We start from the raw sequence: 55,279 nt of genomic DNA, 5'->3' as shown, positions 1-55,279 counted from the left end.
GGGCGTCCTTAGCGGTCTGGAGGATTGCCGGGAAAGCGGCGAGGAAGGTATCGGCTTGGGCCTTGGTGAGGATCAGCGGCGGTGCCAGGCGGATGGTGCGCGGGCCGGGGCTGTTGATAATGAAGCCCGCGTCCAGGGCGGCCTGCACCGCGGCGGGGGCGACGTCGGCGTCCAGATCGAAGCCGATCAGGAGTCCTTCGCCCCTGACCTCGGTGACGCCAGGGATGGCGGCCAGCCCGGAGCGTAGGTGCTCCCCCACCGCCACCACGTTCGCGAGCACGTTCTGGCTCTCCAACGCATGCAGGGTTGCCAGGGCCGCGGCGGTCGCCACCGGGTTTCCGCCGAAGGTGGTGCCGTGCTGGCCTGGGGACAGCAGCGACGACACCTGCGTGCCAAAGGTGATCAGGGCACCAATGGGGAACCCGCCGCCCAGCCCCTTGGCGAGCGTGACGGCGTCGGGGACGATCCCGGCATCTTCGCTGGCCAGCCACTTGCCGGTCCGGCCAATGCCGGTCTGGACCTCGTCCAGGATGAGCAGGGCGCCGGTCCTGGCAGTCAGCTCCCGGGCAGCCCGGAGGTACTCCGCCGAAAGCGGCCGTACACCCGCTTCACCCTGGATTGGCTCGAGGAAAACCGCCGCCACGGTCTCGTCCACCGCGGCCTTGAGCGCCTCAATGTCCCCGAACGGGATGTGCTCCACGCCGCCGGGGAGCGGCTCGAACGGTGCCCGGTAGGCCTCCTTGGCCGTGAGCGCCAGGGCGCCCATGGTCCGGCCGTGGAAGGCGCCCTCGAGGGCAATGATTTTGGTCCGCTTCGTGCCGCCCCCGCCGGTGTTCACGCGGGCAAGCTTGAAGGCGGCCTCATTCGCTTCGGTGCCGGAGTTGCTGAAGAACACCTTGGACCCGGCCGGGGCGTTGGCCAGCGAAAGGAGCTTCTCGGCCAGCGCCACCTGGGTGGGGCTGGTGAAGAAGTTGGACACATGGCCCAGGGTGGCCAGCTGGCTTGCGATCACAGACGTCACGAAGGGGTGGGCGTGGCCCAGGGCGTTGACGGCGATGCCGCCCAGCAGGTCGAGGTACTCCTTGCCGTCGGCGTCCCACACCAGGCAGCCGGCACCGCGGACCAGTACCCGCTGCGGCGCGCCGAACACGTTCATGAGCGAGCTGGAGTAGCGGGACAGCCACTCGGATCCGGCGTGGCCGGTGGTCTCCACGAGCTCCGTGACCGGGGTTTCGATGGACTCAACCACCGGGGTGTCCTTGTTCATGAGTTGCTCTCCTCGTCGGGGACCACCTGGGTGCCGATGCCCGCCGTCGTAAAAGTTTCCAAAAGCATGGAGTGGGCCAGGCGCCCATCCACGATATGGGCGCGTTCCACGCCCTCGTCGATGGCCTTGAGGCAGGCGGCCATCTTCGGGATCATCCCGGATTCGAGCCTGGGCAGCATCTCCCGCAGCTCCGACGCCGTGAGCGAGGAAATCAGGGATGACTTGTCGGGCCAGTTGGCATAAAGGCCTTCGACGTCGGTCAGGATGACCAGCTTGGAGGCGCCGAGGGCGGACGCGACGGCGGCCGCTGCGGTGTCCGCGTTGACGTTCAGGACCTGCCCGGTGGGCTGGAACCGGGCGGTCCCGGCCACGCCGTCGCCGCCGTCCACAATTTCCGGGGCCACGGTGGAGATCACCGGGATGCGCCCGGCGTCGAGGATGTCCACAATGCCTGCGGGGTCGACGCCGACCACCTCGCCCACCAGCCCGAGGTCCACTTCCTCGCCGTCCACCACGGTCCCGGTGCGGACGGCGCGCAGGAGGCCGCCGTCCTCGCCGGACATGCCCACCGCGTAGGGGCCGTGGGAGTTGATGAGGCCCACCAGTTCGCGTCCCACCTGGCCGGTGAGGACCATGCGGACCACCTCCATGGCCTCGGGAGTGGTGACGCGCAGGCCGCCCTTGAACTCGGATTCGATGCCTAGCCGGCCCAGCATGGAGTTGATCTGGGGACCGCCGCCGTGGACCACCACGGGATGGATGCCCACGTGGTGAAGGAAGACGATGTCCTCGGCGAAGGCACGCCGCAGCTCGTCGTTGACCATGGCGTTGCCGCCGTACTTGATCACCATCGTGGTGCCCGCGAACCGCTGAATCCAGGGCAGCGCCTCGATCAGGGTGGCCGCCTTGTCCTGCGCGGCGGACATGCTGGTGTTTTCGCGTGTCTGGGTGTTCATGAGTTCACTTTCCACAGCGGGCTGTGCCTTGGGCGCGCGCTCCTAGCTGGAGTAGGCGCTGTTTTCGTGGACGTAGTCGTGGGTGAGGTCGTTGGTCCAGATGGTGGCTTCCGCATCGCCTGCCTGCAGGTCGATCTCCACCAGCACTTCGCGGGGCTCCAGGTCCACCAGGCCGCGGTCGTCGCCGATGCTGCCGTTGCGGCAGATCTGGACGCCGTTCATGGCCACGTTGAGCTTGTCGGGCTCGAAGGCCGCATCCGTGGTGCCTACGGCCGACAGGACGCGGCCCCAATTGGGGTCCTTGCCGAAGATGGCGGCCTTGAACAGGTTGGAGCGGGCCACGGAGCGGCTGACGGTTTCGGCGTCGGCTTCGCTGGCGGCATTGAACGTGCGGATGGCGATGTCATGGCTGGCGCCTTCGGCGTCCGCAATCAGTTTCCGTGCCAGCTCCGCACAGACCTGCGTGAGGCCGGCGCCAAAGGCTTCCGCGGAGGGCACCGCCCCTGACGCACCGGAGGCCAGCAGGACCACGGTGTCATTGGTGGACATGCAGCCGTCTGAATCGGCACGGTCGAAGGTCACCCGGGTGGCATCGCGGAGCACGACGTCGAGCATCTCGGGCTCCACGACGGCGTCGGTGGTGAGCACCACCAGCATGGTGGCCAGCCCCGGAGCCAGCATGCCGGCGCCCTTGGCGATGCCGCCGATGCTGAATTCCTGGCCGTCGGCGTCGCTGCCGATAAAGAGCGCGGACTTGGGGACGCTGTCGGTGGTCATGATGGCCGTGCCGGCGGCAGGGCCGCCATCAGTGCTGAGCGCCGCGGCAGCGGCCTCGACGCCGGGCAGGATCTTGTCCATGGGCAGCTGCTCGCCGATCAGGCCGGTGGAGCAGACGAAGACGTCGGTGGCGGAAATGCCCAGGACCTCGGCGACTTTTTCCGCGGTGCTGTGGGTGTTCTGGAAGCCGGTGGGTCCGGTGCAGGCGTTGGCCCCGCCGGAGTTGAGGATGACGGCGTCCACGCGGCCGTCGGAGACCACCTGGCGGGACCAATGCACGGGGGCGGCTGCCACCCGGTTGCTGGTGAAGACGGCGGCGGCGGCCTTGGCGGGGCCGTCATTGACGACCAGGGCCAGGTCCGGGTTGCCGGAGGCCTTGAGGCCGGCGGTGACGCCGGCTGCCCGGAATCCCATGGGGGCGGTGATGGTCACGGGGCTACTCCCTGCAGGTTGAGGCCGGCGGTTTCCGGCAGGCCGAGTGCGATGTTCATTGACTGTACGGCGCCGCCGGCGGTGCCCTTGGTGAGGTTGTCGATCACGCAGGTGACGACGACACGCCCTGCGTGGGGGTCGAACACCAGCTGCATGGCCGCATGGTTTGATCCCTGGACGGACTTGGTGGCGGGCCACTGGCCTTCCGGCAGCACATGGACGAAGGGCTCGTCGTCGTACGCTTCCGTCCAGGCCTGCCGCAGCTGGGCCGCCGCGGTGCCGGCCTTGACCTTCGCGGTGGCCGTGGTCAGGATGCCGCGGCTCATCGGCGCCAGTGTGGGCGTGAAGGAGACGGAGACCTTTTCGCCGGCGGCGTTACTGAGCCCCTGCTCGATTTCCGGCGTGTGCCGGTGTCCGCCGCCCACACCGTAGGGGCTCATGGAGCCCATCACTTCGGAGCCGATGAGGTTGACCTTGGCCGCCTTGCCGGCGCCCGAGGTGCCGGACGCGGAAACGATGACGACGTCGTCGGGCTCCAGGAGGCGGGCGGCGAACCCTGGCGCCAGGGCCAGGAGGGAAGACGTGGGGTAGCAGCCGGGCACGGCGATGCGCCTGGCACCTTTGAGGGCCTCCCGCTGGCCGGGCAGTTCCGGCAGCCCGTAGGGCCAGGTGCCGGCGTGGGCGGAGCCGTAGAACTTCTCCCAGGCGGCCGGATCCTCCAGGCGGTGGTCGGCGCCGGCGTCGATGACCAGGGTTCCCTCAGGCAGCTGGGCGGCAATTTCCCCGGAGGCTCCGTGCGGCAGGGCGAGGAACACGACATCATGGCCTGAGAGATTCTCCACCGTGGTGTCCTCCAGGATGCGGCTGGCAAGTCCGTGGAGGTGCGGCTGGAGTTCACCGAGCCGGGATCCTGCATTGCTGTGGGCGGTGATGGCGCCGATGGTCACCCCGGGGTGCCCGGCAAGGAGGCGGAGGACTTCTCCCCCGGCGTAGCCACTGGCTCCCGAGACCGCAACAGAAATAGTCATGCTTCGACTATACAGCAATAGTTATGCATACCTATCGATATTTATGCATGAGAGGGGGTGTGGTTCTTGGCGCAACGGGCGCTGGTGTCCCTACGATGGTTCCGGCAGCCGGGGCCGGAGATTCCGGGTCCCGCGAAAGGAGAGCCATGACGCACGCAATCGTCGCACGGCAGGCAGGCGGACCGGAAGTCCTTGAGTATGCCGAGGTTGAAATCCCGGTTCCCGGGCCGGGCCAGTTGCTGTTCAAGGTGGGGGCGGCCGGTGTCAACTTCATTGACACCTACAAGCGCAGCGGCACCTACAAGGTGCCCTACCCTTTCGTCCCCGGCACGGAGGCGGCAGGCACGGTGGAGGCCGTGGGTGACGGTGTGACCGGCTTCGCCGTGGGTGACCGCGTTGCCACGGCCGAGGGCATCAACTGCTATGCCGACTACGCGCTCGTGGATGAGGATGCGGCACTGCCCGTACCGAAGGGCCTGGACGTCTTCACCGCCGCGGCACTCCCCCTGCAGGGTGCCACCGCCCACTATCTGATCAACTCCACGTTCAAGGTGGAACCGGGGCACACCGTGTTGCTGCATGCCGGCGCAGGCGGTGTTGGGCTCCTCCTGATCCAGCTGCTCAAGGCCAAGGGCGCAAGGGTCATCACCACGGTGTCCAACGATGAAAAGAAAGCCCTTGCCCTGGAGGCCGGGGCGGACCATGTGCTGCGCTACGAGGGCTTCCCGCACCATGTACGCGAACTTACCGGCGGGACCGGCGTTGATGTGGTGTACGACGGCGTGGGGAAGGATACGTTCGACGGCTCGCTGGCTGCGCTGCGGGTGCGCGGCATGCTGGTCCTGTTCGGCGCGGCTTCGGGTCCGGTGCCGCCGTTCGATCCGCAACGGCTCAATGCCGCCGGCTCGCTGTTCCTGACCCGCCCCACGATGGGCCATTACCTGCGGGACGCCGCCGAGCGGCGCTGGCGCGCCGATGAGATTTTTGCCGCCGCGGCCGACGGCAGCCTGAAGGTCCGGATTGGTGCGCGCTACCCGCTGAGCCAGGCCGCCCGGGCACACCGGGACCTTGAGGGCCGCAAGACCACGGGCAAGGTCCTCCTGGTCCCCTGACAAGCATTCATCAGCGAACAGGAAAAGTCCCCGCAACCACCCAGGGTTGCGGGGACTTTTGGCTTCCGGAAGCGCCAGCTAGCGCTGGACGGCCCCAAAGCGTTCGGCAGCGAGGGCTACTGCGCTTTCGCGCGCAGCGGAGGCTTCGTCAGCGGTGAGCGTGCGGTCGGCGGCGCGGAACCGCAGTCCGAAGGCCAGTGACTTCTTCCCGTCCTCGATGCCCTTTCCTGCGTAGACATCGAACAGGGCCACGTCCTCCAGCAGTTCTCCGGCGCCTTCACGCAGCGCGGCGAGGACGTCGTCCGCGGGGACCTCGGCCGGAACCACGAGCGCAACGTCCTGGGTTGCCACCGGGAACGTGGAGATGTGCCGCGCCACGATGACATCAGGTGCTGCCTCGAACAATGCGTCGGCGTCGATCTCCAGCGCAACGGAACGGGCAGGCATGTCCGAGGCGGCGAGCAGCTTGGGGTGCAGCTCCCCGGCGTAACCAACCGTTTCGCCTGTGTGCAGGGAGAGCCGGGCAGCACGGCCGGGATGGAACGCCTGGTGGCTGCCCTGGCTGACCACCAGCTCCACGCCCAGGACGTCGCCGGCGAGGCGGGCGAAGTCCAGGGCGTCGGCCCAGTCCCATACCCGCGGCGTGTGCGCGGCAGCCGCCGGTGAATCGTGGCCGGTGAGGACCGCGGCAACGTGGAACGGCTGCTCGGGGACGCCGTCGTACAGCGCATCCAGCACCTCGTCGGCCGGCTTGGTGCCCAGCGGCGGAATGGATTCGGTGCCCATCTTCTCAGCAGGCAGGAACACCAGGCCGGACTCGAACAGTGCCAGGTCCCGGAAGCCGCGTGAATGGTTCCGCTTGGCCACCTCGATCAGCCCCGGCAGGATGGAGGTGCGCAGGTAGCCCTGCTCTTCGCTGATGGGATTGGCCAGCTTGACGGCACTGCGGCCTGCACCCTCGTCCGCCGTTCCGAAGGTGTCGTTGGCGGCCTTGGAAACGAACGGGTAGGACAGGACCTCGGTGAGCCCGGCGTCCGCCAGGGCCTGGATGAGGCGGCGGCGCTGCTGCTGGACGCGGGTGAGGCCCCGGCCCGGCGGCGCGACAGGAAGCGTGGCGGGAATCTTGTCGTATCCCACCAGCCGGGCAATTTCCTCGGTCAGGTCTTCCTTGGTCTCCAGGTCGCTGCGCCAGCTCGGCGGCGTTACCGTCCAGCCGGCGTCGTGCTTCACCACAACGGCGCCCAGGTCCTCAAGCGAGGTGACGATCTGTTCCCCGGTGAAGTCGATGCCGATCCGTGCGGCGGCGAAGCCTGCGGGCAGTTCGATGCTGACGGTTTCCGGTGCGGTGCCCACGTCGGTTCCGGCGTCGTCGGCCGTACCGCCGGCAAGCTCCACGAGGAGGTCCACCACACGCTGGGCGGCGATGCCGGCCACCTGCCAGTCCACGCCCCGCTCGAACCGCTTGGACGCCTCGGAGGGCAGCTTGTGCCGGCGCCGTGAGCGGCCGATGGACACCTCGTCGAAGTGCGCGGATTCCACCAGGATGTTCGACGTCGAATCGCCCACCTCGGTTGCCGCGCCGCCCATGACGCCGGCGATGCCGATGGCGCCGGAGTCATCGGTGATGAGCAGGTCCTCGGCGTCAAGGGTGCGTTCCTTGCCGTCCAGGGTGGTGATCTTTTCCCCTGCCGCCGCACGCCGCACCACGATGTCACCGGAGAGTTTGTCCAGGTCGTAGCAGTGCGTGGGCTGTCCCAGCTCAAGCATGACGTAGTTGGAAATGTCCACGGGCAGCGAGATGGAGCGGATGCCCGCGAGCCGGAGCCGGGACACCATCCACGGCGGGGTGGGCTTGGTGGCGTCCACGCCGCGGACAGTCCGGGCCACGAAGCGGTCGCAGCCGGGCTTGCCGTAGATGGGGGCGTCGTCGTTGAGCTTGATGCCGTACCCGCCCGACAGTTCCGCAGGCGCCTGGACCTTGGATGCGGGGTCGGTGAAGCCGGTACCGGTGGCGTGCGCGTACTCGCGGGCCACGCCGCGGATGGAGAAGGCGTAGCCGCGGTCCGGGGTGACGTTGATTTCCGCGGCCTGGTCGTACAGGCCCAGCAGCTCCATGGCGTCGGTGCCCACCTCGGGGTCGAGCCCGATGCGGGACAGCACCAGGATGCCGTCGTGGTCTTCGCCGATGCCCAGTTCGCGGACGGAGGCGATCATGCCGGCGGAGAGGTGGCCGTAGGTCTTGCGGGCCGAGATGTGGAAGTTGCCGGGCAGGACGGCGCCGGGCAGGGTGACCACCACCTTGTCGCCTTCCACGAAGTTGTGGGCGCCGCAGATGATGCCCTGCACGCCGGAGGGGTCGATGCCCTCGCCGGCCAGGGTCTGCTCCTGTCCCTCGGGGACAACCCGGACCTGGCACCAGTTGATGGTCTTGCCGTTGGTCTGCGGTTCCTTGACCAAACTCAGGACCTGGCCCACCACGATGGGGCCCTGCAGGGTGTCCGTGGGACGGTGGACGGCTTCCTCCTCGAAACCGACCTTGACCAGCTCGGCCATGACGTCTTCGGCTGTTGCATCGGCCGGTACTGCCGCGAATTCACGCAGCCAGGAAAGTGGGATACGCACTGTTAGATCTCCATCCCGAAGTGCTCGCTGAACCGTACATCGCCTTCGATCATGTCGCGCATGTCCCCCACTTCATTGCGGAACATGAGGGTGCGCTCGATGCCCATGCCGAAGGCGAAACCTGAATAGACGTCCGGGTCGATGCCGGCGGCGCGCAGGACGTTCGGGTTGACCATGCCGCAGCCGCCCCACTCGATCCAGGCAGGCCCGCCCTTGGCGCCGGGGTGGAAGATGTCCAGCTCGGCGGAGGGCTCGGTGAAGGGGAAGTAGTTGGGGCGCAGACGGATCTGGGCTTCCTCGCCGAACATCTGCCGGGCGAAGTGCTCCAGGGTGCCGCGCAGGTCCGCCATGGACAGGTTCCTGTCGATGGCCAGGCCTTCGAACTGGTGGAACACGGGCGTGTGGGTGGCGTCCAGCTCGTCGGTGCGGAACACCTTGCCCGGGCACAGCACGTAGATGGGCACCTCGCGCTCGAGCATGGAGCGGACCTGAACCGGGGAGGTGTGGGTGCGCATCAGCAGGTGGGCTTCGGGGGGCTCCACGAAGAAGGTGTCCTGCATTTCCCGGGCCGGGTGGTCCGGCTTGAAGTTCAGTGCGTCGAAGTTGAACCACTCCGATTCCACTTCCGGGCCCTCTGCGATCTCCCAGCCCATGCCCACGAAGATGTCGGCCACGCGGTCCTGCAGGGTGGACAGCGGGTGGCGGGCACCGGCACGGCGGCGGCGCGGCGCGGCCGTGACGTCCACGGTCTCCTCCACCAGGATGCGGGCGTCGTTTTCAGCCTCCAGCACCGCGGTGCGCTCGGCGAGCGCCTTGTTCACCCGGCCGCGGGAGGCGCCCATCAGCTTTCCGGCGAGCGCCTTCTGGTCCTTGGGCAGGCGGCCGATCTCGCGGTTCGCCAGGCTGAGCGGGGACTTCTCGCCGCTGTGGGCAAGGCGCACCGCCTTCAGCTCGTCAAGGGTGGCCGCACCGGCGATGGCGGTGATGGCCTGATCTACAGCGGCGTTGATGGCGGCCTCATCCGTGGGGTTCGGGATGGCGGCGCCCGGCAAAGTTTCAGTCATCTACTGTTCTTAGCTACGAGTCGTGGCTGCCGGCGGCGGGGGCAGCCACGGGCGGTTTCCCGCCCGGCGCGTCCGCCGCTGGCAGGTCATGGATGAACGCACTGAACGTCAGTGTCATTCAATGACCAGGTCAGGGCTCGCCGGCAGGACCGGCGGCCACTGCCCTCCAGTCTAGTTGAACCCTCCGGTTACCATGGCCTCATGACTTTGCGGCAGCGGCCGGGTTCCCTTCACGGCCCGACGACGGCCCAGCGGCTCAGGCGGGCAGCAAACCTCCTCAACGGGAGCACCCTGGCCGGGCTCGCCGTCGCCCTTGCCGCCCGGACGCGGATCAGCCGCGGCCCGCGCGGAATGATCATCGCCGCCGGGTACCGCTGGCGCCTGCCGTTCGCGCACGCCTACACCCTGGGCAATGTGGTGCTGTGCCGCGGTCCGGCCGGGGACCTGCTGTCCCGGCCCGCGCTCCTGGAGCACGAGGAGAGGCATTGCACCCAGTATGCGTGCTGCCTGGGCCTGCCTTTTATCCCGCTCTATCTTTTGGCCGCTGCGTGGTCGATGCTGCGGACGGGAAACCCCGGGACGGCGAACATCTTTGAACGCAGGGCGGGGCTGGCGGCCGGCGGCTACCCGCTGGCGGCAGGAAGGAAAGCGTGATGGTCCCCGACTCCATGGCGACCGGGCAGGGGGGAACCATCACGGTCACGGGAACGGGGTGGGCGGAGGCGGCCCCGGACCTGGTGCTTGTTGCGGTTGGCGTGGAGTGCCGTGCCGCGTCAGTGGACGAGGCCTGGGCGGCGGCCTCCGGGGGCCTGCGGGACGTTGGCGCTGCACTCCGCGCCCGCGGTGTGGCGCCCGACGACATCCGCTCGGCTGGCCTGGCCGTCCGCGCCGACCTCGCCTGGCGGGACGGCGAGGGCCAGAAACTCGTGGGCTACGTGGCGTCCGGCAGCCTGTCGGTCAGGCTGCGGGACCTTGCCGGCGCGTCCGCCGTCATCTCTGCCGCCGTCGGGGCAGCCGGGGACACCGTCCGGCTGAACAACCTGCAGCTGGTCCTTTCCGACGACTCCGCCGTTCGGGCACAAGCCCGGGAGGCTGCGTGGCAGGACGCGCTCCGGAGCGCGGGCCAGTATGCCGCGATGGCCTCGGGCCGCCTGGGACGGGTGCTGTCCGTGGACGGGTCACGCCCCGCCCCGGGACCGGTTCCGCTTGCCGGGCTGCAGCGGGCGTCCGCAGCCGAAGGGCCGGCCATCGAACCGGGGGTGAACCGGGTGGAGGCTGCCGTGACTGTCCGTTGGGAGCTCGTGTATTAGCCCGCCGGGCGCGGTGCGCCTTGACTTTGATTCGAACATGTTTTCGAATGGGTGCATGAGATGGGAAGCACAGGCCCTGGTGCCCACTCCGGATGCTCCGGCCGCAGCACGGCCGGCGCTCCTTCCGCTGGCAGGGCTGGTGCGGTCCGTCACTACCCCGGAATTCGCCGGCATCACCTTCCACGAGGTCACCGCCAAATCGGTGCTCAACAGGGTTCCCACCGGGTCGAAGATGCCCTTCGAATGGACGGTCAACCCGTACCGCGGCTGCAGCCACGCCTGCGTGTACTGCTTTGCACGCAAGTCCCACACCTACCTGGACTTCGACGCCGGCATGGACTTTGACAGCCAGGTGGTGGTGAAGGTGAACGCAGCGGAGGTCCTCCGGAAGGAACTGGCCAAGCCGTCCTGGACGCGGCAGCAGGTGGCACTGGGCACCAACACCGATCCGTACCAGCGGGCAGAGGGAAGGTACCGGCTCATGCCGGGCATCATCGCCGCCCTGGCCGAATCCGGCACGCCGCTGTCGATCCTGACCAAGGGAACGCTGCTGGCGCGCGACATTCCGTTGCTCAAGAGCGCCGCCACCCAGGTTCCGGTGGGCCTGGGGATATCCCTGGCCATGACCAATGAGGCCCTGTCAGAGGCGATCGAACCCGGGACGCCGGGACCCAGGGCGCGGCTCAAGCTGGTGTCGCGGCTTCGCGAGGCCGGCCTCCCCTGTGGCGTGATGGCCATGCCCATCCTGCCGTGGTTGTCCGACAGTGACGAAGCCCTGGATGCCCTGTTCGGCTCCCTGGCCGCAGCCGGAGCAACCGGGGTCAGCGCTGGCGCCCTGTACTTGAAGCCTGGTACCAGGGAGTGGTTCATGAAGTGGATCGCGGCGCACCACCCAGAACTTGCCGGCAAGTACCGGCGGCTGTACGGGACCGGCTCCTACGCGAGCAAGGAATACCGGACGTGGCTGGCGGGGAGGGTCCGGTACTTCAAAGCACGCCACGGCTTCTCCCATTCTTCCGGCTTCAGCCATCGCGACCTCGACGATCCCCGGGCCGAGGAAGCGGAATACCCCGCGGGCATCATCCCTGCCGCGGGTGGTGGCGCCGCCCCTGCCGGTTCTTCCCCGCCGTCCCCGTCACTGCGGGGACAGGCGGTGCAGGACTCGTTGTTCTAGCTGACGCGGTTTTGGGGGGGGTCGCTGTTCAGGTGCCCCTGGTCCAGGCATCAAGGAGCCCGCGGTCCCCTGTTCCAGCCTGCCCGCCGGCTTAGCCTTCGTGCGGGCCCTCCGGCACCAGCGCCGCCACGGAGTCCAGCAGCGCCCGCACAATCGGATAATCTGCGGGGATCCAGGGCAGGCCGAGGACCGCATCCCGGTCAGCGAGTTCAACCCAGCGCAGCTCGTCATGGTCTTCCAGCGGCCGGGGTTCACCCCCTGTAACCTCGGCGAACCACACCCGCATGCGTGCACGGTCGTTGAGCGGCCAGCCGGCCCCTTGCCCGGCGGGCAGCTCTGACCCCAGCCGGGCGCTGATTCCCAGTTCCTCGGCCAACTCGCGCACCAGCGCCGCTTCAGGTTCCTCGCCGGGTTCAACCTTGCCGCCTGGGAACTCCCACAGCCCTGCCAGGTGCTCCGGCGCACTCCGCCGTGCCACCAGCAAAGCGGCCGGATCCGCCAGGCGGTCCACCACGGCTGCGCCCACTACCTCAATCAGTCCAGTCACCGGCCCATTCTATGGGCCACAATGGAAGGGTTCCGGAACACAGCCTGCGCCCCACCGCGGGCAGGCCGCAGGGAATACGTCCCGCTGGCCCGGGGTTAGTCCCAGTGTCCGGAAGTCCTGCCCCATTGCCGTGGCATGCATTCGTTCCAGTCCCACCCTTTGAAAAGCAGGCACATGAGCAGCGTCCTTACCCCCACCACGGCAACCGGCACCAAAACCCCGCGCGTTGGAATGGCTATTTTTGCCCTGGCCATGGGCGGGGTGGGGATCGGCGTCACCGAGTTCACCATGATGGGCCTGCTGAAGGAAGTGGAGCAGGGGCTGGCCATCAGCACCCCAGAGGCCGGGAACCTGATCTCCGCCTATGCGCTGGGCGTCGTGGTGGGAGCCCCACTCCTGGCCGCCGTCGGCGCAAAGCTCCCCCGCAAGAGACTTGCACTGGGCCTCCTGCTGTTCTTCACCATCGCGAACCTGGCCTCCTACCTTGCCCCCGATTACGGGACGATGCTGCTGTCCCGCTTCGCCGCCGGCCTGCCGCACGGGGCGTTCTTCGGGGTTGCCGCCGTGATCGCCGCGTCCCTGGTCCCGGCCACCCGGCGGGGCTGGGCCATCTCCATGGTCATGGCGGGGCTCAGCGTCTCCAACGTCGTGGGAGTTCCCTTCGCCACCTGGGTTGGCCAAACCTTCGGCTGGCGGCTGCTGTTCATCCTCGTGGGCGCCATCGGCCTGCTCACGCTGGTCCTCGTCTGGAAATACGTGCCCTTCCAGCATGCCCACCCGGATGCGAGCATCCGGCGTGAACTGGGGGCCCTCAAACGCCTCCAGGTGTGGCTCGCGCTCCTGGTGGGAATCGTGGGTTTTGGGGGCTTCTTCGCCACGTATACCTACATTGCCCACACCATGACCGCTGTCGCCGGCATCCCGTCCACCCTGATCCCCCTGGTCGTGGCGCTGTACGGCCTGGGCATGGTGGCAGGGAACGTCATCGGCGGCCGCCTTGCCGACAAATCCGTCATGGGCACCCTGTACCGGGTGCTGCCAGCCATTGCCGTGGCCCTGGTGGTGTACGCGGTGGCAGCGCACTGGGCGTGGAGCGCCATGGTCATGGTGTTCGTGGTGGGCGCCTCGGGATCCATGCTGATACCGGCCCTGCAGACCCGCCTGCTGGACGCCTCACCTGACGCACCCTCGCTGGCGTCATCCCTCAACCATGCCGGCCTGAACGTGGCCAACGCGCTCGGAGCATTCCTGGGCGGCCTCGTCATTGCCCTCGGTTGGGGCTTTACGGCCCCCGCCCTGGTAGGTGCCGTCCTCGCTGTCCTGGGCTTCGGCGTCGCCCTCCTCAGCGGGCTGCTCGAGCGGAAAAAGCCCCTGGCCGCCTGAATTCCGGGGCGGATCCGGCCGCGCCGGATCCGCCCGCACCGCTGCTAACGATGCGGCAACGCAGCCCTCCGTGCTACTGACTTTGCAGGGCCCTTATGTTAGCTTGAGGCTCATCGGGACTATTAATCCCGGTCACAATAAGGAGGAGACATGGGTTTTCTTGCTTGGATTATTTTGGGCCTGATTGTCGGGGCCATCGTTAAAGCCGTCATGCCCGGACGGGTCGGCGGCGGCTGGGTAACCAGCCTCATCCTCGGTGTGGTTGGAGCCATTGTGGGCGGCTGGATTGGCAGCCTCCTGTTCAACAAGGGCGATCTTGCCTTCTTCGACCTTGGCACCTGGATTCTCGCTATCGTCGGCGGCCTGCTTGTTGCCGGCATCTACGGAGCAGTCACCGGACGCGGAAAAGCTACCCGCGCACCCTGACCGCTCTGTCAACGAATAACCGATGGGCCCCGGAAATCCGGGGCCTTTTCTTGTGCCCGGAGATCCCCGACCCGCGAAGTATGGCCCACCACGCAGTGGGCCTGACGAATCTCCTGCGCAGCTACCCCGTTGTCCTTCCCTACCGTGCCCGGTCCGGTTCCCCTGCTGCAACGGGTTCCCCTGCTTCGCCGTGGGCCCCGGCCACGTGCGCTCCCCCGGCAGCGTCTGTCCTGCGCTGGGAGCGGGCACTGGCGTAGAGGCAGACAGTAGCCGCCGTTCCCAGGTTGAGGCTTTCGGCGGCGCCGTACACGGGGACTGCCACACGGTGGTCTGCCAGTTCCAGCTCTTCATCGGAGAGTCCCTGGGCTTCATTGCCGAAGAACCATGCGGTGGGTCCGGCAAGGTCATACACGGAGTCCGGCCCCGATCCGGTGAGCCTGCGCCGGGCGCTCTCATCCTGGAGAACGTCGAGGTCCAGCTGGCCGTAACCGTCCGCGGCGAGGACGCCGATGCCACGGGCCTTGCACTCAGCCGCCAGTTCCGCGGGATCCACGGCCAAGGCAACGGGCAGGTGGAACAAGGAACCGGCGGTGGAGCGGACAGCCTTCGGATTGTAGATGTCCACGCTGGAGGTGGTGAACACCACGGCATCTGCGCCGGCTGAGTCGGCTGCGCGCAGGACGGTTCCCGCATTCCCGGGATCACGGACCTGGCAGAGGACGGCGATCAGGCGTGGGCCCGCGTCGAGCACGTCCGCCAGTGGAACGTCGAGGAAACGGCAGACTGCCACGATCCCCTGGGGGTTCACGGTGTCCGCCATGGCTGCAAGGACCTCGTCGGTGGCCAGCCGCGCGTTGGTGCCTGCGGCCAGCTCCTCGAATTCCGGGAACCGGTCAAGGCAGCTTTCACTGGCGAATACCTCGGTAACCACGCCGGGGGCGCCCGACGCAATGCGCTGCTGGTGGAGCTTGAGGGCTTCCCGGACGGCCTGCGGTCCCTCGGCCAGGAAATGGCCGCGCTTTAAACGGCCCGGGCGCCCTGCAAGTTTTGCCACGTCCCGGACCCGATCGGCTCGGGGGTTGGACAGTGGAAGATCTTGCGGGCGCCCGGATTTGTTCATACAAGAACTGTAGTAGCTGCTGCCACCTGTTCCTGAACCGGCCCCTCAGGCGAGGGGCCACAGCGGCTGCTAGGCTGCGGCAACCTTCTTGGCGGAGGTGTCTGCCGGCAGGGAGTCCTTGGCCACCTGGACCAGTGCGGCGAAGGCGTTGGCGTCGGAGACGGCAAGCTCGGCCAGCATACGGCGGTCAACCTCGACCTCGGCGGCCTTCAGGCCCTGGATGAGGCGGTTGTAGGTGAGGCCGTTGGCGCGGGAGGCAGCGTTGATGCGCTGGATCCACAGGCGGCGGAAGTCACCCTTCTTCTTCTTGCGGTCGCCGTAGCTGTACACAAACGAGTGCAGCAGCTGCTCTTTGGCCTTGCGGTACAGGCGCGAACGCTGTCCGCGGTAACCCTTTGCCCGTTCCAGGACAACCCGGCGCTTCTTGTGGGCGTTAACCGCCCTCTTCACACGTGCCACGTGCGTACTCCTTCGAAAATCTGATCCCAAGCATCTGTTGCCGGCAGTCCGGCGGCCTGAGAAGGCTGTTTGGCAGGTGATGGACCACCAGGGGGCAGTCCGTCAATGAACTTGGAACTAGATGCCGAGCATCTTCCGGATGACCTTGGCGTCGCCCTTGAAGACGATCCTGTCACCGGCGAGGCGGCGGGTCAGACGGCTGGACTTGTGCTCCAGGTAGTGGCGGCGGTTGGCCTGCTGGCGGCGCAGCTTGCCGCTGCCGGTCAGCTTGAAGCGCTTCTTGGCACCACTGTGGGTCTTCATCTTCGGCATGGGAACCGATCTCCTAACGTGTCTGCGGGCCCGGAGGCCGGCAGTTCTATCGCGCAGCCACCCCTGCGGGCGGCATGCTGGTTGCTGACTGCCGGGGGCGCACCCCGGCAGCTGTGAACTAGTTGGTCTTCTTACCGGCCGGCTTCGGCACTGCCTTGGGAGCAGGGCGGGCAGCAGGCTTCGGTGCAGCAGGCCTTGCCACCGGCTTCGGCGGCGCAGGCACGGCGGCCGGCTTCGGCGCTGCCGGCGCGGCAGCTTCGGGCTTGGCAGCTACCGCAGGCTTGGGCGCCGGAGCGGTGGCCTTCGGTGCTGCCGCCTTCGGTGCAGCAGCTTTCGGCGCTTCAGCCTTGGGTGCTTCCTGCTTCGGAGCAACCGCAGCCTTCGGAGCCTCCTGCTTCGGAGCTTCCTGCTTCGGGGCTTCAGGCGCCTCAACCGTGGCGGTGTCCGCCGCCGGAGCTTCCGTGGCGGGAGATTCCGCGGCGGGCGCTGCCGGCTCGGTGGACACGGTGAAGCCTTCAGGCAGGAGATCCGCCAGCGACTGCGTCATCGGGGCCTGGTCGTCACCGGAGGTGTCAACCCGTCCCGCGGCCTTGGCTTCGTTCTGCGCCTTGGCTTCGGCACGCTGGGTGGCGCGCCGGGCTTCGGCCTTGGCCTCAGCCTTGTTCTTCAGCGGGCCGACCACCATGACCATGTTGCGGCCGTCGATGCGGGGGCTGGACTCCACCACGCCAACTTCGGCGACGTCGTCCGCGAAGCGCTGGAGCAGGCGGATGCCCATCTCCGGACGCTGCTGCTCACGGCCACGGAACTGGATCATGGCCTTGACCTTGTCCCCGGCTCCGAGGAAGCGGAGGGCGTGGCCGCGCTTGGTCTCGTAGTCATGGGTGTCGATCTTCAGGCGGAAGCGGATTTCCTTCAGAACGGTGTTCGTCTGGTTCTTCCGGGCTTCACGCGCCTTGACTGCGGCCTCGTACTTGTACTTGCCGAAGTCCATCAGCTTGCACACCGGAGGCTTCGCCTGAGGTGCGACTTCAACGAGATCAAGGTCGGACTCGGCAGCCAGTCGCAGGGCATCCTCAATGCGGACGATTCCTACCTGTTCACCTGCAGGGCCGACCAGCCGCACCTCGGGGACGCGGATACGCTCATTGATTCTTGGCTCGCTAATGTTAAAGCTCCTGTGGTTGTTGTGGGTTCCGGCAAACAGAGAAGGCCCCCAATTGCCGGAGCAATCGAAGGCCTCAAAAAAGGTTGGCCGGCGCAAACCCTAAAAGGGCTGCACGCGCACGGTCCCGGCAATGCCGGTCCATGCCCAACCAGGTACCCGGCAACCTTGCGCCCCGGGCGGGTTCCAACGGAACGCCTGGGACAGCGGCTGACGCGGGTGGGAGAGATCTCCGCTTGCAAACTGAATGCCATTCTACAGAAAAAATTCCCGCCAACGCCGGAAAGCGCTGTTGGGAACCTGATTGTTTGGACAATCCCTGAAATAACGACATCCAGTCGGTCTGTGTCAAGCTTACCAGTATGAGCACCCCAGACAGTAATTCACACGTCTTCGAGCCCGCAGCGGCAGGCGCAGACGTTTCCCAGCAGATCCGGGACATCTCGGAGGTTCCGGCCATCGAGGTCATCACCACCGCCGCCGTGCACCTGATGAGCGCCGCCGCGGTCAAGCTAGGCCTGGCGGCCGAGGACAACGCCGCCGAGCTGAAGGACCTTGACGAGGCCCGGAAACTCATCACCGCGCTGGCCGGCCTGGTCACCGCCGCCGCCCCCGAAATCGGCTCCCAGCACGCGGGTCCGTTGCGCGACGGTCTCCGGTCGCTCCAGCTGGCTTTCCGCGAGGAATCCCTGATCCCGGATGCTCCGGGCAAGGGCCCGGGCGAAAAGTACACTGGGGCAGTCAACTAAGGAAGAACTCCCCCAAGCAGCGTCCGACGGCGGGACGGCCTTTCACGGCTGTCCCGCCGTCGTCGTTTCCCGGCCAAGTGTCCCGATTGGAATGTCCTGGCGTCAGACGGCGGCCTTCCGGCGGCGCTGCTGCAGGACGAGCCCCACCAGGCAGAGCACCACCCCGGCGGCGCCCACGGACACAAAGCCGCCGGAAGGTCCCATGACGTCGATGAAGATCCCGGCCAGCGGTGAGCCAAGCGCAACGCCGGCGGTCAGGGCCGATCCGTACCAGCCCATCGCCTCGCCGCGCCGCTCTTCTGACACCAGGTCTGCCACCTTCTCGGAGGCCGCGGACAGGACAGGAGCGCACAGCAGGCCCGGCAGGACCGAGACGAACGCCAGCGTCCACGTGTCATGGGCGAACGCCATGGGCAGGGTCAGGGCAGCCATGCCCAGCAGCAGGATGATGGGCGGAACGGGCCGGTGCATGGCGCCGTAGACCAGGCCGCCCACCACCGACGCGGCGCACCAGAAGACGAAGACGATGCCGATCTCGCTTTGGTGTCCGCCGATCTCCAGCGCGGCGACGATGCCCACGTCGGTACCGCTCAGGACCATGCCGGCTCCGGCAGCCACCGCAAACAGTGCCGCGACCGTGGCCGTGAACCAGGCGAAGCCACCGGCCAGCTTTCCGCGGAGTCCGCGCTGCGCGGCCGTTGCGGCCGCGCCGGCCGGTGCCAGCTCGGCTGCTGCCTCCTGGACGTGGGCGGGCGCAGTGGAGACGACGGCAGCTTCCGCAGCGTGCTGTTCGTCCTCGGCGCATTCCGCTGTCATGCCCTGGCTGCGGGTCGGTGGATTGAACCACATCAGGAACAGGCCGGCGAGGGAGGTTGCCACCCCCACGACGGTCAGCCCGGCGGTGGTGAACCCGCTGGTGGCCACCACGGCTCCCGCGGCGGGGCCGATCATGAACACCATTTCCGTGGTGATGGCGTCGAGGGCGAAGGCCGTCCGCCGCTGGTCGCCGTCGGCAAGGACGCCGAGGGATTGCCGGACCACGCTGAAGATGGGCAGCGTGAGCAGGCCGCCCACGAAGACGAGTGGGAGCAGCCACTTGTAGGACACGTGAGGAACCACGGACCAGATCACCGTTTCCGAGATCACGGACGGAATAAGCGCGGTCCGCAGGCCCACGGTGTCCACCCGCCTGCCCCGCCACGGGGCGCCGAGGGCGATCCCGATGGTCATGACGGCGGCTGCGGCACCGGCGGCCGCGTACCCCTGGCCCAGGGTGAGCACGATGTGCAGGGTCAGCAGCACTCCGGCGGCCGAGTGCGGGATGCGGGCAATCATGCCCACCAACAGCAGCCGGCGGATGGGCCGGATGGCAAGCAACTCCCGGTAGAGAGCGAAATTCACGAAGCGGTCCTTCACGGTATGCCGGAGTGCTGGCGGGGATCGCCCATCCGGCTGCCGGCTAGTCGGGAGCGCGCCTCAGTTTGATTTCAAGGGAGTCGACGCGCTCCCCAAACAATACATTCCGCGACCACTCCCCCTGCAGGCCGGCTATCAGTTCCTGGACACCGCCGGCGTCCAGGCCGTCCTCGAGGTAGAGGACCACCTGCAGTTCCGGGCCGGAGCCCCCGCCGGGAAGCACCGAACCGTCGGCAGCGATGGCAGCTACGCCCCTTCCGGGACGAAGTTCGAGGCTACGGACAGCGGCGAAGCCGGAGGCAGCCCGCGCCATTTCGGCGGCAAGTTCCGGATCGCTGTAGGACGGTGTCCAGCCGTGCTGCTGGGCCAGCGCCCACACGCCGGGCCGGCGGACCACGAAGGTCACATCCGCCCCCGGGTCCAGGACCAGGAGCTCGGCGCCCTCGGCGACGGCCGAGAGCGCCGCGCGCGCCGCATATACGGCCACGGGGCGGGCCTCCGGGTGCCAGGCGGCCAGGGCGGCGGCCGAGGTGAACGCGGGAAGGGCCGTCCTGCCGTCAGCTGCCTTGAGCGTCACGAGGGCCATGTCCGCCTGTTTGTCGGCGTGCAGCCCGTGGTCCGTTTCGGCCTCTTCGGCCAGTTGCGCAACGATCGGGATGAAGACCCGGGCCGTTGCCAGCGCGGAGACGACGCCGGCTTCGTCGCCCGAGCCCGTCCGGAGGGCGTCGAGCGCGGCGAGGTAACCGGCGTCGGCCGTGCCGTCGTCGTCCTCGAAGTTATGGATCTTCGCATCGTCACCGGCGAGGCTGCGGCCGGCCCAGGGCTGGCCCGCGGAATCCGTGGCGCCGCCCGCCCCGGCCAAGGCCGCCGCAATGTGTCCCGGCAGCTGCCGGCCGGCTGGTGGCTCCTCGATGTTTGCCATGTCGTGGGCTTTGGCCTGACTTAGCGGCGGCCGGCGACGTCGAGGGCTTCGGGGAGCGTGAACGCTCCGGCGTACAGCGCCTTGCCCACGATGGCGCCTTCCACGCCCAGCGGAACCAGTGAACGGAGGACCTTCAGGTCGTCCAGGCTGGAGATGCCGCCGGAGGCCACCACCGGTTTGCCGGTCTTTTCGACCATCTGGCGCAGGAGTTCGACGTTCGGACCCTGCAGCGTGCCGTCCTTGGTCACGTCCGTCACCACGTAGCGCGCGCAGCCGGCCTCTTCGAGGCGTCCCAGCACCTCCCAGAGGTCGCCGCCTTCCTTTGTCCAGCCGCGGCCGGCCAGGGTGGTTCCGCGGACGTCGAGGCCGACGGCGATCTTGTCACCGAAGCGGTCGATGGCCCGGGCGGTCCACTCCGGGTTTTCCAGTGCGGCGGTTCCCAGGTTGACGCGGGCCACGCCCAGGTCGAGGGCTGCCTCCAGGCTCTCATCGTCGCGGAGCCCGCCGGACAGCTCCACCTTGATGTCCAGCCGGCCCACCACTTCGCGGAGCAGGTCGGCGTTCGAGCCGCGGCCGAAGGCGGCGTCCAGGTCCACGAGGTGCACCCATTCGGCACCCTGCTGCTGCCAGTTCAGCGCCGCTTCAAGGGGCGTTCCGTAGCTGGTTTCGCTGCCGGCTTCGCCCTGGACCAGCCGGACGGCCTGGCCGTTGACGACGTCGACGGCTGGCAGGAGTTCAAGGACCGGCAGGTCGTGTGCGGTGGTCATACTCATCCTTGGTGTTGGTTCTTCAATGTGCAGGGGGTAGGTGGTGCGGGGCGTGGTCGATGCGGCACGTGGTTGAAGCGGCGTGGAGCCGGCGGGTCACTCCGCGGCGCGTGGACGGGGTCAGCTGGCCGGGAGTGTGAGCAGGTAGGCCGCAAGCAGGGCCATGGCGGCCAGGACGTAGAACGCCACCTGCGTCCAGAGCGGCTTGCGCTGCTGCCGGAAGGAGATGCCGCCGCCAATCAGGATGCCGGCGAGGCCCATCAGCAGGACGGACCACATCTAGGCGTCGCTGCCGGCGGCAGGCTTGCGCAGCCCTTCAACCCAGTTGCGGAGCAGCCTGGCGCCGGCGTCACCCGACTTTTCCGGATGGAACTGCGTAGCGCACAGCGGGCCGTTTTCGACCGCTGCGATAAAGGGGCCGCCGTGCTCGGACCAGGTGACCAGCGGCGGCGCCATCCGTGGCTGGATGACGTCGAAGTTCCATTCCTGGACCCCGTAGGAGTGCACGAAGTAGAACCGCTCGTTCTCGACGCCGGCAAAGAGCTTCGACCCTTCCGGAACCTTGACGGTATTCCAGCCCATGTGCGGGACCACTTCCGCGGGCAGCGCCTCGACTTTGCCGGGCCACTCGCCGATGCCCTGGGCTTCGGTGCCGTGTTCCACGCCGGCCTCGAACAGGACCTGCAGGCCCACGCAGATGCCCAGCACCGGCCGTCCGCCTGCTACGCGCCGGCCGATGAGCCTGATGCCGTCAACGGCCTTGAGTTCACGCATCACGGTTTCGAAGGCGCCCACGCCGGGCACCACGAGGCCGTCGGCGTTCAACACGTCCTCGGGTTTGGCGCTCAGGATAACCTCGGCGCCGGCGCGTTCCAGTGCCCGGACGGCGGACCGGACGTTGCCGGAACCGTAGTCAAGCACCGTGACCGTGGGTTTGCCCTCAGGGGACGGCAGCTTTTGGGAAGCCGTGGGATCGATGATTGCCCCGTCTTTCAGGACCTGGCCGCTCACAGTGCCCCCTTCGTGGACGGGATACCTTCGACCCGCGGGTCGGGTTCCACTGCGGCGCGCAGGGCGCGGGCAAAGGCTTTGAACTGGGCCTCAACGATGTGGTGCGGGTCCCGGCCGGCCAGCACCTTCATGTGCAGGCAGATGCCCGCGTGCAGGGTAATCGCTTCGAACACGTGCCGGGTCAGGGAGCCGGTGAAGTGGCCGCCGATAAGGTGGTACTCCTGGCCCGCGGGTTCGCCGCCGTGCACCAGGTAAGGCCGGCCGGAGACATCGACCACGGCGTGCGCGAGGGCCTCGTCCAGCGGCACCGTGGCCTCGCCGAACCGGCGGATCCCGGCCTTGTTGCCCAAGGCGGTCCGGAGCACTTCACCGAACGTGATGGCGACGTCCTCCACCGTGTGGTGCACGTCGATGTGGGTGTCGCCCGTGGCCTTGACCGTCATGTCGATCAGGGAGTGCTTGCAGAGGGCCGTGAGCATGTGGTCGTAGAACGGCACCGAGGTGTCGATGTCCGAGGTCCCGGTTCCGTCGAGGTTGATCTCCACGAGCACGGAGGACTCGCTGGTGGCTCGCTCCATGCGGGCGGTCCGGGCCGCAGCCGCATTCGATCCGGTTGAACTCATGGTGAAGGATCCTTTGTGGGAGAAGAAGTGGTTCAAGGCGCCCAGCGCCGCAGTATCAAGTCTAGGCGGGAAGGGCGGCGTGGCCCGCAAGGATGCGTTCCAGGGACTCAAGGAAGGCTGTGGTTTCCGCCTCAGTTCCCGCAGTCACCCGCAGGTGGCCCGGGATGCCGACGTCGCGGATCAGCACACCGGCCTCCAGCAGTTCCTGCCACACCTGGTGGGGGTTTTCCAGCCCTCCGAAGAACACGTAGTTTGAGTCGGACGCGGCGGGCTTGAGACCCATCCTTGCCAGTTCCGACACGATGCGGTCCCGTTGCTTCTTGATGTCCTCGACGTCGGCCATCAGGGCCTCCCTGTGCTCCAGGGCCGCAAGCGCGGTCGCCTGGGTGATGGCGGAGAGGTGGTAGGGCAGGCGCACCAGGCGCAGGGCATCGGTGACCTCGGGAGCTGCTGCCATGTAGCCAAGGCGGGCGCCAGCCAGGGCGAAGGCCTTGCTCATGGTGCGGGAGACGATCAGCCGTTCCCTGCCGGGCAGCAGGGTCAGGGCGCTGGGCGTGCCGTCATGTGCGAACTCGTGGTAGGCCTCGTCAACGATGACGATGGCCTGGCTGTCTTCGCCTGCCTCGTAGACCGCCTCCACCACGTCCAGGCCGAGGCCCGTGCCCGTGGGGTTGTTGGGCGAGCAGAGGAACACGATGTTCGGCTGCAGTTCCTTGACCTGACGGGCCGCGGACTCTGCGCTCAGGCCGTACCCTTCGGCGCGCTCACCGGTGATGTACTGGGTGTCCGTTCCGCTGGCCAGGAGCGGGTACATGGAGTACGTGGGCGGGAAACCCAGGGCAGTCCTGCCGGGGCCGCCGAAGGCCTGGAGGATCTGCTGCAGAACTTCATTGGAGCCGTTGGCTGCCCATAGATTGGTTTCGTCCAGGCCATGGCCAAGGTACTCAGCCAGGGCCTTGCGGAGCTCCGTGAACTCCCGGTCCGGATAACGGTTGAGTCCGGCAGCTGCTTCCGTGACAGCCGCTGCGATGGCGGCACGCACATCAGCGGGTACACCATGGGTGTTTTCATTGACGTTCAGCAGGATGGGGACGTCCAGTTGGGGCGCCCCGTAAGGAGTCAGCCCGCGGAGATTGCTGCGGAGGGGAAGCCGGTTCAGACGTTCTAGCTGGTCGTTCACCTGAACAGTTTAGTTGCCGCGGCAACGGCCGGAAAATGTGACGGGTGCTGTTCGCCGTCGGCAGGCGTTCCCAGGACAACTGGGTGGTCTGATTCGGCCGGATCGTCCCGCATGCAGTTGGTCAGCGTGTGGGTACGAAGAGTTGCTGGCCCGGAATGACGCTGCCGGCTCCAAGGTTGTTGAGCTGGACGATATCCGCCACCACGTCCCGGGCGTCACGGTCCGGGGCGACAGTTCCCGCGATGGCCCACAGGGACTGGCCCGGCTGCACGGTCACGGTGACTGTTGGCGTCACCGCCAGGCCGGCGGCGGAATCCGAGGCCTTGGCGGGCGAATTGAAGAACCCGCTCAGCGACAGCAGGACCACGGCGAGGAGTACGAGCGGGGCTCCGATCAGCACAATGCGCCCGCGGCGGGTAAGCCGCAGAGGCCTCGGCGCGGATGGTGCCTTGCGGGCGAAACTGCTGTGGGAAACCTGGTGAAGAGATAATGCTGACATGAACTGAGCCCTCCTGGACCTGCCGTGCTGCCCGGTGTCCGCCCGCCGCTGCCCCCGCCACTCGCATCCGGGACCGAAACTTCGTTCGGCCGTCTTCGAGGGAGGCATTCGCTGGTTAGAACACATGTTCGAACTTTGCTTGTTTAGTTTTAGCACTTATCAACGAACAATGTCGAGACTCGCTAGAACAAATGTTTGAAAAAGCACTGTGGCTGGCCTAGTTTTGAACCACAGAACAACCACTCCCGTAGTTGATCAGCAGGGTCTGACAATGACAGATGGGGTCCTTCCGGCGGCGGTGTGGAAACAGCGCCCGGTGGATAAGGCGGCAAGCGAAAGGCATTGGCGAATATGGCAGCAGCAGCCGCCGCGGGCAGGACCGCCCCGCAACCCAGGAGGAGCGCCAAGGGCCTGACCCCGCGGCAGAAGAAGATCCTGGAAACGATCCAGCGCTCGGTCAATGAGAACGGCTATCCGCCCTCGATGCGCGAGATCGGCGACACCGTGGGGCTTGCCAGCCTTTCGAGCGTCACCCACCAGCTATCCCAGTTGGAAAAGCTGGGCTACCTGCGCCGCGACCCCAAGCGGCCCCGGGCCATGGAAGTGCTGATGCCCCTCACCCTGGACGGCGGCGCTGGAATAACTGCCGGTCCGGCCCCCGCCCCGACGGCGGCCGGCGCGGGTGCCGTCATAGCTGAACTGCCCAGCGCCCTGGATACCGCGATGGTGCCGCTGGTGGGACGGATCGCGGCCGGCGGCCCAATCCTTGCCGAGCAACTTGTCGAGGATGTCATGCCGCTCCCCCGCCAACTCGTGGGACAGGGCGAACTCTTCATGCTGAGGGTCGCCGGGGACTCCATGGTGGACGCTGCCATCTGCGATGGAGACTGGGTGGTGGTGCGGCGCCAGGCGGACGCCGCCAACGGCGATATTGTCGCTGCCCTGCTCGACGACGAGGCAACCGTCAAGACGTTCCGCCAACGGGACGGACACACGTGGCTGCTCCCGCAGAACACGCAGTACGAACCGATCCTGGGCGACCACGCCACGATCATGGGCAAGGTTGTTTCGGTCCTGCGCTCCCTCTGACCGCGTTCCTTCCCGTCGGGCATCCGAGGAGGCGGGCATCCGAAGCCGCGGCCCTTCGGCTTGGGGGCGGCGCCTATTTCGTGGCGTCCGCCCCCAGCCTGGACAGCGCGGCCAGTGCCTTGCTGCGGTCGGTGGTGGCCCAGAACGGCGGCAGCGCACCCCGCAGGAATCCGGCGTACCGCTCGGTTGCCAGCCGTGAATCAAGCACGGCCACCACTCCCCTGTCCCCGGTGGATCGGATCAGCCGCCCGGCGCCCTGGGCGAGCCGGATGGCGGCATGCGTGGCCGATACCGACATGAAGCCGTTGCCCCCGGCTTGTGCCACAGCGCGGGAACGCGCCGTCATCAGCGGATCATCCGGCCGCGGGAACGGGATGCGGTCGATCACCACCAGCCGGCAGGAACCTCCCGGGACGTCAACGCCCTGCCACAGCGACATGGTTCCGAACAGGCAGGTGTCGGGTTCGTCCGCGAACTGCTTGACGAGGGCTGTCATGGTCGATTCGCCTTGGCAGAGGACCGTCACATCGAGCTTGGGCCGCAGGGCGTCGGCGGCTTCCTCCGCCGCACGGCGGGACGAAAAGAGGCACAGCGCTCCCCCGCCGGATGCCTTGATGAGTGCTTCCAGTTCCTCGAGCGCCTCCGCCGAGACCCCGCGGCCGGGCTTCGGCAGGTGCCCGGCCACGTAAAGGATTCCTTGCCGTGGATAGTCGAAGGGCGAGCCAACATCCACGCCCGTCCAGCTCGGCGCGCCGTCGCCGATCAGGCCGAGTCCCCCTGCCGCGGGTTCAAATGCCGAACCAATGGCCAACGTGGCGGAGGTCAGGACCACGGTGTGCCCGTTGAAAAGCCCTTCCCGCAATTTTCCTGCCACTGACAGCGGGGCAATGTTGACCAGTACCGGTGCCGATTCATCAGGCTGGGAATATCCCTGGCCGGGGTCGAACGTGCTGGCGCGCGAGAACCACACCACCTCCCGGTTTTCCCGGGCATTGATCAACCGCTCGCACAGTTCCAGGATGAGCATGAGCCGGGACCGGGCAAGCTGCCGCCCGCCGTCGGCCGTGGTGTTGCTGTCGCCCTTGGAGTCGGACAGCGCGGCACGGCAGGCCTCGCGGAGCTGGTCGACGCAGTCGAGCTGCTCATCGTTCAGGCCGTTGGGCAGCAGGCCGTTGGGTACGCCGGCCAGCGCCAGCTCGAGGTTGGCGGCTGCGGCGTTCAGGGCATCGACGGTGATGGCGGTGTGTTTCCGGGCGCCCGAGGCGGCAGCATGCACCATGGCGACAGACAGTTGCCCCGACACGGCCCCGGTGACGCGGTCCTGCAGTTCATGTGCCTCATCCACCACGACGACGTCGTATTCGGGCAGGACGGCGAGTCCTTCGAACGCACTGACGGCCAGCATGGCGTGGTTGGTGACCACGACGTCAGCCTCGGCCGCGTCCTGGCGCGCCAGCTCGCTGAAACATTCGGCGGCCATGGGGCACTTCTGGGCACCCAGGCACTCCATGGCGGTCACCGAGACCTGCCGCCAGGCACGGTCCGTCACGCCGGGGAGGAGCTCGTCCCGGTCGCCGGTGGCCGTCTTTTCCGCCCACTCGCGCAGGCGCACCACTTCCTTGCCCAGCTGGGAGGAAGGGCCGCCGACGGAAGCGGCGAAATGCGGCACGCTGGTGTCCTCGCCGAGGGAGAAGAGCTGGCCCTCCGACGGCTCCTCGGAGGGGAACCCGCCGTCGAGCTTGTGCCGGCAGACGTAATTGGACCTTCCCTTGACCAGCGCCACCTTGACCGGCCGTTCCAGGGCAGGGGTGATGTTCTTCAGGAGCCGGGGCAGGTCCCTGCCGACGATCTGGGTCTGCAGTGCCAGCGTGGCCGTGGACACCAGCGCAGGCTTGTTGCTTTCCAGGGCATGGGCAATGAGCGGCACCAGGTAGGCCAGCGATTTGCCGGTGCCGGTGCCGGCCTGGACCAGCAGGTGGTTGCCTGATTCGATGGCGCGGGCCACCTGCCGGGCCATTTCGTGCTGTCCGGTCCGGCTTTGTCCGCCCATGCCGGCGACGGCGCGGTCGAGCAGTTCAAGGACGAACTCCTCGCCGGCCGTCGCGGCTGCTTCGCCGTCGGCGGAGTCAGTCATTGCTGGCGAATGGTTCCAGTTCGGACGCGAGACCTTCGCGGACCTTCACCACGGCCTTCGTCCCCGCCTCAACGTGGTCCACGCTGAGGATTTCGGCATCGGACTCATGGAGCTTGCTGACCAGGTCTCCCCGGTCGTACGGAATGAGCAGGTCCATCCGGACGGAGGGCCGGGGAATGGAGTCACTGATGGCCTTCAGGAGTTCCGGGATGCCTTCGCCGGTGCGGGCGGAGACCACCACGTGCCGTGGTTCTCGCTGCTTCAGCCGCTCCACCACGAAGGGGTCGGCGGCGTCGGCCTTGTTCAGCACGATGATTTCGGGCACCTTCCGGGCGTCCACTTCGCTGAAGACCTTCCGGACGGCAGCGATCTGCCCTTCGGGGTCAGGGTGCGAAACATCCACCACGTGCAGGATCAGGTCCGAATCCGCCACTTCCTCGAGGGTGGACCGGAAGGCTTCCACCAGCTGGGTGGGCAGCGACCGGACAAACCCTACGGTGTCGGCCAGCGTGTAGCCCAGGCCGTCCGCGGTTTCGGCCTTCCGGACGGTGGGATCCAGGGTGGCGAACAGTGCGTTCTCCACGAGGACCCCGGCATCCGTGAGCCGGTTGAGCAGCGAGGACTTTCCAGCGTTGGTGTACCCGGCAATGGCTACCGAGGGCACTTCATTACGACGGCGGTTGGCCCGCTTGGTCTCCCGCGCCGGCTTCATGGCGGCGATTTCCCGCCGCAATTTGGCCATGCGGGTACGGATGCGGCGCCGGTCCAGCTCGATCTTGGTTTCACCGGGTCCGCGGGAGCCCATGCCGGCGGCAGCGCCGCCGACCTGGCCACCGGCCTGGCGGGACATGGACTCGCCCCAGCCGCGCAGGCGGGGAAGCAGGTATTCCAGCTGCGCCAGCTCCACCTGCGCCTTGCCTTCGCGGCTCTTCGCATGCTGGGCGAAGATGTCGAGGATCAGGGCGGTCCTGTCGATGACCTTGACCTTGACGATGTCTTCCAGGCCGCGGCGCTGGGACGGTGCCAGTTCGGCGTCGACCACCACGGTGTCCGCGCCCGTAGACATGACGATGTCCTTGAGCTCCAGGGCCTTGCCGGAACCGAGGAATGTTCCGGGGTCAGGCTTGTCACGGCGCTGCACCAGCCCATCGAGAACCTCTGACCCTGCGGTTTCGGCGAGGGCCGCCAGCTCCCGCAGCGAGTTTTCCGCGTCCGCGAGAGTCCCCTCGGACCAGAGTCCGGCGAGGACGACGCGCTCGAGCCGCAGCTGCCGGTATTCGACTTCGGTGACGTCTTCGAGTTCGGTGGACAGGCCTGCACGCCGGCGCAGGGCGCGGCGCTCCTCGAGGTCCTGCTGGTCCCCGTCGTAGGTGCTGTGTTCCTCGTCAAGGCGGGAAATCGCCTGCGCCTTGCCGAGCACTGCTTTTCCATCGCCGCCTTCACCGCCGGGCGTGCTGACATTCTTGGCCGGGACGTCCTTGGCGAGGATTCGGTCGATAACAGCCTGGATTTCCTGCGGACTCATGTCCTGGGCGGCTGGATCGGAACCGGTGTTGGGCTGGCTGGTCATGGTCTCCTTTGAAGATTCGGCAATTCCAGAATAGTGCTGATTGGCGGGAAGTTGGAACGTATTCGCGCTGGGCTGACGGCCTGCGGCCATGCATGTTCTCCTGTGGTGTCGCCGCCGGCTGCAGTGCCGGGGCCGGGGATGCCGCATCAGGGAGGCGGCAGGGCAAAAGGGGGCCGGAAAATGGCAGGAATTACAGCTCGGAGGCTGACGTTCGAGTTTTGTCCGGCGGCCGGCGGGACGGAGTGGTCTGCGCCGGTGTGCAGCGGAAGGCAGGGGAGCCTGCGTCGCTGCGGGACGGGCTGTCGCTGGAGGACAGTGCGGGACGGGCAGTAGGCCCGTGCCGGCTACTCGAAGATCAGGAACATGCCCTCCAGAGTAGCAGAGCGGCTTCCGCGCGGTTTCCCTTTACGCTGCAAGGGGAACTACTCTGGCCAGTTATGGAGTCCGCACACTATTTCAGCACGTCCCCAGCCGGCCCCTTCACCCGTAAGCCGCTTACCGTGGAGTTGGCCGGTGAGACGCGCAGGCTCCATACCTCCACCGGCATCTTCAGCCCGGACGGGATCGATAAGGGCACTGCAGTGCTCCTGGCGGAGGTCCCGGCCCCGAATCCGCAGGGCAACCTGCTGGACATCGGGTGCGGCTGGGGCCCGATCGCACTCAACATGGCGCTGCTCGCTCCGCAGTCCAAGGTCTATGCCGTGGACGTGAACGAACGGTGCATCGCCCTGACCAACGAAAACGCCGCCACGCTGGGACTGTCCAACGTCGTGGCCGGCACCCCGGACGCCGTCGACCCGGAGATCCGCTTTGACACCATCTGGTCCAACCCGCCGATCCGCATCGGCAAGGACGAGCTGCATGCGCTGCTGAAGCTGTGGCTTCCGCGCCTGGCCGACGGCGGCACGGCGTGGCTGGTGGTGCAGAAGAACCTTGGCTCGGACTCGCTTCAGCGCTGGCTGGCAGCCGAACTGGACAGTTCCTTCACCGTGACCCGTGCGTCAACGGCAAAGTCCTTCCGGATCCTGAAGGTTACGAAAGCGTCCCGCTCGCCACAATAACGGCGGGGCCGCTGAGCTCCACGTGTTCATGGCCGCCGGGTCCAGCGAAGAACTTCACGCCCACGACGCCTCCGGGAACATGGACGCGCCATGCGTCCGGCGCTTCGGCGCCGGCCCAGTGGCGGATGGCGACGGCGGCCGCACAGGCTCCCGTCCCGCAGGACTGGGTCTCCCCCACGCCGCGCTCGTGCACCCGCATGGTGACGGTTCCTACGCCGTCGTTGACCAGGGGGTCGGACGGCACCACGAACTCCACGTTGGTGCCGTTGGCGGGGACGGGGTCGACCTTGGGCGCTGTGAAAAGCCGGGTGCCCGCCAGCTCCGACAGTTCAGCGAGGGCCACTACCGTGTGCGGATTGCCCATGCTGACGGACAGCGCCGGCCGGGGAACTTCCAGGCCGTCGGCGGTGACCAGGGAGTCCATGGCCTTGGCGCTAGCCTCCCCGGGAAAGATGAATTCCCAGGGCCCCATGTCCACCGCGTAGCCGTCCCCGGTCCGGACCACGGTCTTGACGCCGCCACGGGTGCCGATGGTGAGAGCCCCGCCGTCGGGAAGGTCGATGAGCCCCTCGGTGCGCAGGAAGTGGACAAAGACCCGGACCCCGTTGCCGCACATTTCGGACAGGGAGCCGTCTGCATTGCGGTAGTCCATGAACCATTCCGCGTCCGGGGCGGCGGCGAGCAGCTCCCGGCCCTCGGGCAGGAAGCGGGAGGGGACCGCCCTGATCAGGCCGTCGGCTCCGATGCCGCGGTGCCGGTCGCAGAGGGCGGCGGCCTGGTCGGCGCCCAGGATTCGGGTCCCCTCCGGGTCGGCGACCAGGACGAAGTCGTTGCCGGTGCCGTGCCCCTTCGAAAAGCGGAGCCCGCTCAGTGTGCGCATGGCGGACCCGGGAGTTTCTGCGGGGGTAGCATTCATGTTCCCAAGCGTAACGGCGGATGCGGCCGCTGCCGAAACCGCAGCGGACGGGGCACAGTTCCGGCTCCTGGCTGCGCAGTTCTTAACTGCGTAGCCACAACCGCCACTGGTCCTCCCTGCACGGCTCCTACCGGCACAGCTCCGCGGCTTTGCCCACAAGGTGGGGATCCTGCCAGTCGAGCCAGGTGATGCGCGGATCGGCCCGGAACCAGGTCAGCTGCCGGCGGGCGAACTGGCGGGTGGCCACGATCGTCTCTTCGGCGGCCTGCTCAACGGTTGAGCCGCCGTCGATGACGCGCAGGAACTGGGCATAGCCGAGGGCGCGGGACGCGGTTTTGCCCCGGCGAAGACCGCGGGCGTCCAGTTCCCTGACCTCGTCCAGCAGGCCTGCCTCCACCATCCGGTACACCCGGGCCGCCAGTCGCTCCCGCAGCACGTCCCGGTCCACACCAAGGCCTACCTGGACGGCAGGCCGGTGATACTCGCGCCGGGGCATGTAGGAGCTGAACGGCCGGCCGGTGAGTTCGTGGACTTCCAGGGCACGGATGATGCGCCGGGCGTCCGAGACCCGGTCCGCTGATACCGGATCAACGGCCTTAAGCCGTGCCAGGAGCGCCTGGGTGCCGTGTTCGGTGTGCTCGGCCTCCAGCCGTGCCCTCAGTGCCGGGTCCGTGCCCGGAAACTCCAGGACGTCCAGGGCCGCGCGGACGTAGAGCCCGGAGCCGCCGGCCAGGATGGCGCGCCTGCCCCGGGCATGGATCGCGTCAATGGTCTCCCGGGCCCGCTGCTGGAAGTCGGAAACGCTGGCTTCCTGGGTTACGTCCAGGATGTCCAGGAGGTGGTGCGGCACCCCGCGGCGCTCGTCCATAGTGATTTTGGCGGTGCCGATGTCCATGCCCCGGTAGAACTGCATGGCGTCGGCGTTGATGACTTCACCGCCGAGCTCGAGGGCGAGGTTGACGGCGAGGTCTGACTTGCCGGAGCCGGTGGGACCGACGACGGCGATCACGGGTGGGGCGGCCACCTGTCAGCGGGTGCGCAGGGGCAGGGTGGGCATGCCGAGGGAAACACCCTTCGCTCCCGCCCCGGTGCCGGGCGCCGGTGCGCCGCAGGAATCAGCCTGGGACCTGTCCCAGGCGTCCCCTGCCCGGGAGCGGCGCAGGCTGTAATCCTCCAGGGTGGGATCAGCTACGAGGTGGAATGCCGCGGCCTCAGTAATGGTGACAGTGACGAGGTCCCCGGGCCGGGGCGAGGGAGCGCCGTCGGGAACGGAGAAGTGGACGAGCCGCTGGTCCTGTGACCGCCCGGACAACCGTTGGGTCTCCCCGGACTTCCGCCCGGACTGGGCGGTGACCATGACCTCAAGCCGGCGGCCGAGCTGCTTGCGGTTCTCCTCGGCGGCGATCCTGTCCTGCAGGGCGGTGAGCCGCTCGAACCGTTCCTGGACCACAGCCTTGGGCAGCTGGCCGGGCAAGTCGGCGGCGGGCGTGCCCGGCCGCTTCGAGTACTGGAACGTGAAGGCGGTGGCGAAGCGGGACTTTTCCACCACGTCCAGTGTTGCCTGGAAGTCTTCCTCGGTCTCCCCCGGGAAGCCGACGATGATGTCCGTGGAGATCGCGGCGTGGGGAATCTTCCCGCGTACCTTGTCCAGGATGCCCAGGAACTTGGTGGAGCGGTAGGACCGCTTCATTTCCCGCAGGATGCGGTCCGACCCCGACTGCAGCGGCATGTGGAGCTGGGGCATCACATTCGGGGTCTCTGCCATGGCGTCGATGACGTCGTCGGTGAAAGCGGCGGGGTGGGGGCTGGTGAAGCGCACCCGTTCGAGGCCCTCAATGTCGCCGCAGGCGCGCAGCAGCTTGGAGAAGGCCTGCCGGTCACCGAACTCGACGCCGTAGGAGTTGACGTTCTGCCCCAGGAGGGTCACTTCGATGGCGCCGTCATCCACCAGCGCCTGGATTTCGGCGAGGATGTCGCCGGGCCGCCGGTCCTTTTCCTTGCCCCGCAGTGCCGGCACGATGCAGAAGGTGCAGGTGTTGTTGCAGCCGACGGAGATGGACACCCAGCCGGAGTAGACGGAGTCGCGTTTCGTGGGAAGCGTGGAAGGGAACACGTCCAGGGATTCCAGGATTTCAAGCTGCGCTTCGTTGTTGTGGCGGGCCCGGTCCAGGAGGGCCGGGAGGGCACCGACGTTGTGGGTCCCGAAGACGGCGTCAACCCAGGGTGCCTTCTTGAGGATCGTCTCGCGGTCCTTCTGGGCCAGGCAGCCGCCTACGGCAATCTGCATGCCGGGGTTGGCGGCTTTGACGGGGGCCAGGATGCCCAGGTTGCCGTAGAGCTTGTTGTCGGCGTTTTCCCTGACAGCGCAGGTGTTGAACACCACGACGTCGGCGTGGTCGCCTTCCGCCGGGACGTATCCGGCGTCCTCGAGCATGCCGGCCATCCGCTCCGAGTCATGCACGTTCATCTGGCAGCCAAAGGTGCGCACCTGGTAGGTGCGGGGCTGGGCGGCTTCCGCTTGCGGCACGGCCGCCGGATCAACGGAAGCGGTGGCGCCGGATTGGGGGGAAGGAATGGTCAAACTCACCAGTTAAGGGTACCGGCTTCCCCGCTGTCGTGATCCCGGCGGGATTCCAGTACCTCGTTGACGATCCGGAACGCCTGGGAGGGCTGATAGCCCTTGCGTGCCAGCATGGACGCCAGCCGCCTCACGGCTTTGTCCCGCTCGGCCTGGTCGGACAGGTCCGTGCCGGGCCGCAGCTTCCGCTCCACCAGGGTCCTGGCGGCGGCCTCCTCATCGGCGTCGGAAAGCTGCTCGAGGGCGGACGCAGCTGTCTGCTGGTCGATGCCCTTGTCCGCCAGTTCGCGGCGGAGGGCGCCTTTTGCCAGCTTGCGGGATTGTGAACGGCTCCTGACCCACATGTCCGCGAACTCGGCGTCGTCGATCAGGCGGACTTCCTGGAACTTGTCCAGGACAGCTTCGGCAACATGCTCCGGGATGTTTCGTTCGGCCAGCTTACGGGCCAGCTGCAGCCGGCTCTTGGGTGATGCCGTCAGCTGGCGGTAGACGATGGTCTGGGCAACGCTGAACGGATCCGGTTCGGCGTCTGCCGACTGCGGATCGTCCGGTAGGGCGCCGGAGTCCGACAGCCCTCCGGAGGGGCTGTCGGACCGGCTGCGGCGTGTACGCGATCCAGCCAAGGGCTAGAACCCGTCGACGGCTTTCAGCTTGGGAGCATCCTTGGATTCATCCTCGGCAGGCTTGACCCCTACGCCGAGCTTCTCCTTGATGAGGCGCTCCAGCTCGGCGGCGAGCTCCGGGTTGTCGCGCAGGAACCGGCGCGAGTTCTCCATGCCCTGTCCCAGCTGGTCGCCGTCATAAGTGAACCAGGAGCCGGACTTCTTGATGATGCCGTGCTCCACGCCCATGTCGATGATGCCGCCTTCGCGGGAGATTCCCTGGCCGTAGATGATGTCGAACTCGGCGACCTTGAAGGGCGGAGCCATCTTGTTCTTGACGATCTTGGCCTTGGTCCGGTTGCCGACGGAATCGGCACCTTCCTTGAGGGTCTGGATCCGCCGGACGTCGATGCGAACCGACGCGTAGAACTTCAGGGCCTTACCACCGGTGGTGGTTTCGGGAGAGCCGAAGAAGACACCGATCTTTTCACGCAGCTGGTTGATGAAGATGGCGGTGGTCTTGGTCTGGCTCAGGCGGCCGGTGATCTTACGCAGGGCCTGGCTCATGAGCCGGGCCTGGAGGCCAACGTGGCTGTCACCCATGTCGCCTTCGATTTCAGCGCGCGGCACCAGGGCGGCCACGGAGTCAATGACGATGACGTCCAGCGAACCGGAGCCCACCAGCATGTCCATGATCTCCAGTGCCTGTTCTCCGGTGTCCGGCTGGGACACGAGGAGGGCGTCGGTGTCCACGCCCAGCTTGGCGGCGTAGTCGGGGTCCAGGGCGTGTTCTGCGTCGATGAAGGCTGCGATGCCGCCGGCGCGCTGGGCGTTTGCCACGGCGTGCAGGGCAACGGTGGTCTTACCCGAAGATTCCGGACCGTAGATTTCAATAACACGGCCGCGCGGGAGGCCGCCAATACCGAGGGCCACGTCCAGGGCGATGGATCCCGTGGGGATGGTTTCGATCGGGGCACGGACTTCGTCGCCCAGGCGCATGACCGAGCCCTTGCCGAACTGCTTGTCAATCTGGGCCAGCGCTGCTTCCAGCGCTTTTGCACGATCCGGGGCTGCCGCCATGGTTGACACCTCTAATGCTTTCTCGATGGTGGCCTACGCGGCCGTTTTATTGGTCATCTCTGACGCTAAGGGGACCCACTGACATTCCGGCGGGAGGACGACGGTTATGTGGATAAACCCGATGGAAAAAGCATAGCTGTATCCGAACAGGTATTCGAAGAGTCGGGGTCCTGCGGCGTGTCAGTGTGGACGGTGCGGGGTGCTGCTAGTCGCGGCGGGGAGCGATATCGCGGCCAAGCCGCCGCTCGGCCGGCACGTCCTGGACGTCGCAGACGGCCAGCCAGACCTTGCGCGGTTCCACGCCTGCTGCAACGGCCTGGTCTGCGGTCCGGCCGCCCACCCCGGCGAGGACGAGGGTGCTGCTCAGGACACGGGAATAGCCCGCGCCGAACTCGTCATCCATCAGACGCCAGTACTCGCTGATTCGCATCGGTAAATCCTCTCATGATTGCGGACCCTAGAATTGTTGCCATGAGCAACCCCCCGGATCTCCCGCCGCAGCACGATACAGGCGATGATGCCGCCGACACCGCACTGCGGAATGTCGAACACCAAATCAGCCTCTTCTGGCGGCGGGCCAGGGCCATCTCGAACCAGCTCTCCCGGGAAGTCCACCCCGACATGGAGCCTGCAGCGTACGGACTCTTGACGGTCATCCGCAGGGAAGGACCCATCCGCCTGACCGACCTCGCCATGAACATCGGGGTGGGCAAGCCATCGGTGAGCAGGCAGATTGCGTTCCTGGAAAGCCTGGGACTGGTGTCCAAGGAAGCGGATCCGCTGGACCGGCGGGCCCAGTCCATCCGGCTGACGCCGAAGGGCGAGGAGAAGATGCACCAGGTCCAGGACGCGCGGCGGCAGGTCTTCCAAGAGCGACTGCGGGAGTGGCCGGTGGAGGATCTGCAGGAGCTTGCCCGCTACATGGCAATGCTGAACTCAACGTATGAGCGGGACGGATTTCCCAGGGAAGCCGCGGGCGGGTCCCCCGACCAGGAGGACTAGGCCGCAGCGGGCGGAGTGGAAGACAGCAGGAAGCCCCCGGCACGGCCGGGGGCTTCCTGCTGTTGCCTGACCCGCCTGCGGCGGGGCTGGCGTTACCGGGCGCCGGAGAGGAGGCCCGTGGTGAGTTCGTCGTTCAGTTCGTTGTTGAGGTCGCGTTCCAGGTCGCGGCCGTAACGCTGGGAGAATTCCTGCGGCACGGTGTCCGGAACGGCGACGCCCTCGGCGACCGCGACGCGGTCACTGACCTCGCGGAGCATGCTTGACAACGGAACATCCAGCGCCGAGCAGATCGAGGACAGAAGCTCTGACGATGCTTCCTTCTGGCCGCGCTCCACTTCGCTGAGGTATCCCAGGGAGACACGGGCGCTGTGCGAAACTTCGCGGAGCGTACGCCCCTGACGCTGGCGGACATCGCGCAGGACATCACCGATTTCGTGACGAAGTACTACCATCTTGCGCTCCTTCTGTTCGCTCTTAGCCTGTTCGGCGAGGCCCACATCCTTCCAGCGGACAACGCCGTTTACGGATACGGGCTGCTTTACCATCTGTATCGCCTTGCTCCCTCATTGGTCAGGTCCGCCGCGGGGGCGGACCGTCGTGGTCATTTCATCCTAGGCGCCTCCGCTCTCCGGAAGCGACACAATGTAATAACTAATCGGTACCGGCTTTTGTTCCCGGAAACTTTACGCGCGGTAACTTGGCCCCACAAGGATCAGGCGGACAAGGCCTCCAGCAGCCTTTCCAGGGCCGCGGCGCAGGCTGCGCCGCGGATGTCGGGCCGGCTTCCGGTGAACGAATATTCAAAACCAGTGCTCCCCGCGGCTGTGGCCACGCCGATGTACACCCGCCCCACAGGCTTTCCGTCGTGCGCGTCGGGGCCAGCCACTCCCGTCGTGGAGAGCCCGACGTCGGCGCCCAGGACCCTGCGCGCCCCGTCGGCCATGGCGCGGGCAACGTCGGGATCGACGGAGCCGGCACGGGCCAGCAGGTCACCGGGGACATGCAGCACCGCTTCCTTGACGGAATTCTGGTAGGCCACTACCCCTCCCTGCAGCATGCCGGAGGCACCGGGCGTATCGGCCAGGACGGCCGAGACCATCCCCGCCGTCAGTGATTCCGCGGTGGCAACCGTCCGCCCGGACTCGAGCGCCTGCCTGACGGCCTGCGCGGCCAACTGGTGGAGGTTGCTCATGCCTGCTCCTGCCCTTCCACGGTCCCTGCCTGCCGCTTGCCCTTGGCGCGCAGGCGCATGGCCTCGACCACGTATTCAACGCCGGTCCACAGCGTGATGGCAACGGCAGCCATCATGACGGCGAACGCAACCCAGGCCATCCACGGCGCGAATGCCCCGAACGGCAGCAGGTACAGGAAGATCGCCGCTGTTTGGACGACGGTTTTGAGCTTGCCGCCGCGGGAGGCGGGGATCACGCCGTAGCGGATCACGAAGAAGCGCAGGGCCGTGATGCCCCACTCCCGGACCAGGATCACGAGGGTGGCCCACCACGGGAGCTCACCCAGCAGGGACAGCATCACCAGCGCAGAACCGGTGAGGAGCTTGTCCGCGATGGGGTCGGCGATCTTGCCGAAGTCGGTGACGAGGTTGCGGCTCCTGGCGATGTCGCCGTCGAGCTTGTCGGTGTAGATGGCGACGGCGAACGCCGCCACCGCCGCCCAGCGCCACGGTCCGGAGGTACTGTGCAGCCCCGGCGCATCCGCGACGAGGAACCACACGAAGAACGGGACCAGCACAATGCGGATCATGGTCAGGACATTGGGAAGGTTCCAGACCCCGGCTCGGCCTTGGCCGGCGGCGGTGGCATCGGTGCTAGTCACGTTCCTAGGCTACCGGCCTAGCGTCCCGTGAGGGACCACGCGTCTTCGGAGCCGTCGTCGTCATCGCCGTAGCCGCCGGAAGCGGAATCCGAACCGTCGTAGTATTCGACGTTCTGCTTGCGCTTGTCCAGGTCGGCGGCAACCAGGTCCTCGGCGTAGCCACCCTGGGCGATGTTGGCGTTGGCGTTGTCGCTCAGCGCGGCGGTCTGTGAGTCAGGCGCCGCGGGGGCCTCCTGCCCCTTCATGGCGGCGAGGACGGCGGCGAGGTCGTCCGGCTTCACCAGCACGTCGCGGGCCTTGGAGCCCTCGGAGGGGCCCACCACGCCGCGCGATTCCAGCAGGTCCATGAGCCGGCCGGCCTTGGCGAAGCCGACCCGGAGCTTGCGCTGGAGCATTGAGGTGGACCCGAACTGCGTGGTGACCACCAGTTCGGTGGCCTGCAGCAGCACTTCGAGGTCGTCCCCGATGTCGTCGTCGATCTGCTTCTTTTCCGCTTCCGGCGCGACGTCGTCACGGTAGACGGCCTGCAACTGTCCCTTGACGTGTTCGACGACCTTGTGGATCTCGGATTCCGTGACCCAGGCACCCTGGACGCGCATGGCCTTGGAGGCACCCATGGGCAGGAAGAGCGCGTCACCCTGGCCAATGAGCTTTTCCGCCCCGGGCTGGTCCAGGACCACCCGGGAGTCCGTCACGGAGGACGTGGCGAAGGCCATGCGGGACGGAACGTTGGCTTTGATCAGGCCGGTGACCACGTCCACGGACGGGCGCTGGGTGGCCAGCACCAGGTGGATGCCGGCTGCACGTGCAAGCTGGGTGATGCGGACGATCGAGTCTTCGACGTCGCGCGGGGCCACCATCATCAGGTCCGCGAGCTCGTCCACGATCACCAGCAGGTAGGGGTACGGCCGGATGACGCGCTTGGAATCCACCGGCGGGTGGACCTTGCCGGCGCGGACGGCCTTGTTGAAGTCGTCGATGTGCTTGAAGCCGTAGTTGGCGAGGTCGTCGTACCGGGCGTCCATTTCCCGCACCACCCACTGCAGCGCTTCGGCGGCCTTCTTGGGGTTGGTGATGATGGGGGTGATCAGGTGCGGAACGCCCTCGTAGGCGGTGAGCTCCACGCGCTTGGGGTCCACCATGACCATCCGGACCTCGTCCGGCGTGGCGCGCATCAGGATTGAGGTGATCATCGAGTTCACGAAGGACGACTTACCGGCACCGGTGGCACCGGCCACCAGCAGGTGCGGCATCTTGGCCAGGTTGGCCACCACGTAGCCGCCCTCCACGTCCTTGCCCACGCCCATGACCATGGGGTGGTCGGTGCGGCGGGCGTTCTGGCTGCGGAGGACGTCGCCCAGGGAGACGGTTTCGCGGTCCGTGTTGGGGATCTCGATGCCGATCGCGGACTTCCCCGGAATGGGGCTCAGGATGCGGACGTCGCTGGAAGCCACGGCGTAGGAGATGTTCTTGGACAACGCCGTGACGCGCTCCACCTTGGTGCCGGGCGAGAGTTCGATCTCGTAGCGGGTGACGGTGGGGCCGCGGCTGAAGCCGGTGACGGTGGCGTCGACGTTGAACTGCTGCAGGGTGTCGGTCAGGGCGGCGACGACGGCGTCGTTGGCCTCAGTGCGCTCCTTGGGGATGGAGCCCGGGGTGAGGAAGTCAGAGGCAGGCAGTGTGTACGTGACGTCGCCGGCGAGGGAAAGCTGCTCCGTCCGCTGCGGGATGGGCACGGGCGGCGGCGCCGGGGCCACGGGGTTGGAGGGAACAGTAGGTGCGGCGGCGGGCTTGCCGGGGGCAGCGGCACCGGGGATCACCAGCGGGATGGCCTCGGTGGCGTTCTCGGCCGGAGCGGCCGGGGAGCTTCCGCCCAGGCCCTGGGCCGCCTTGATCTTTTCGACGGCGATCTCCGCCTGGGTGGGCCGGCGCACACCGGGAGCGGGCCGGGCAGGCTCCTGCTCGTCGTCGTCAATGACTGCGTGTTCGAAGGCCTCATCCCCCACGTACCCGTCCAGGCCTGCCTCGGTTTCCTCGTCCTTGCCGAAGAGCCTGCGCTTCTTTTTCTTCGGTGCAGCGGGCGGAGTCCGTTCAAGGTAGCTGCGGTCGTGGGCGTCACCGGGTTGGTCCTGCTCCATCAGGTCGATGCCCATGAGGTGTTCGTAGGCTCCCCGGAGGCGGCGCGGGATGGCGGTGAACGGGGTGGCGGTGATGATGAGCACTGACACGAACGCGAGCAGGGCGTAGAGCACCACGGGCACTGCGGGGTGGATGGCTGCCAGCGGCGTGGCCGCCAGGAAGCCGAGCATGCCGCCGGCCTTCCGGAGGCCTTCGAAGCCGTCGGCAACGGTGGGCTGGCCGCCGAGGATGTGGGCGAGGCCGCAGCCGGCGAAGGTCATGATCAGGAAGCCGATCCCAACCCTGTTGTTGCCGCGGCCGTCGGAGGGCTGCCGGAACAGCCGGAAGGCGCACACGAAAAGCATCAGCGGCAGGAGCAGGGAGATCCAGCCGAAGGTGCCGTTCACGACGGCGTAGACGGCGTCGGGCAGCCAGCCCGTCAGGCCCCACCAGGCGAAGGTGGCAATGAAGATGCCCAGCGCCAGGTTGAAGAGTGCGGCGCCGTCGCGGCGGTCCTCCGGTGGAAGGTCGCTGACGTCGTGGCCGATGCGGCGCACTCCCCCGCCCACCAGGTGCCCGATTCCCAGCCAGGCTCCGCCCACGACGCGCAGCAGCCACGGCTGGTGGTGTTCGACGGCGGGAAGCTGGCGGGTGCGTGCGGTGCTGGATGAGCCGCCGCGCGCTGGTTTGCTGGCGGTGGAGCCGGTTCCGCGGCCTGTGGAGGCTCCGGATTTGCTGCCGGAGCTGCCCCTGCCGGTACCTTTGGGCGCGGAAGTAGTACGTGTGGCCATAGTAGCCACGCTACCGGAAGCAGGCCGTAATTCCGGGGATATCGGGGCCCGGGGAGCGCACCGGTTGACGGCGCGGACCGCACCGTCCGGACACGCGGAAGGCCCCGGTTCTCAGTGAACCGGGGCCTTCCGAATCTGCCAATGGCAGCGGAGGCAATCTCAGGCCTCGAGCACCACCGGGATGATCATGGGCTTGCGGCGCAGCTTGCGGTTGACCCAGGTGCCCACGACGCGGCGCACCACCTGCTGGAGCTGGTGACTGGTGTGGTCGGCGTGGTTCTGGACTGCTTCTTCCAGTGCCGCGTTGATCTTGGGGATGATGTCGTCGAAGACGGAGTCATCCTCGGCAACGCCGCGGGCGTGGATCTCGGGCCCGGACACCACCTTGCCCGTGGCCCGGTGGATGACCGTGATGATCGAGATGAAGCCTTCGTCGCCCAGGATGCGGCGGTCCTTGAGGTCGGCGTCGGTGATTTCGCCCACGCTGGAGCCGTCGACGTAGACGAAGCCCACCTCCACCTGGCCCACGATGTCCGCCTGGTGGTCGCGGAGGTCGATGACCGTGCCGTTGTCCGCGAGGATGACGCTTGCCTCGGGGACTCCGGACTCGATGGCGATCTTGCCGTTGGCGATCAGGTGCCGGGTTTCGCCGTGCACCGGCATCGCGTTGAGCGGCTCGAGGATGTTGTAGCAGTAGAGCAGCTCACCCGCGGCGGCGTGGCCGGACACGTGCACCTTGGCGTTGCCCTTGTGGATCACGTCGGCACCCAGCTTGAGGAGGCCGTTGATGATCCGGAACACCGCATTTTCATTGCCCGGGATGAGGCTGGAGGCCAGGATGACGGTGTCGCCGTCGCCCACCACCACGCGGTGGTCGCCGTTGGCCATCCTGGACAGGGCGGCCATGGGCTCGCCCTGGGAACCCGTGGACATCAGCACCACGCGGTTGTCGGGGAGGTTGTCGATGTTCTTGATGTCGACGATCAGCCCGGCGGGAACATCCAGGTAGCCGAGCTTTTCCGCGATGGCCATGTTGCGGACCATGGAGCGGCCCACGAAGGCCACCTTGCGGTTGTGCTTGGCTGCCGCGTCAAGGACCTGCTGCACACGGTGCACGTGGGAGGAGAAGGATGCCACGATGATGCGCTTGGTGGCCTGGCCGAAAAGCCGCTCCAGCGTGGGGCCGATCTCCTTCTCGGCCGTGGTGAATCCGGGGACGTCCGCGTTGGTCGAGTCGGACATGAACAGGTCCACGCCCTCTTCGCCCAGCTTGGCGAAGTGCCGCAGGTCGGTGATGCGCCCATCCAGCGGCAGCTGGTCCATTTTGAAGTCGCCGGTATGCAGGACGGTGCCGCCCGCGGTGCGGATGAACACCGCAAGGGCGTCAGGGATGGAGTGGTTGACGGCCACGAACTCGCATTCGAACGGGCCGAACTTCTCCACCTGGCCCTCTTCGACCGTCAAGGTGTAGGGCCGGATGCGGTGCTCCTGCAGCTTGGCTTCGATCAGGGCGAGGGTCAGCTGCGATCCCACCAGCGGGATGTCGTTGCGCAGGCGCAGCAGGTACGGCACGGCGCCGATGTGGTCCTCGTGGCCGTGGGTCAGGATCACGGCCACGACGTCGTCCAGCCGGTCCTCGATGTAGGAGAAATCGGGCAGGATCAAGTCAACGCCGGGCTGGGTTTCCTCGGGGAAGAGGACGCCGCAGTCCACGATCAGCAGCTTGCCGTCGATTTCGAACACGGCCATGTTCCGGCCGATTTCCCCCAGTCCGCCAAGCGGAACGATCCTGAGCGTGCCCTGGGGCAGGCGAGGAGGGGTGACAAGGCCGGTAAGGGCAGTTTGGGTCATAGTGCACTACTTTCCAGGCGGAAGGGTGCCGGTCTTAGCCTCAGGAGAAGACCAGCCCCGCTTCCGCCAAATCCCCGCGGATGGTTTCGATCTCGGTTTCGTCCGGCTCCACGAGGGGCAAACGGACAATCGAGTTGGGCAGGACTCCCTGCCATTTAAGAATCTGTTTGGCCGCCACGGCTCCCTGGACGCGGGTCATCGTTGCGCGGACCACGGGCTGCAGTTCGAAGTTGATCTTGCGAGCTGTGCCGAGATCGTTGGCGTTGACGGCGTCGATGAGTTCGCGGAAGCGACGGGTGGCAACGTGGGTGGTGACACCCACGAGGCCTACGGCGCCCAGCGCCATCCACGGAAGGGTCAGGCCGTCGTCGCCCGAGTAGAACAGGAGGTCGGTTTCGGCCATGACCCGCGTGGCGGCGGTGAGGTCGGCCTTGGCGTCCTTGACGGCGACGATGTTGGGGTGCTGGGCAAGCCGGATCATGGTGTCCGGTTCGATCGGGATGGAGGACCGGCCGGGGATGTCATACAGCATGACAGGCACGTCCACCGCAGAGGCGATGGTTTCGAAGTGGGCGCGGACCCCGGCCTGGCTGGGCTTGTTGTAGTAGGGGGTCACCAACAGGAGGCCGTCGACGCCGAGGGCAGCAGCCTGCTGGGAGAGGTGCACCGAGTGCGCGGTGTCATTGGTGCCGGTGCCGGCAATGATGGCCGCCCGGCCGCCCACCGCTTCCTTGACGGCGCGGAACATGCCCAGGTTTTCCTCGTCCGTCAGGGTGGAGGTTTCACCGGTGGTGCCGGTGACCACCAGGCCGTCGCAGCCGTCGTCGACGAGCTTGCTGGCCAGCGCAGCCGCCTGGTCGTAATCCACTGCGCCGTCCTTGGTGAACGGCGTGACCATGGCGGTCAGGAGGGTACCGAGGGCAGGGATGTGCGCGGAAGAGTCAGCCATGGAAAAAACGTTACCCTGTCCCCCGCTGGTTAGGACAATGCCACGGCCGTGACGAACGTCAAATAGGCCGGACCCCGGGGCGCGGCCCCGCCTCGGCTCCGGTGTGGCAGTAGCGCCCGACGGCGGCCTGCCGGAGGTCCTCAGCCCAGGACGCCAGCCGCTGGGCGGCGCGAACGTAGTGGAACAGTTCCGTAGGCGTGAGCGCTTCGATGTCCGTTTCCGCGAGCCGGCGGGCAAGCTCCGCGCCTTCGGGCTGGGCGGCCAGGCTGATGCCTTCCTGCTCCCACTGCACGTCCTCAGCCGGTTTGCCCGAGACAAGCTGCCGGAACAGGTAGTCCACCACTCCCGGGCTCATTGCCTTCAGCAGCCCACTGCCTGCCTCGGGTTCAGCCGGCTGCAGGCGGCCCTGCTCCTGCGTGCCTCCGCTTGATGACATTTCCATGGCACAGATAGTATTCGAACATATATTCGAATACAAGATCCCTGTGACGGGATCCCTGTGACAGGAGCACTTCAACAGCATGTGAGACGATCTGGTCATGTCCTCGCGTACCCCGGCCACCCGGTCCCGGAAAGCTCCCGGACGGCAGCACCCCGGGCGCCTCCGGGGTATCGACGCGGCACGCGGCCTGGCACTGCTCGGCATGATGGCCACGCACCTGCTGCCGACCTTCGAATCGGATGCCGGCCTCACGCCCACGTGGATCGGCCTCACGTTCTCCGGCCGGGCTGCGGCACTTTTCGCCGTACTCGCGGGCGTGGGACTCGCGCTTTCAACGGGGAAGGACAAGCCCCTGCAGGGCAGCGACCTCTCCGCGGCCCGCCGGGGTGTTGCGCTGCGCGCCCTGGTGATTGCCGCCGTCGGCCTTACCCTGGGCGGCCTGGAAGTGAACGTGGCGATCATCCTGGTCCACTACGCGGTGCTGTTCCTGTGCGTCCTGCCCTTCCTGGGACTGGGGGTGAAGCAGCTGTGCGCCTGGGCAATCGGCTGGATCCTGGCATCGCCGGTGTTGGCCTACCTGCTCCGGCCATGGCTCCTCGCCCCGGAACCGCCCCTGAAACTGGGCCACAACCCGGCCTGGGAAGACCTGGGGACGCCCTCCCGGCTGCTGGCGGACGTGTTCTTCACCGGCTACTACCCGGTGCTGCAGTGGCTGTCCTACCTGCTGGTGGGGCTGGCTATCGGCCGCCTGGTCCTCACCAAAGCACTGGTCCCCGTCCTGCTGCTGGCGGGAGGAACCGTTGTTGCCGTTGCGGCCAAGGCCGTCGGCACTGCGGCCATGGCGGACTGGGGCGGACTGGCAGCACTGGAAGAGGCCATCAACTCGCCGGGGTACCCGCTGGGCAGCGTGCTGCAGGTGAACCTGGCCGGACTTCCGCAGGAAGGTTCGTGGTGGTGGCTGGCGTCGGCGGCGCCGCATTCGGGGACCACGCTCGACCTGCTGCATACCTCGGCGGTCGCGGCAGCCGTCATTGGCGCCTGCCTGCTGCTGGGCCGCCTGGCCGAATGGGTGGACCTGGACCTGCTGCTGCCGCTGCGGGGAGCAGGCGCCATGACCCTGACCCTCTACACCGTGCATGTCTGGGTCGTGTCCGGCTTCTACCTCAAGCCGCTGCCCGCGGGCTGGACCGAGGACGGGATGTATTTCGCCCATGCCGCCACGGCGATTGCCGTGGGCGTAGTGTTTGCCCGGCTCTCCTGGCGCGGACCCCTGGAATGGGCGGGCCATGCGGCCACCCTCGTTGGCCGCGGAGGCGTCAAGGCGCTGCAGTGACGGGACGCCTTGATGCTGCAGGTCGAGACAGCGTTGAAACGGGGAATGCGCCAAAGGAACCCGCGGCACCATCACAGGATGCTGCCGCGGGCCTGGGTTTTCCTGACTGGCTGTTGCAGGTGACCGGTTTTGAACCGACCGCCTACTGTGCTGTCAGGGTGAAGGCAGCAGCCTTGTCGCCGGAGTCATTGATGATCACCACCTGGACCGGGCCCTTCTTGACGTCGAACGCAATGACCCCCTGGCGGACGTCTCCGGCGCCAACCTCTTCCGTGGGCAAGGCCCCCAGCCCCTCGTCCAGGTAGACCAGTTCGCCCTCTTTTCCGTCGGCGTCGTAGACCGCAAAATTCGAGGGGCTGGAGAAGCTGGTGCCGGTCTGCGTCTCCCATGAAACCTCGACGGCGAGGAAGCCGCCGTTTTTGGGTTGCAGGTAGGACATACCGGGAATCTCGGCAGTGTAGATCGAATCCAGGACGCCTACCTTGACCGTGTTGCCCTCAGACACCGTGGCCACAACAGAGCCGGCGTCGGGTGCGCTTCCGCCCGACGGAACGGGGGCGCCCTGGGATACCGAAGGAATTCCGGATGGAACGGGTACATTGCGGCCGTCCACAGCAGCGGCGATCATGGCGATCGAGACAACGGTCAGCACGATCCCCGAAATAATGCTCATCAGCCAAACCACGGCAGTGATGATCCACGCCTTCTTCCTGTTCTCCGGGTAGCCCGCCAGCGGGCGGCCGAAGATGTCCCGGGTATTGCCCGTCAGGGTCATCACCAGGTCCACGATCGCCCAAATGCCCAGGCCCCCGGCTGTCAGCAGCTTGGCGACGGCAGAGCCCATCTTGCCAAGATAAAACCGGTCCGCGCCGAAGGTGCCCAGGAGGAGGGACAGAATCCAGGTGGTCATGAATGACCTGCGCGGCCCATCGGGGTAGGGCCCGTGGCTGGCGGCGCCCGGGTCAAAGCCGGGCCGTCCGTCCGGAGCGGGGTGCCCAGCAAAGCCGGACTGCCCGGCAAAGCTGCGCTGCCCATCGACACTTGACGGCGCCGGCGGAACCGGAGGCGCTGACGGTCCGCCTTGTGGCGGTTGGGGATGACTCGGGTGGCTCATGATCGTCCTTTATGCAGGGTGCGGGTGCGCAAGCAAGGTTCAAGGGACGATCGTGGCGGCATGACCGCCAACCCCATGTCCGCCCCCCAAGCCGGAAAGTGTTGCCCCCCGAACATACCGCGGGCACAACGGAACTGCGATGGGCAGATATGCCCATCGCAGTGGGTTGGTGGCGTGCCGCGGCCGCGTGGAGCAGCCGGTGCTAGGACGCAGCGGCGCTAGGACGCGGCGGTGAAAAGCCGGACGGCGTCGCGCATGGATGCGCGGGCCCGTTTCCGGTCCCCGGCGGCGTCGTAGGCGCAGCTGAGCCGGAACCAGGAGCGCCAGTCGTCGGGCGCGGCCTCGGCCTCGGCACGGTATTTTTCGAACTCGGCGTCGGCGGCGGCGCGGACGATCCGGCCGCCGGGCGTGCGGGGCAGCTCATCCACGGGCAGCCCGCCTTCTGCCTCCAGGACCTTGGCCATCTGCTCGGTGCGGGCACCGAACATGAGTTCCCGGATCAGGGCCCACGCGCCGACGATGGGCAGCACCAGGTAGGCGGCGCCAATGGCCTTGGCGGTGAGGCTGCTGTCCGCCAGCAGCAGGAGGGACCGCTGGAAGGAGACCACCAGGTAGAAGACCAGCAGCAGCGTCACTGCTCCCACCCAGATCTTGGTGCGGTTCTTCCGGAAGCCGGCCAGGAACCCGTCCACTGCCTAGAACCCCAGGTCCAGGTAACCGTCCAGGCCCACGGTCAGGCCGGGGTGCGCGGCGACGTTGCGGACGCCCAGGAGCACGCCTGGCATGAAGGACGCCCGGTCGAAGGAATCGTGGCGGAGGGTCAGTTGTTCGCCCGGGCCGCCGAGGAGTACTTCCTGGTGGGCCACCAGGCCGCGGAGACGGACGCTGTGCACCCGGACGCCGTCCACTTCGCACCCGCGCGCTCCGGCACGTTCACTGGTGGTGGCATCGGGGCTCGGCGGCAGGTCCGCTGCGGCCCGTTCCGCCGCGATGAGCTGTGCCGTTCGCACGGCGGTGCCGGAAGGGGCATCCACCTTGTCCGGGTGGTGCAGCTCAATGATCTCCACGGACTCGAAGTACCTGGCAGCCTTCGCCGCGAAGGCCGAGGCCAGCACCGAGCCCAGCGCAAAGTTGGGCGCGATGAGGACGCCCGTTTCCGGGTGCCCGGCCAGGAGGGATTCGAGGGCGGAAAGCCGGGCAGCGTCCCAGCCGGTGGTGCCCACGACGGCGTGGATTCCATGTTCGACGGCGAAGCGGACGTTCGCTTCGGTGCTTTCGGGAACGGTCAGGTCCACCAGGTACTGGGCACCTGAGGTGGTCAGCTGCTCCAGGGAGTCACCCCGTCCCAGGGCTGCGGCGAGCTTCATGTCGGGCGCGGCATCGATGGCCTTCACGGCTTCGGCGCCCATGCGCCCATTGGCGCCGAGGACGGCCACCAGCTTGGGAACGGAGTGTTGTTCGGTCATGGTGTTAACCCTACCGGCGGGACCGGTGGGTGCAGGAACCGGCCGGCGTGCGTTACCTCGCATTCCGCGGCCGCACCCGCGGACTGGTCAGCCGGGGAGGATCCCCCATGCGGGTCCGGTGCAGCGTCAGCTGCCCGCACCTACCCATTCCACGGTGCCGTCGGAGAAGAACTGCTCCTTCCAGATGGGCACCTGCTCCTTGATCCGGTCCACCAGCTCGGAGCAGACGGCAAACGCCTGCCCGCGGTGCGCGGCAGACACGGCGCACACGAGCGCGGGGTCTCCGATCTCCAGCATGCCGATGCGGTGGGCGGCCCAGATGCGGACCGGCTGGCCACTGCCTCCGGAAGCCTCCGCGGCTGCCTGTTCCCCCGCAGCGTTCTGTTCAGCAACCAGGCGGGCGACGACGTCGGCCATCACCTGGTGTGCCGTGGGGTGCGCACTGTAGCTGAGGCGCTCCACGGATTTGCCGCCGTCGTGGTTCCGGACCACGCCGCTGAAGCTGACCACCGCGCCGGCCGTGTCGCTTTCCACGGCAGCGATGGCCTGGTCGACGGAGATCGGGTCCGGGCTCAGCACGGCCCTTACTATCTCGAATGCTGCTTCAGTGCCCATGTCCGCCTTCCAGCTGGTCGCAGAGGTGCCCGATCACGGGATCCAGGACGCCCAGGCCGTCCATGACGCCCTTCGGTGATCCAGGCAGGTTCACAATAAAGGTTTTCCCCGCGGCGCCGGCATGGCCACGGCTGAGGGCAGCGAGCGGGGTCTTTTCGGCGCCGGCCCGCCGGATTGCCTCCATGATGCCCGGGATTTCCCGGTCCAGCAGGGGCAAGGTGACGTCCGGTGTCCGGTCGTCCGGGCTGAGCCCGGTGCCGCCGCTGGTGATGACGACGGCGGGATGCTGGGTCAGGAGCGCCCGGATGGCAGCCCCGACGGGCTCGCCGTCGGGGACCACCATGGCGGGGAAGACGTCGAAGCCGTGCTCGGTGAGCCAGCCGGTGATGACCGGGCCGGTTTCGTCGTCGTAGATGCCGGCGGCCGCACGGGTGGAGGCGATAACGACGCCGGCCCTGCGTCCCTGAACGTCGCCGTGCCGGTGCGGCTCGGCTGCGCCAAAGATGGAGGTCACAGTGCCCAGTCCCCGCTCTTGCCGCCGCTCTTGGCCAGCACCTTGATGTCCGTCAGGACGGCGTGCTTGTCCACCGCTTTGATCATGTCGTAGACGCTGAGGGCGGCCACGGACGCAGAGGTCAGGGCCTCCATCTCCACGCCGGTGACCCCGCGGGTCTTGACGGTGGAGGTGATGGTGACTGTTTCGGTGCCCAGCTCGAAGTCCACTGTGACCTTGGACAGCGGAAGCGGATGGCACAGCGGCACCAGGTCCGGGGTCTTCTTCGCGGCCATGATGCCGGCTACGCGGGCAACCGCCAGGGCGTCGCCCTTGGGGAGGCCGCCGCTGCCCAGCAGTTCCATCACCTCTGCGGTGGTCTGCACGGTGGCGGTGGCCGTGGCTTCGCGGGTGGTCTCGGGCTTGGCGGAGACGTCCACCATCTGGGCGCTGCCGTCCTGGCGCAGGTGCGTCAGCGCGGGGGTCTGTTCTGCGTTCACAGCATCCATACTTCCACCTCATCCCCGGAGGCGAGCTCCGTTACGCCGGCCGGAACGTGGACCAGGACGTTGGAACCTGCCAGGGCGTGCATGAGGTGCGAGCTTTCGCCGCCCTCAAGCCGCACCGTCCCGTCCGGCTGCAGGCTGCCGCGCCGGACCTGGTGCTTGGGCGCCGGGGACGTGAGGGGCTGGGCCAGCCCACTCAGATCCAGGCGGGCACGCAGCGGCAACCTGGCTGCCGGTGCCCCCAGCAGCGCTGACAGGGCGGGGCGGAGGAACATCTCAAAGGACACCAGGCAGCTGACCGGATTGCCGGGAAACCCAAGGAACGGGACGCCGTCGAACGTTCCCATCCCCTGTGGACCGCCCGGCTGCATGGCCACGTGCAGGAACTCGACGGGCTGGTCTGCCATTGCCTGGCGCACCACCTCGTAAGCGCCCTTGCTGACCCCGCCGGTGGTGACGATGAGGTCGGCGCCCTGGCACTGGGCCCGCAGCAACGCGGTCAGTTCAGCCGGATTGTCGGTGGAAATACCGGAACGCCGGACGGTGAGGCCCGCCTGCTTCATGGCAGCCTCGAGCAGGGTTCCGTTGGAGTCGTAGATCTTGCCCGCCGGAAGCGGCCGGCCGGGTTCCACCACCTCGTCCCCGGTGGTGACGAGCAGGACGGTCACGGCCCGGTACACAGGCACCTCCGGAATACCCAGCGCGGCGAGCAGCCCCAGCTGCGCCGGGCCCAGGCACGTCCCGGCGGCCAGCGCCTGCTCCCCCGCCGCGATGTCGCTTCCGGCGGCCCGCACATACGTTCCGTGGGCGGTGGCCGGCAAGGTCACCGCCCGCCCGTCGCCGGATGCCAGGAAGTGGTCCGGGACCGCCTTTTCAATCGGTACGACGGCGTCGGCCCCCGCCGGGATCATGGCACCGGTCATGATGGGCGCCGCCGTTCCGGGCTCCAGGGGGTGGGGGGTTGCCCCGGCAGGAACCGGGGGCATGATGCGCAGGTCCGCTCCGTCGCCGGGAAGGTCACCGGAACGGACGGCATAGCCGTCCATTTGGGAATTCGCGAAAGGGGGAAGGCTGACCGGCGCGTCGATGGACAGCGCCAGGCCGCGGCCGAGTGCCGCGCTGAGCGGAAGGGTTTCGATGCGGTCCGCCGCTGCCATGCCGCTGAGGAGGTCCCGGACGGCGGCGGCATGGTCGGCAACGGACCGCGCCCCGTGGTGCACCTGGTGCCTGGTCTGGCCATGCGGAACGGAACGGGTCATGGGTACGCCTTTGGTCGCGGCTGTCAGGATTTCACGTCCACTCTAACCGTGTGGAATCCGGTGGCCCCGTCCGGCGCCGGTGGCCGCGCCGTTTCGTCCTGTGCCCGGCCCGCGAGGTCGGTGGCACGGACCTGGACCTCGTACTGCCCCGGGGTCAGGTCCACGCCCAGCTTCCACTGGTACCACGTATCGGGCGAGATTCCGGTGGCCAGGTCCGCTTCCTGCCACGGTCCCCGGTTGATCCTCAGTTCCACCTTCCGGATACCGGTGTGCTGGGCCCAGGCAACTCCCCCAAAGACGACTGTTCCTGCGGTGACCGGCCGGCCGCTGCGGGGCACGTCGATGCGGGATGACATTTTGATGGGGCCACGCTCGGACCAGCCCCGGGGCGTCCAGTAGCCGGTGTCGTCGGCGAACCGGGTGACCTTCAGTTCGGTGAGCCACTTGGTGGCCGAGACATATCCGTAAAGGCCTGGGACCACCAGCCTCACGGGGAACCCGTGCTCCAGCGGCAGCGGCTCACCGTTCATGCCCACGGCGAGCAGGGCGTCCCTGGCGTCGGTGAGGACGTCCAGGGGCGTGCCGGCCGTCCATCCGTCGGCGCTGCGGGAGAGCACCATGTCGGCGCCGGGTTGCGGACCGGCCTGGGCCAGCAGTTCGCGGACCGGCCAGCCCAGCCAGCGGGCGTTGCCGATCAGGTCCCCGCCCACACCATTGGAGACGCAGGCGATGGTGATGTGCCGCTCGGTCAGCGGCTTGGCCAGGAGGTCGGCGAAGGAGAGCTGTACCTCGCGCTCGACCATCCCGGTGACCTTGAGGACCCAGGTATCCGCGTTGACCGCCGGGACGGACAGGGCCGTATCAATCCGGTAGAAGTCCCGGTTGGGTGTAACCAGCGGCGTTGCACCGGCTACCCCTGATTCGGCGGTGGCCGGGATGGGCGGGGCCGGTGAGGCCGGTGCGGGAAGGGAGATGCGGGCCCTGGCTTCGCTGGCCGCGATGGCGGCGCTGCGCCAGATTCCCGCGAGCACGCCTCCCACGGCTGAAACCGCGGCGGTGACGGCAAGGGACTGGAAGAAGCTGCGGCGGGATGGGCCGGTGCCGGCGGCTGCCTCCCCGCGCCAGGCGTGGAGTTTCCGGATCAGGAACCGCAGGAGGATGCCGGCAAGCACGGCGGCCAGCACGGGAAGTGCCAGGGCGCCGGGTGTCACCTGCGCGCGGGTCAGCACGGCTGCGGCTCCCGCTGCCCCAAAAATTCCCACCACGGCGATTCCGGCGAATTTCCGGCTGTCTTCGAGGACGCCTGCCAAGGCAGCCAGCATGGCAATGGCGAGTGCCATGCCGGCCAGGAGCGCGGCCTTGTCGGCCGTGCCGAAGAGGGAGATGGCCCAGTCCTTGACGCCTGGCGGCACTGCGTCGATGACAGCACCCCCCACCGCCGTCAGGGGCGACAGCGACGGGATGAGGAAACCTGCCAGCAGTTCCCCGGCCACCAGGCCACCGGCAACAGCCGCAACACCGGCTGCAGCCGCGAGGGACCGGTGCTGTCCATCCAGTTCCTGGCTGTCGTCCTGCCGTTTGTCCTGCCACTTGTTCTGCCACTTGGCCTGCCGCGGCGCCTCCTGCGTGTCCTGCACGGGCCTCCGGGTCGCCCCGCCGGGGCTTGCCGCCTGTTGTCCCCCGCTCGGGACAGGGCCCGCACCTGGGTGCGCGCCGCCGTCGGACGCCTGCCGTGGAAGGCCGGTGCCGCCGTCGTCCATCAGGCCTCCGGGCCGGGGACTCTTCACCCCTCCAGCATAGGTTTCCCGGCGCCAAAGGGCGCCGGATCTGCTGCAACTCCCCGCAGGTTGGCGTCGGGCGCAGTCATGTGTGTGATCCGCGGCTCAACGTGGCGTAGCCTGAATTCATGAGTGTCCAGCTAGGTATGCCCCAGCCGCGGGAGGAAGCAGCATCCGCGCTGCCCGCCGTTCCCGGGCGCCGGCCCGCCGATGCGCCCGCAGGCCTCGTGGACCGGTACGGCCGGCGTGCCACCGACATGAGGCTGTCCCTGACGGACAAGTGCAACCTGAGGTGCACCTACTGCATGCCCGCCGAAGGCCTGGAGTGGCTGGCAAAACAGGCAGTGATGTCCGCGGATGAGATCGTCCGGATTGTCCGGATTGGCGTGGATCAGCTGGGGGTCCGCGAACTCCGCCTGACGGGCGGGGAGCCCCTGGTAAGGCACGACCTTGTGGACATCATCGCGGCCCTGCGCCGGAACCATCCGGACCTGCCGATCTCCATGACCACCAACGGTGTTGGCTTGGCGAAGAAGGCGGCGCCGCTCAAGGCGGCGGGGCTGACGCGCATCAATGTCTCGCTGGATTCGCTGCACGAGGAGACCTTTGCCCAATTGACCCGGAGGCCATTCCTAAACCAGGTGCTTGCCGGTGTGGATGCGGCGTGGGCGGCCGGTCTGGGGCCCGTGAAACTGAACGCGGTGCTGATGCGCGGCATCAATGACGCCGAGGCGCCGCAACTGCTGGACTGGGCTTTGGGCCGCGGATATGAGCTGCGGTTCATCGAGCAGATGCCGCTGGATGCCGACCACGGCTGGACCCGGCGCAATATGATTACCGCCGCCGAAATCCGTGACCTGCTTTCGCGTGACTTTGTGCTCACTCCGGACCGACGGGCCCGTGACGGTGCCCCGGCGGAACGTTTTGACGTACGACGGCGGGTGGATGGTCCGGCGCCTGCGGATGGTCCCGTGCTGGGAACCGTGGGCATCATCGCTTCCGTGACCGAGCCGTTCTGCTCGGACTGCCGGCGCACCCGGATCACGGCCGAAGGCAAGATCATGAGTTGCCTGTTCTCACGCGAAGAGTTCGACCTGCTCGGGTTGCTGCGTTCAGGCGCGTCCGACGACGACCTGGCGCAGCGCTGGCAGGACGCCATGTGGATCAAACCGAAAGCCCACGGCATGGACCACGTGGGACTCGACGCTCCGGACTTCGTCCAGCCGGACCGCAGCATGAGCGCAATCGGGGGCTGACCGGGATGCTTGTACGTTACTTCGCTGCCGCGCGCGCTGCCGCCGGGTTTGAGGAAGAGAAGTTCGACCTGCCGGCGGGGTCCACCGTGGCGGACCTGCTGCAGGTTGTTGCCGCCGTGGACCGGCCCGAACCGCCGGCGGGTACGCCCCCGCTGCAGCGGCTGCTCTCGCGCAGCAGCTTCCTGCTTAACGAAGTGGCCGTGCGGGACCAGGCGACGGTTCTTGGCGCCGACGACGTGGTGGACGTGCTGCCGCCGTTCGCCGGCGGATAGGACTGCCGTTCCGGTTGCCCTGCGAACCTGATTGTCGGACCCTCGTTGGATGATGTGGGTATGGGAATCAGCAGCGGTGTCAGGGTTGTGACGGAGGGTGTTTCTGCCTCTGTTGCTGCCCTTCGCGCGCTGGACCGGGAGGACGCTGCTTTGGCTTCCGGCGCTGATGCTGGCAGTGATGTGGATGTGTTGCAGCGGCGGTATGAGCTCCGGCTGAAACGGCTGGAGGTGGTAAAGCGGCTGGAAGGCCGGCTCGCCGCGGTGAAGGCCCGCGATGTTGCCGACGCTGTTGAGTTTCAGCAGGCGATGCTGGCCCCGGACGCGCCGGTGCAGGAGCGCACCTATGCGGAGATGTCGGCCGTGGAAGAAATCGCCGGGGTCCTGACCATCAGCTCCCCGGCCGCAAGTGGTTTGGTGGAGCAGTCCCGCCGGGTCTGCTCCCTGCCGCCGGTCCTGAACGCCCTGGCCGTCGGCGCCTCGTCCTGGCAGCACGCCCGCATTGTGGCGGACGAGACCGAGGGCCTCACCCCGGCCGGGGCCGCGGGGTTGGTGGCGCACTTCTTCGACCCGGCCGCGCCCACCCCGGCCCGCGGCGCCGCCCCCGGCGAGCTCGTGCCCTCCAGGTTCCGGGCCAAGGTCCGGTCCTGGCGCGAACGCCACCACCCCGAAACCCTCGAGAAACGCCACACCAAAGGAACCGCGGACCGGCGGATGGACTACACCCCCGACCGCGACGGCATGGCCTGGCTCTCCCTCTACCTGCCCGGGGACACCGCATCGGCGATCTGGAACCGCACCACCGCCACCGCCCGCGGCCTCCAAAACCCGAACGAGCACCGCACCCTCACCC

Annotated in this window: 55 protein-coding genes and 1 pseudogene (1 of these 56 cut by a window edge); 14 read left to right on the top strand and 42 right to left on the bottom strand. The window is 67.6% G+C overall.

Annotated features, from left to right (window positions below; genetic code table 11):
• The 4 genes in view from RM50_RS17550 to argC are tightly spaced (at most 42 nt apart) and all read right to left on the bottom strand, a layout consistent with a single transcriptional unit that may run on beyond the window.
• A protein-coding gene (locus RM50_RS17550; RefSeq protein ID WP_043455285.1) for an acetylornithine transaminase crosses the window boundary here: on the bottom strand, positions 1-1,267 show its 5' portion. The gene continues 5 nt to the left of window position 1, outside the view; the window shows 1,267 of its 1,272 coding nt (coding positions 1-1,267); its start codon is at positions 1,265-1,267; its stop codon lies beyond the left edge, outside the window.
• On the bottom strand, positions 1,264-2,223 hold the full coding sequence (gene argB / locus RM50_RS17545) for an acetylglutamate kinase (RefSeq protein ID WP_043455329.1): 960 nt from the start codon (positions 2,221-2,223) through the stop codon (positions 1,264-1,266). The genes RM50_RS17550 and argB overlap by 4 nt, the downstream gene beginning before the upstream one ends.
• 42 nt (positions 2,224-2,265) lie before the next feature.
• Positions 2,266-3,432, bottom strand: a complete 1,167-nt coding sequence (gene argJ / locus RM50_RS17540) for a bifunctional glutamate N-acetyltransferase/amino-acid acetyltransferase ArgJ (RefSeq protein WP_043455284.1) — start codon at positions 3,430-3,432, stop codon at positions 2,266-2,268.
• Positions 3,429-4,460, bottom strand: a complete 1,032-nt coding sequence (gene argC / locus RM50_RS17535; RefSeq protein ID WP_043455282.1) for an N-acetyl-gamma-glutamyl-phosphate reductase — start codon at positions 4,458-4,460, stop codon at positions 3,429-3,431. Before argC ends, argJ begins: the two co-directional genes overlap by 4 nt.
• 146 nt (positions 4,461-4,606) lie before the next feature.
• Between argC and RM50_RS17530 the strand changes: the two genes are divergently transcribed.
• Positions 4,607-5,572: a quinone oxidoreductase family protein gene (locus RM50_RS17530; protein ID WP_043455279.1), complete on the top strand. Its 966-nt coding sequence runs from the start codon at positions 4,607-4,609 to the stop codon at positions 5,570-5,572.
• 78 nt (positions 5,573-5,650) lie between these two features.
• On the opposite strand, the gene pheT is transcribed toward RM50_RS17530, so the two are convergent.
• Positions 5,651-8,194, bottom strand: a complete 2,544-nt coding sequence (pheT, locus tag RM50_RS17525; protein ID WP_043455277.1) for a phenylalanine--tRNA ligase subunit beta — start codon at positions 8,192-8,194, stop codon at positions 5,651-5,653.
• A gap of 2 nt (positions 8,195-8,196) precedes the next feature.
• Positions 8,197-9,258: a phenylalanine--tRNA ligase subunit alpha gene (pheS, locus tag RM50_RS17520; RefSeq protein ID WP_043455274.1), complete on the bottom strand. Its 1,062-nt coding sequence runs from the start codon at positions 9,256-9,258 to the stop codon at positions 8,197-8,199.
• Positions 9,259-9,459: 201 nt separating this feature from the next.
• Between pheS and RM50_RS17515 the strand changes: the two genes are divergently transcribed.
• Genes RM50_RS17515 through RM50_RS17505 form a run of 3 tightly spaced genes read left to right on the top strand, consistent with a single transcriptional unit; the run spans position 9,460 to position 11,742 of the window.
• A complete protein-coding gene (locus tag RM50_RS17515) occupies positions 9,460-9,912 on the top strand; it encodes a hypothetical protein (RefSeq protein WP_052260330.1) in 453 nt (150 codons plus the stop codon).
• Positions 9,912-10,568: an SIMPL domain-containing protein gene (locus RM50_RS17510; protein ID WP_052260329.1), complete on the top strand. Its 657-nt coding sequence runs from the start codon at positions 9,912-9,914 to the stop codon at positions 10,566-10,568. Before RM50_RS17515 ends, RM50_RS17510 begins: the two co-directional genes overlap by 1 nt.
• Positions 10,569-10,623: 55 nt before the next feature.
• The gene (locus RM50_RS17505; RefSeq protein ID WP_043455271.1) at positions 10,624-11,742 is read left to right on the top strand and encodes an Rv2578c family radical SAM protein; all 1,119 of its coding nucleotides are present in this window, start codon (positions 10,624-10,626) and stop codon (positions 11,740-11,742) included.
• Positions 11,743-11,833: 91 nt separating this feature from the next.
• Here RM50_RS17505 and RM50_RS17500 read toward each other — a convergent pair whose 3' ends face one another.
• A complete protein-coding gene (locus RM50_RS17500; protein WP_043455269.1) occupies positions 11,834-12,289 on the bottom strand; it encodes a (deoxy)nucleoside triphosphate pyrophosphohydrolase in 456 nt (151 codons plus the stop codon).
• Positions 12,290-12,463: 174 nt separating this feature from the next.
• On the opposite strand from RM50_RS17500, the gene RM50_RS17495 reads away from it, so the two are divergent.
• Together RM50_RS17495 and RM50_RS17490 are read left to right on the top strand one after the other, a co-directional pair.
• Positions 12,464-13,672: an MFS transporter gene (locus RM50_RS17495; RefSeq protein ID WP_043455266.1), complete on the top strand. Its 1,209-nt coding sequence runs from the start codon at positions 12,464-12,466 to the stop codon at positions 13,670-13,672.
• Between the two features lie 150 nt (positions 13,673-13,822).
• Positions 13,823-14,098, top strand: coding sequence for a GlsB/YeaQ/YmgE family stress response membrane protein (locus RM50_RS17490; protein WP_018771572.1), 276 nt, complete (start codon positions 13,823-13,825; stop codon positions 14,096-14,098).
• Positions 14,099-14,237: 139 nt separating this feature from the next.
• Here the strand turns inward: RM50_RS17490 and RM50_RS17485 are convergent, their stop codons facing one another.
• The 4 genes from RM50_RS17485 to infC form a co-directional block, all read right to left on the bottom strand.
• A complete protein-coding gene (locus RM50_RS17485; RefSeq protein ID WP_052260328.1) occupies positions 14,238-15,218 on the bottom strand; it encodes a TrmH family RNA methyltransferase in 981 nt (326 codons plus the stop codon).
• A gap of 69 nt (positions 15,219-15,287) precedes the next feature.
• A complete protein-coding gene (gene rplT / locus RM50_RS17480; RefSeq protein ID WP_018763610.1) occupies positions 15,288-15,677 on the bottom strand; it encodes a 50S ribosomal protein L20 in 390 nt (129 codons plus the stop codon).
• Positions 15,678-15,794: 117 nt separating this feature from the next.
• The gene (gene rpmI / locus RM50_RS17475) at positions 15,795-15,989 is read right to left on the bottom strand and encodes a 50S ribosomal protein L35 (protein WP_018771575.1); all 195 of its coding nucleotides are present in this window, start codon (positions 15,987-15,989) and stop codon (positions 15,795-15,797) included.
• Positions 15,990-16,107: 118 nt separating this feature from the next.
• Positions 16,108-17,115, bottom strand: a complete 1,008-nt coding sequence (gene infC / locus RM50_RS17470; RefSeq protein WP_043455263.1) for a translation initiation factor IF-3 — start codon at positions 17,113-17,115, stop codon at positions 16,108-16,110.
• 401 nt (positions 17,116-17,516) lie between these two features.
• On the opposite strand from infC, the gene RM50_RS17465 reads away from it, so the two are divergent.
• Positions 17,517-17,903, top strand: a complete 387-nt coding sequence (locus RM50_RS17465; RefSeq protein ID WP_043455261.1) for a DUF1844 domain-containing protein — start codon at positions 17,517-17,519, stop codon at positions 17,901-17,903.
• Positions 17,904-18,005: 102 nt separating this feature from the next.
• On the opposite strand, the gene RM50_RS17460 is transcribed toward RM50_RS17465, so the two are convergent.
• The 8 genes from RM50_RS17460 to RM50_RS17430 form a co-directional block, all read right to left on the bottom strand.
• Positions 18,006-19,304 (bottom strand): MFS transporter, encoded by a 1,299-nt coding sequence (locus tag RM50_RS17460; protein WP_043455258.1) that lies wholly within the window; start codon positions 19,302-19,304, stop codon positions 18,006-18,008.
• A 58-nt stretch (positions 19,305-19,362) separates the two neighbouring features.
• Positions 19,363-20,241, bottom strand: a complete 879-nt coding sequence (locus RM50_RS17455; protein WP_043455256.1) for an SseB family protein — start codon at positions 20,239-20,241, stop codon at positions 19,363-19,365.
• A 20-nt stretch (positions 20,242-20,261) separates the two neighbouring features.
• A complete protein-coding gene (priA, locus tag RM50_RS17450) occupies positions 20,262-21,008 on the bottom strand; it encodes a bifunctional 1-(5-phosphoribosyl)-5-((5-phosphoribosylamino)methylideneamino)imidazole-4-carboxamide isomerase/phosphoribosylanthranilate isomerase PriA (protein ID WP_043455253.1) in 747 nt (248 codons plus the stop codon).
• Positions 21,009-21,128: 120 nt separating this feature from the next.
• A complete protein-coding gene (locus RM50_RS20900; protein ID WP_167562184.1) occupies positions 21,129-21,287 on the bottom strand; it encodes a hypothetical protein in 159 nt (52 codons plus the stop codon).
• Positions 21,288-22,019 carry an imidazole glycerol phosphate synthase subunit HisH gene (gene hisH, locus RM50_RS17445; RefSeq protein ID WP_043455251.1) on the bottom strand — a complete coding sequence of 244 codons (732 nt, stop codon included), beginning with the start codon at positions 22,017-22,019 and terminating at the stop codon, positions 21,288-21,290.
• Positions 22,016-22,642 carry an imidazoleglycerol-phosphate dehydratase HisB gene (gene hisB, locus RM50_RS17440; RefSeq protein WP_043455249.1) on the bottom strand — a complete coding sequence of 209 codons (627 nt, stop codon included), beginning with the start codon at positions 22,640-22,642 and terminating at the stop codon, positions 22,016-22,018. Before hisB ends, hisH begins: the two co-directional genes overlap by 4 nt.
• A 61-nt stretch (positions 22,643-22,703) precedes the next feature.
• Positions 22,704-23,822, bottom strand: a complete 1,119-nt coding sequence (locus RM50_RS17435; RefSeq protein WP_043455246.1) for a histidinol-phosphate transaminase — start codon at positions 23,820-23,822, stop codon at positions 22,704-22,706.
• A gap of 121 nt (positions 23,823-23,943) precedes the next feature.
• Positions 23,944-24,321, bottom strand: coding sequence for a LysM peptidoglycan-binding domain-containing protein (locus tag RM50_RS17430; RefSeq protein ID WP_043455244.1), 378 nt, complete (start codon positions 24,319-24,321; stop codon positions 23,944-23,946).
• Positions 24,322-24,672: 351 nt separating this feature from the next.
• Here RM50_RS17430 and lexA point away from each other — a divergent pair, with 351 nt between their 5' ends.
• Entirely contained in the window at positions 24,673-25,410 is a 738-nt protein-coding gene (lexA, locus tag RM50_RS17425; protein WP_043455242.1) for a transcriptional repressor LexA, read from the top strand.
• A gap of 73 nt (positions 25,411-25,483) precedes the next feature.
• Here lexA and RM50_RS17420 read toward each other — a convergent pair whose 3' ends face one another.
• The gene (locus RM50_RS17420; protein ID WP_043455241.1) at positions 25,484-27,544 is read right to left on the bottom strand and encodes an ATP-dependent DNA helicase; all 2,061 of its coding nucleotides are present in this window, start codon (positions 27,542-27,544) and stop codon (positions 25,484-25,486) included.
• Positions 27,537-29,114 (bottom strand): GTPase HflX, encoded by a 1,578-nt coding sequence (gene hflX, locus RM50_RS17415; protein ID WP_043455238.1) that lies wholly within the window; start codon positions 29,112-29,114, stop codon positions 27,537-27,539. Before hflX ends, RM50_RS17420 begins: the two co-directional genes overlap by 8 nt.
• A 437-nt stretch (positions 29,115-29,551) precedes the next feature.
• Between hflX and RM50_RS17410 the strand changes: the two genes are divergently transcribed.
• On the top strand, positions 29,552-30,175 hold the full coding sequence (locus tag RM50_RS17410) for a class I SAM-dependent methyltransferase (RefSeq protein ID WP_043455237.1): 624 nt from the start codon (positions 29,552-29,554) through the stop codon (positions 30,173-30,175).
• On the opposite strand, the gene dapF is transcribed toward RM50_RS17410, so the two are convergent.
• From dapF to RM50_RS17380, 6 genes are all read right to left on the bottom strand, one after another.
• Entirely contained in the window at positions 30,147-31,091 is a 945-nt protein-coding gene (gene dapF / locus RM50_RS17405) for a diaminopimelate epimerase (RefSeq protein WP_043455236.1), read from the bottom strand. The two genes, RM50_RS17410 and dapF, sit on opposite strands and share 29 nt — an antisense overlap.
• Before the next feature lie 127 nt (positions 31,092-31,218).
• Positions 31,219-32,115, bottom strand: coding sequence for a tRNA (adenosine(37)-N6)-dimethylallyltransferase MiaA (gene miaA / locus RM50_RS17400; RefSeq protein WP_043455233.1), 897 nt, complete (start codon positions 32,113-32,115; stop codon positions 31,219-31,221).
• A gap of 3 nt (positions 32,116-32,118) precedes the next feature.
• Positions 32,119-33,678 (bottom strand): tRNA (N6-isopentenyl adenosine(37)-C2)-methylthiotransferase MiaB, encoded by a 1,560-nt coding sequence (gene miaB, locus RM50_RS17395; protein WP_082007130.1) that lies wholly within the window; start codon positions 33,676-33,678, stop codon positions 32,119-32,121.
• The gene (locus RM50_RS17390) at positions 33,675-34,292 is read right to left on the bottom strand and encodes a regulatory protein RecX (protein WP_430929419.1); all 618 of its coding nucleotides are present in this window, start codon (positions 34,290-34,292) and stop codon (positions 33,675-33,677) included. The genes miaB and RM50_RS17390 overlap by 4 nt, the downstream gene beginning before the upstream one ends.
• 3 nt (positions 34,293-34,295) lie before the next feature.
• Positions 34,296-35,351 carry a recombinase RecA gene (recA, locus tag RM50_RS17385; RefSeq protein ID WP_043455230.1) on the bottom strand — a complete coding sequence of 352 codons (1,056 nt, stop codon included), beginning with the start codon at positions 35,349-35,351 and terminating at the stop codon, positions 34,296-34,298.
• Positions 35,352-35,556: 205 nt separating this feature from the next.
• Positions 35,557-35,781 (bottom strand): DUF3046 domain-containing protein, encoded by a 225-nt coding sequence (locus RM50_RS17380; RefSeq protein WP_043455229.1) that lies wholly within the window; start codon positions 35,779-35,781, stop codon positions 35,557-35,559.
• A gap of 41 nt (positions 35,782-35,822) precedes the next feature.
• Between RM50_RS17380 and RM50_RS17375 the strand changes: the two genes are divergently transcribed.
• A complete protein-coding gene (locus RM50_RS17375) occupies positions 35,823-36,353 on the top strand; it encodes a MarR family winged helix-turn-helix transcriptional regulator (protein WP_043455227.1) in 531 nt (176 codons plus the stop codon).
• Between the two features lie 92 nt (positions 36,354-36,445).
• On the opposite strand, the gene RM50_RS17370 is transcribed toward RM50_RS17375, so the two are convergent.
• The 7 genes from RM50_RS17370 to RM50_RS17340 all read right to left on the bottom strand — a co-directional run bounded on the left by RM50_RS17370 (position 36,446) and on the right by RM50_RS17340 (position 44,337).
• On the bottom strand, positions 36,446-36,898 hold the full coding sequence (locus RM50_RS17370) for a helix-turn-helix domain-containing protein (RefSeq protein WP_043455225.1): 453 nt from the start codon (positions 36,896-36,898) through the stop codon (positions 36,446-36,448).
• 167 nt (positions 36,899-37,065) lie between these two features.
• Positions 37,066-37,545 carry a CinA family protein gene (locus tag RM50_RS17365; protein ID WP_043455223.1) on the bottom strand — a complete coding sequence of 160 codons (480 nt, stop codon included), beginning with the start codon at positions 37,543-37,545 and terminating at the stop codon, positions 37,066-37,068.
• Entirely contained in the window at positions 37,542-38,186 is a 645-nt protein-coding gene (gene pgsA / locus RM50_RS17360; protein ID WP_043455221.1) for a CDP-diacylglycerol--glycerol-3-phosphate 3-phosphatidyltransferase, read from the bottom strand. The genes RM50_RS17365 and pgsA overlap by 4 nt, the downstream gene beginning before the upstream one ends.
• A 17-nt stretch (positions 38,187-38,203) precedes the next feature.
• Positions 38,204-41,095: an FtsK/SpoIIIE family DNA translocase gene (locus tag RM50_RS17355; protein WP_043455219.1), complete on the bottom strand. Its 2,892-nt coding sequence runs from the start codon at positions 41,093-41,095 to the stop codon at positions 38,204-38,206.
• A 159-nt stretch (positions 41,096-41,254) separates the two neighbouring features.
• Positions 41,255-42,946, bottom strand: a complete 1,692-nt coding sequence (locus tag RM50_RS17350) for a ribonuclease J (RefSeq protein ID WP_043455217.1) — start codon at positions 42,944-42,946, stop codon at positions 41,255-41,257.
• A 40-nt stretch (positions 42,947-42,986) separates the two neighbouring features.
• Positions 42,987-43,895, bottom strand: a complete 909-nt coding sequence (dapA, locus tag RM50_RS17345) for a 4-hydroxy-tetrahydrodipicolinate synthase (protein WP_043455215.1) — start codon at positions 43,893-43,895, stop codon at positions 42,987-42,989.
• A gap of 58 nt (positions 43,896-43,953) precedes the next feature.
• On the bottom strand, positions 43,954-44,337 hold the full coding sequence (locus RM50_RS17340; protein ID WP_240471991.1) for a hypothetical protein: 384 nt from the start codon (positions 44,335-44,337) through the stop codon (positions 43,954-43,956).
• A gap of 97 nt (positions 44,338-44,434) precedes the next feature.
• Between RM50_RS17340 and RM50_RS17335 the strand changes: the two genes are divergently transcribed.
• Positions 44,435-45,670: a heparan-alpha-glucosaminide N-acetyltransferase domain-containing protein gene (locus RM50_RS17335; RefSeq protein ID WP_043455212.1), complete on the top strand. Its 1,236-nt coding sequence runs from the start codon at positions 44,435-44,437 to the stop codon at positions 45,668-45,670.
• A 142-nt stretch (positions 45,671-45,812) separates the two neighbouring features.
• Here RM50_RS17335 and RM50_RS17330 read toward each other — a convergent pair whose 3' ends face one another.
• The 8 genes from RM50_RS17330 to RM50_RS17295 form a co-directional block, all read right to left on the bottom strand.
• Entirely contained in the window at positions 45,813-46,580 is a 768-nt protein-coding gene (locus tag RM50_RS17330) for a TM2 domain-containing protein (RefSeq protein WP_240471990.1), read from the bottom strand.
• Positions 46,581-47,002: 422 nt separating this feature from the next.
• Positions 47,003-47,476, bottom strand: coding sequence for a hypothetical protein (locus RM50_RS17325; RefSeq protein WP_043455208.1), 474 nt, complete (start codon positions 47,474-47,476; stop codon positions 47,003-47,005).
• Positions 47,477-47,479: 3 nt separating this feature from the next.
• Positions 47,480-48,250 (bottom strand): 4-hydroxy-tetrahydrodipicolinate reductase, encoded by a 771-nt coding sequence (dapB, locus tag RM50_RS17320; protein WP_043455205.1) that lies wholly within the window; start codon positions 48,248-48,250, stop codon positions 47,480-47,482.
• Positions 48,251-48,376: 126 nt separating this feature from the next.
• Positions 48,377-48,865, bottom strand: coding sequence for a molybdenum cofactor biosynthesis protein MoaE (locus tag RM50_RS17315; protein ID WP_043455202.1), 489 nt, complete (start codon positions 48,863-48,865; stop codon positions 48,377-48,379).
• Complete coding sequence (locus RM50_RS17310) at positions 48,855-49,379, bottom strand: MogA/MoaB family molybdenum cofactor biosynthesis protein (RefSeq protein ID WP_043455200.1); 525 nt, start codon at positions 49,377-49,379, stop codon at positions 48,855-48,857. The genes RM50_RS17315 and RM50_RS17310 overlap by 11 nt, the downstream gene beginning before the upstream one ends.
• Positions 49,376-49,867, bottom strand: coding sequence for a cyclic pyranopterin monophosphate synthase MoaC (gene moaC / locus RM50_RS17305; RefSeq protein WP_043455197.1), 492 nt, complete (start codon positions 49,865-49,867; stop codon positions 49,376-49,378). The genes RM50_RS17310 and moaC overlap by 4 nt, the downstream gene beginning before the upstream one ends.
• Positions 49,855-51,123 carry a molybdopterin molybdotransferase MoeA gene (locus RM50_RS17300; RefSeq protein WP_052260326.1) on the bottom strand — a complete coding sequence of 423 codons (1,269 nt, stop codon included), beginning with the start codon at positions 51,121-51,123 and terminating at the stop codon, positions 49,855-49,857. The genes moaC and RM50_RS17300 overlap by 13 nt, the downstream gene beginning before the upstream one ends.
• A 23-nt stretch (positions 51,124-51,146) precedes the next feature.
• Complete coding sequence (locus RM50_RS17295; protein WP_240471989.1) at positions 51,147-52,910, bottom strand: molybdopterin-dependent oxidoreductase; 1,764 nt, start codon at positions 52,908-52,910, stop codon at positions 51,147-51,149.
• A gap of 119 nt (positions 52,911-53,029) precedes the next feature.
• Between RM50_RS17295 and moaA the strand changes: the two genes are divergently transcribed.
• The 3 genes and pseudogenes from moaA to RM50_RS17280 form a co-directional block, all read left to right on the top strand.
• Complete coding sequence (gene moaA, locus RM50_RS17290) at positions 53,030-54,157, top strand: GTP 3',8-cyclase MoaA (RefSeq protein WP_205622300.1); 1,128 nt, start codon at positions 53,030-53,032, stop codon at positions 54,155-54,157.
• A gap of 5 nt (positions 54,158-54,162) precedes the next feature.
• Entirely contained in the window at positions 54,163-54,429 is a 267-nt protein-coding gene (locus tag RM50_RS17285; RefSeq protein WP_043455193.1) for a MoaD/ThiS family protein, read from the top strand.
• A 60-nt stretch (positions 54,430-54,489) separates the two neighbouring features.
• A pseudogene (locus tag RM50_RS17280) lies at positions 54,490-55,279 on the top strand (DUF222 domain-containing protein); the annotation flags it as partial.

Source organism: Pseudarthrobacter phenanthrenivorans (assembly GCF_000813845.1).
In the GTDB taxonomy this organism is placed as follows: domain Bacteria; phylum Actinomycetota; class Actinomycetes; order Actinomycetales; family Micrococcaceae; genus Arthrobacter; species Arthrobacter phenanthrenivorans_B.
Note: the sequence above shows the minus strand (reverse complement) of the source record. Positions and strands in the feature narration are given on the sequence as shown.

What these genes read in the sequence shown, in the direction of transcription:
- moaA (WP_205622300.1), top strand. Translation starts at nt 53,030, where the DNA reads ATGAGTGTCCAGCTAGGTATGCCCCAGCCGCGGGAGGAAGCAGCATCC.
- dapB (WP_043455205.1), bottom strand. Translation starts at nt 48,250, where the DNA reads ATGACCGAACAACACTCCGTTCCCAAGCTGGTGGCCGTCCTCGGCGCC.
- RM50_RS17530 (WP_043455279.1), top strand. Translation starts at nt 4,607, where the DNA reads ATGACGCACGCAATCGTCGCACGGCAGGCAGGCGGACCGGAAGTCCTT.
- pheS (WP_043455274.1), bottom strand. Translation starts at nt 9,258, where the DNA reads ATGACTGAAACTTTGCCGGGCGCCGCCATCCCGAACCCCACGGATGAG.
- RM50_RS17300 (WP_052260326.1), bottom strand. Translation starts at nt 51,123, where the DNA reads ATGACCCGTTCCGTTCCGCATGGCCAGACCAGGCACCAGGTGCACCAC.
- recA (WP_043455230.1), bottom strand. Translation starts at nt 35,351, where the DNA reads ATGGCGGCAGCCCCGGATCGTGCAAAAGCGCTGGAAGCAGCGCTGGCC.
- RM50_RS17485 (WP_052260328.1), bottom strand. Translation starts at nt 15,218, where the DNA reads ATGAACAAATCCGGGCGCCCGCAAGATCTTCCACTGTCCAACCCCCGA.
- RM50_RS17495 (WP_043455266.1), top strand. Translation starts at nt 12,464, where the DNA reads ATGAGCAGCGTCCTTACCCCCACCACGGCAACCGGCACCAAAACCCCG.
- RM50_RS17410 (WP_043455237.1), top strand. Translation starts at nt 29,552, where the DNA reads ATGGAGTCCGCACACTATTTCAGCACGTCCCCAGCCGGCCCCTTCACC.
- RM50_RS17350 (WP_043455217.1), bottom strand. Translation starts at nt 42,946, where the DNA reads ATGACCCAAACTGCCCTTACCGGCCTTGTCACCCCTCCTCGCCTGCCC.
- priA (WP_043455253.1), bottom strand. Translation starts at nt 21,008, where the DNA reads ATGACCACCGCACACGACCTGCCGGTCCTTGAACTCCTGCCAGCCGTC.
- RM50_RS17370 (WP_043455225.1), bottom strand. Translation starts at nt 36,898, where the DNA reads ATGGTAAAGCAGCCCGTATCCGTAAACGGCGTTGTCCGCTGGAAGGAT.
- hisB (WP_043455249.1), bottom strand. Translation starts at nt 22,642, where the DNA reads ATGAGTTCAACCGGATCGAATGCGGCTGCGGCCCGGACCGCCCGCATG.
- dapF (WP_043455236.1), bottom strand. Translation starts at nt 31,091, where the DNA reads ATGAATGCTACCCCCGCAGAAACTCCCGGGTCCGCCATGCGCACACTG.
- RM50_RS17330 (WP_240471990.1), bottom strand. Translation starts at nt 46,580, where the DNA reads ATGACCACCTGGATTCTGTCCCTCCTCCTGGGCACCTTCGGCGCGGAC.
- moaC (WP_043455197.1), bottom strand. Translation starts at nt 49,867, where the DNA reads ATGGATGCTGTGAACGCAGAACAGACCCCCGCGCTGACGCACCTGCGC.
- RM50_RS17510 (WP_052260329.1), top strand. Translation starts at nt 9,912, where the DNA reads ATGGTCCCCGACTCCATGGCGACCGGGCAGGGGGGAACCATCACGGTC.
- RM50_RS17465 (WP_043455261.1), top strand. Translation starts at nt 17,517, where the DNA reads ATGAGCACCCCAGACAGTAATTCACACGTCTTCGAGCCCGCAGCGGCA.
- argC (WP_043455282.1), bottom strand. Translation starts at nt 4,460, where the DNA reads ATGACTATTTCTGTTGCGGTCTCGGGAGCCAGTGGCTACGCCGGGGGA.
- RM50_RS17285 (WP_043455193.1), top strand. Translation starts at nt 54,163, where the DNA reads ATGCTTGTACGTTACTTCGCTGCCGCGCGCGCTGCCGCCGGGTTTGAG.
- lexA (WP_043455242.1), top strand. Translation starts at nt 24,673, where the DNA reads ATGGCAGCAGCAGCCGCCGCGGGCAGGACCGCCCCGCAACCCAGGAGG.
- rpmI (WP_018771575.1), bottom strand. Translation starts at nt 15,989, where the DNA reads ATGCCGAAGATGAAGACCCACAGTGGTGCCAAGAAGCGCTTCAAGCTG.
- RM50_RS17420 (WP_043455241.1), bottom strand. Translation starts at nt 27,544, where the DNA reads ATGACTGACTCCGCCGACGGCGAAGCAGCCGCGACGGCCGGCGAGGAG.
- RM50_RS17340 (WP_240471991.1), bottom strand. Translation starts at nt 44,337, where the DNA reads ATGGAAATGTCATCAAGCGGAGGCACGCAGGAGCAGGGCCGCCTGCAG.
- RM50_RS17505 (WP_043455271.1), top strand. Translation starts at nt 10,624, where the DNA reads ATGAGATGGGAAGCACAGGCCCTGGTGCCCACTCCGGATGCTCCGGCC.
- RM50_RS17490 (WP_018771572.1), top strand. Translation starts at nt 13,823, where the DNA reads ATGGGTTTTCTTGCTTGGATTATTTTGGGCCTGATTGTCGGGGCCATC.
- RM50_RS17380 (WP_043455229.1), bottom strand. Translation starts at nt 35,781, where the DNA reads ATGCGAATCAGCGAGTACTGGCGTCTGATGGATGACGAGTTCGGCGCG.
- RM50_RS17430 (WP_043455244.1), bottom strand. Translation starts at nt 24,321, where the DNA reads ATGTCAGCATTATCTCTTCACCAGGTTTCCCACAGCAGTTTCGCCCGC.
- RM50_RS17355 (WP_043455219.1), bottom strand. Translation starts at nt 41,095, where the DNA reads ATGGCCACACGTACTACTTCCGCGCCCAAAGGTACCGGCAGGGGCAGC.
- RM50_RS17515 (WP_052260330.1), top strand. Translation starts at nt 9,460, where the DNA reads ATGACTTTGCGGCAGCGGCCGGGTTCCCTTCACGGCCCGACGACGGCC.
- argB (WP_043455329.1), bottom strand. Translation starts at nt 2,223, where the DNA reads ATGAACACCCAGACACGCGAAAACACCAGCATGTCCGCCGCGCAGGAC.
- RM50_RS20900 (WP_167562184.1), bottom strand. Translation starts at nt 21,287, where the DNA reads ATGTGGTCCGTCCTGCTGATGGGCCTCGCCGGCATCCTGATTGGCGGC.
- RM50_RS17375 (WP_043455227.1), top strand. Translation starts at nt 35,823, where the DNA reads ATGAGCAACCCCCCGGATCTCCCGCCGCAGCACGATACAGGCGATGAT.
- RM50_RS17455 (WP_043455256.1), bottom strand. Translation starts at nt 20,241, where the DNA reads ATGGCAAACATCGAGGAGCCACCAGCCGGCCGGCAGCTGCCGGGACAC.
- RM50_RS17365 (WP_043455223.1), bottom strand. Translation starts at nt 37,545, where the DNA reads ATGAGCAACCTCCACCAGTTGGCCGCGCAGGCCGTCAGGCAGGCGCTC.
- RM50_RS17335 (WP_043455212.1), top strand. Translation starts at nt 44,435, where the DNA reads ATGTCCTCGCGTACCCCGGCCACCCGGTCCCGGAAAGCTCCCGGACGG.
- hflX (WP_043455238.1), bottom strand. Translation starts at nt 29,114, where the DNA reads ATGACCAGCCAGCCCAACACCGGTTCCGATCCAGCCGCCCAGGACATG.
- dapA (WP_043455215.1), bottom strand. Translation starts at nt 43,895, where the DNA reads ATGGCTGACTCTTCCGCGCACATCCCTGCCCTCGGTACCCTCCTGACC.
- RM50_RS17315 (WP_043455202.1), bottom strand. Translation starts at nt 48,865, where the DNA reads ATGGGCACTGAAGCAGCATTCGAGATAGTAAGGGCCGTGCTGAGCCCG.